Below are 57,671 nucleotides of genomic sequence, written 5' to 3' on the forward strand. Positions count from 1 at the left end.
CACCACGCCACTCATCAGCGTCTCCTCGGATCGTCGTGGTCAGTGGTCCCGGACCAGGCGCGCGTACGCCCCGTCCTGGGAAACCAACTGCTCGTGGGTGCCGCGCTCCACCTCCCGGCCGCCGTCCAGCACGACGATCAGGTCGCAGTCGCGGACGGTGGACAGGCGGTGGGCCACGATCAGGCAGGTCGCCCCCCGCCGGCGCAGGTGCCTGTCGATCCGGCGCTCGGTCTCGGCGTCCAGCGCGCTGGTGGCCTCGTCCAGCACCAGCACCCGGGGATTGCGCACGAGCGCTCGGGCGATTTCCAGCCGCTGCCGCTGCCCACCGGAGAAGTTGCGGGCGTTCTCCCGCACCGGACTGCCGAGGCCACCCGGACGGGCCGCGACCTCGTCGTAGAGGCACGCGTCGGCCAGCGCGCTGACGACGTCCTCATCGGCGACCGTGAGGTCCCACATGGTGACGTTGTCCCGGACCGTCCCCTCGAACAGCCGTTGGTCCTGGTCCACCATGGCGACGGTGGCTGCCCAGAGCCCGTCGTCGGCTGCGACCCGCTCAAGTCCGTCCACGGTGACCTGTCCGGTCCAGGGCCGGTAGAGCCCGGCGACCAGCCGGCCGACCGTCGACTTGCCACTGCCCGAGCGCCCGACGAGCGCCACCCGGGCACCCGGCGGCAGGTCAAGGCTGAAGTTCTCCAGCAGTGGACGACCCAACGGGTTGTAGCCGAACGTGACCTCCTCAATGCGCAGGTGCCCCTCCATCGGTGTCATCGGTCGGGCGGATCGGTCCTGGGCCGACGGCAGTGGGTACCGTTCCACGTCACGCAGCCGGTTGAGGTCGGCGCTCATGTCCTGCAACCGCGAGCCCAGCGCGGTCAGGTTGCCCAGCGGGCGGTTCATCGCGGCGGCCAGGCTCTGCATGCCGACCAGCACGCCGACGCTCATCGCCTCCGCCACGACCTGCCGGCTGCCCAACCCCAGCAGCACCGCGGTGGTCCCCGAGGCGAGCAGCGCCGGTAGGACGGAGAGCACCGCGGTGGGCACGCCCAGCCGTTGCTGACGGGTGGCGACGGTGGCGTGGCGCGCCGCGAACCGGGCCACGGCGCGTTCCTCCTCGCCGCCGGCCTTCACCGTCTCAATCATCTGGACGGTGGTGTACACCGTTGTCACCAGCTTGCTGCGGTCCGCCTGAAGACCGGCGACAGCGGTGGACCGGGTCGAGGCGACATAGCGGAGCACGCTGACGTTCAGCCCGGCGAGGACCACCGCACACAGTCCGAGCAGCAGGTCGTAATGGCAGAGCAGAGCCCCGTACGCCAGCACCAGGCCGGTGTCCACGACAGTGGTGGCGGTCCGGCGGGTAAGCACCTCGGCGACCACCTCGTTGCCGCGGACCCGCTGGCTGAGGTCGGCGGCCTGCCGCTGGTCGAAGAAGGTCGGCGGCAGCCGCAGCAGATGTCGGAAGAACCGGGCGGCGCTGGCGAGGGCGAGCGCCGTCTCCGCGCGTACGGTCAGGCGTTGCTGAAGCAGGCTGGCCAGGAAGGTCAGCACGGTGGCCACCGCCACCGCCGCCACCAGGCCGGCGAACGCGGCCCGATCCTCCTGCAACAGCACCCGGTCGACGAAGACCTTGGCCATCACCGGGATGGTCAGACCGACCACGGCGATCAGCAGGCCGAGCAGCAGCATCTGCGCGATCGCCGAGCCCGGGCCGCGCCACCGCTCGGCCAGCGCTCGCACCAGCCGGTAGCGGGTGCCGCCGGGCCGGAACTGCGGGCCGGGCTCCATGGTGAGCACGATGCCGGTGAAGGCCCCGTCGAACTCCTCCCAGCTCACCGCACGGGGACCGGTGGCCGGATCGTTGATGAAGACCTTGCGGCCGAGCCCTTCCAGCACCACGAAGTGCTCGAACCGCCAGAACAGCACCGCCGGCAACGCCACGGTGGCCAGGCCGGCCAGGTCCATCTGGAAACCCTTGGCCACCATGCCGTAGCGGCGGGCACCCTTGAGCACTGTGGCCGCGGTGGAGCCGTCCCGGCTCACTCCGCACACCCGGCGCAACTCCTCCAGGGGCACGTGCCGACCGTGGTGCGCGAGCAGGATCCCCAGCGCGGCGGCACCGCACTCCACCGCCTCCATCTGGATCAGGGTGGGCGTACGGACCCGTCGACGCCGGATCCTGGGCAGCTCCGGCGTGCCGCTGACGGCGGTCGTCGGCGTGCTCATCGCCGCAGCAACCAGTCGATCGGGTGTTCCCGGTCCACTGTGAACCAGGCGGTGACCTCGCTGGCCGAGTTGAGCTGGAACGGCGGCGGAGACTTGGTCCAGCGCAGGCCGCCCGGGGCGGCCGGGTCGGGCTCCAGGGCGACAGTCACCCGCACCACGCTGCCGCGGGCGAGCAGCCGCCGGACGTCCGGCCCGGTGCCCAGGAAGGCGCGCAGCGATGCCTCGGTCTCCGGGAAGGCGCCGACCGTGGTCACCTGGCCGGCCAGGGTGCCGAACACGTTGCGCGGCGCGGCCGCGGCGGCCACCTCGACGGTCACACCGGGTTGCAGCAGCGGGGCGGCGACGGCGGGGGCGTAGACGACTGCCTGCAACGCGTCCCCGGCGGTGTCGAGCCGTTCCAGGTCGGCCAGGTGCGTGCCCGGGGTGACGATCTCGCCTTCCGAGACCAGCCAGGCGACGACGTACGCGTCACCCGGCGCGGTCTCCACCCGCACCTTGCCGTCCGCCGTGCGCAGGCTGTAGAGGGGCGTGCCCTTCGGCACCCGCTGGTGCGGTGACGCCCACACCTTGGTGACCTGCCCACTGTCGAGCGCGTCGAGGGCCGAGATCCCGTTCGAGTGAATCAGCACCCCGGCCGCCTCGACGGTCCGGGGTACCACCGTGCGCACCGACCACACACCTGCGGCGACGACGACGATGACCAGCGCGGTGGTTGCCAGCCAATTCGGGACTGTGGTCAGCCGGACCGCCCGGTCCAGTTGCTCAGGCGCCTCCAACTGGCGCAGAGCCTGCCGCCGGAACTTCATGGCCGGCTCTCCGCCGCGGCCGGGCCGGTGGCGCGGTGTGAGCCGAGCAGGAAGTCGGCCACGCTCGGCTCGACCAGCGGGTCGAGCCCGGACAACTCGGCGAAGGCCTGGGAGTCCCCGGCGCCGAGGGCGCAGGGCGCCAGCCCCATGGCGGTGGCGACGAGATACATCTGCTGGGTCAGCACACCCGCGTCCTTGAGAATCATGGCGTAGCTCATCCCTTCGTACTTCCACATGAGCCGCTGGACCCGGGCGGTGACCACCAGGACCGTCTGCGGCGGCCGAGGCAGGGCGCCGGCCGCTCGGGCGTACGCCAGCAGCCGGTCCGCGGCCGGTCCCCAGCCGGCGACCGGCTCCAGCCGGTGCCCGACGGCGTCGTAGTGGTAGAGCCCGGGGTCGAGCCCTGCGCAGCGCGCGACCAGTGGGTAGATCTCCAGCTCGTAGACGCCGCCGCCGCCCGGGTAGGGCCGGTGGCCGATCTCCTGCCCGCCGGCCTCGCCGACGGCGCTGGTGTGCTGCGACCGGTGCAGGAACTCCGCCAGCCGCTCCAGCGGCAGCGGCGCCGCGTCGTCGTGTTCGCGCACGCTGCGCCGGTCAGTGACGACCTGACTGAACGCGGGATCCGCCTTGGCGATCGTCGCCAGGTCCGGCAGTGGCAAGTCCACCGGCCGGCCCCCGTCGTACGGGCGGCGCAGCGGTTGCGGGGCGAAGCTCCCCCGCATCCGGTAGGTCCCGCCCACCGGCAGCGCGTGTCGGCCGGCCCGGGATCGGTGGTGCAGCCGCAGCTCCTCCGGCGACCAGTAGGCCAGCGGCGCGTCGTCGCACTCCGCCTCGAACTCGGCGTCGGTGACCAGGATCCGGGCGGTGGCCAGCTCGTCGAGCACCCGTCCGGCGACTTCCGGCGGCACGCCGAGCGTGCGGGCCACCGACTCGGGTCCGACGCCCGGCGCGGCGGCGGCCAGTACCGCGCCGAGGGCGGCGTCGGCGCAGCCGACAACGAGGGTGCTCAGCGGTGATGCGGCCACCAGCATGCCCCGTTCGTGCTGAAGGGCGGCGAAGCGGGAGAGCCGGTAACGGACCCCGGTCGTGTGTGGACGACTCTCCGGCAGACTGCCTCGGCCCAGGCCGGTGGGCACCAGGTCGAGCAGCGGCCGATCGTCGACCTGTACGCGGCGCTCCAGCCAGGAGTGGGCGAGCAACCGGCGCAGCAGCAACTGCGCGGGCAACACCCGGTTCTCCCCCTCCAGGCCGCTGATCAGCCGGCCGACCTCGACGTCGTTGACCCAGTCGGCGGCGAGCCGCAGCAGCAGCGCCCGCCGGCCCATGCCCGGTTGCTCCAGGGTGACCTGGAAGCGGGTCTGCCTCAGCGTCAGCGAGCCGTCCTCGCCGAGCCGCAACTCCGCGTCACGGCGCAGCCGGTACGACTCCTGAATCGGCGGACCGCCGACGGAGCCGCTCACGACGACCGCCGACCGACCAGGTCCACCACGGTGGTCATCCCCACATCCTTCCCACGATCCCGGTGGCCCGGGAGCGCCGGCTAGAAGAAGACGTTCAGCGGATTGGCCGATGTCTCGTCGACGGCCAGTGGGCCCCGACCGAGGCGGGCCGGCACGTCCCACAGTCGGCCGGGACCGAGCCGGCGCCAGAAGTGCCGTAGGCCCGGCACGACGACTTTCACCACCGCCAGGTCGACATCCGGACGAGACTGATCGACGACGATCACCTCCAGGCCGGCCCGCTCCGCCCGGCGTACGCAACGACGCACGTCATCCCCGACGTCGCCGGTGGTCAGCGTCGGGTGGTCGGCCGCGGTGCGCGACGGCCGGGTGGGATCCGGGGTCAGCCAGGGCTGGTCGGCCACCCGCACGGTGCCGAACCAACGCGCGGTGTCCGGGTCGTCGACGCCGTACCGGTTGCGGGCGGAGGTGGGTCCGGCGACGGCGGGCAGGAACTGGTTCACCTCGGTGAGCGCCCGGGTCAGCGCGACCCGCGCGTCCAGGTGCGCGCCGAAGCCGACCAGGACGTCCTCCGGCCCTCGGTCGACCCGCCGGGACACCGCGGCGAACGTGGGTACGCCGAGGTCGGCGGTCAGGTCGAGCGCCCACAGTTCGCGGCCCAGCGCGGTGGTGTGGTGGTCGACGCAGGCGGCCGTCCACGGGTCGCCGAACGAGGCGAGGTCCACCCCGGGCATCCGGGACCGGTGGTACCACCACAGGGCCACGCTGTCCCGCTCCACGAGTTCGCAGATGCCCTGCAGGATTGCCTCGGACAGGTTGCCGCCGGCCGCGCAGCCGTTCGAGTCGGCCGAGCACACCCCCAGCCCGGTCAGCTCCGGATGCCCGTACCAGCAGTGCGCGGCGGGCAGCTCGCGCGGTGTCTGCCGGGTCAGCGACCAACCCGTGGTCCAGTCCAGCTCCACCTCGTCGGGCAGCGGGCGGGGAATGCGGTGCAGGTGGCCCAGGTCGCGGTTGAGCCGGCGCCGGTCGGCGTACTGGCGTTCCGAGAAGAGCAGCAGCTCCCGCAGGTGTACCGCGCGGTCCGGACCGAGCTGCCGGTAGGTGGCCCGGTGCACCGGGCGGTCGCCGCGCCACACCCCGCAGTAGCGTTCCACCGCCTCCCCGACCGCGCTCATCCGGGCCTGCAGGTCGGTCCGGCCCTTGCCGCCGCTCTGCCCGCGCAGATTGCGGCGCAGCGCGGCGAGCTGGCGGGGCTGGGCGAAGTTGTGCCCGGCCGAGTAGGTGTGGGTGACGCCGTTGTCGGTCGTCTCCAGCGGGGTCAGCCGGCTCACCACGCCCAGATACCGGCTGACGTGGTGGACGAGCGCGGCGTACGCCTCGGCGGGTTCCCGGATGCGGGAGTCCCCGGCCCGACTGGGCTGGGTGCCGCTGGGTGGCAGATCGATCCGTGGCTCGGCCTTGCGGACGAGGTCCGGGTCACCGCAGGCGGGGCACTGCGGCTGGCGTACCAGTTGGTGGCTCTCCGTGCTCAGGTCCCGGGTGTCCAGGGCGACCATCCGGCCGGTGAGACGGGGCGACGCGCCCCGGACGGCGAGCACGGCGAGCTCCGCAGCGAGCAGCCCGGCCGCCATGGTGGCCAGTCCGGGCAGGACCGCGCGGCCGGGCTGCGGCAGCGGACCGGCCAGGTCCTGCGCGTCGAGGAAGGCGTTCACCTGTTCGTTCTCCTGCCAGCGTTGGCGCAGGCAGGCCCAGCAGCCGGTACGGCCCGGCACGAGGTGCGGGCCGAGGAGGACGACGTTGCCGTGTGGCCGGGCCAGCGTCCACGCGCGACCGGCGGCCAGGTGGCGGTTGTTGATCAGCGCGAGCCGGGGGTCGAGCATCGACGACGGCAGCACCAGCACCTGGGCGTTGCCCGGGCCCGGGTCCGGTGCGTCCGGCCCGACCACTGTCGGGGCGAGCCCTAGCGCGCGCAGCGCGTCGGCGGTCTCGGCCACCCGGGGCGCCCCGAGGTCCACGATGGTGACAGTTCCCCCGGCCATCCACCGCCGTCCGACGTCGGGCGGCACGCCCCGGGCGTCCCAGCCGGCGGCCTCGGCTGCCGAGGTGTGCGCCGGACCGGACACCAGAAGGCCGTGGTCGCGCAGCCGGGCGAGGGCTGCGGCGACAGCGGTGACCGGGTGTCGGGTGGCCAGGCGGGCCACCACATCCGCCAACGGGGCGACACCGTCAAGCTGGTCGGCCAGGTCCGCGGCGACCGGGTCGTCGATGAGTAGGCTGCGGGTCTCCCCCAGCACCACGAGCGGACCGTCGGGCAGCCGCACCGGCACGTAGTCGGATCGGAAGCGCGGACGCCACATGGGTTCCTCCCGAGCTTCGTGGCCGGACCGCGGCACCGCCGGCCCCGCCGGCGATCACGGCTGCTGTCATCGTCGCGGTCCGGTGGCGTCCAATCCGAGTGATGCCACCGGTTTCTGCCGTCGCCGACGGCGTGGACGCTCGGCGGCAGGGTCAGTCGGCGGTGACGGTCAGCGCGGTGTCGTTGAGCCCCAGCACTGATGTGCCGACGGTCTGTGCCGGCACAAGCAGCACGAAGGTCTCCACCCGGGTGACCCGGATCGACTTTCCGCTGATCGCCTTGAGGTGACCCGTGGCGATCAGGTCCGGGCTCTGCGGTTCCAATCGGACGGTGGCCGGACCGCCGGGCGCCGGGCGCAGCGTGTCGGTGGCGTGGATCGTCAAAAAGGTGAGCGTGCCGGTCGGCACCGCGACCGCGCAGTCGGACCACTCCGCCCGGTTCATCGTCCGCTGCACCGCCCCGCCGACACCGGCGAGCTGCTGCCCGTACACCTCCCAACCGCCGGCGAACTGGCCGTCGAGCAGCGCGCTCGACACGACGAGGGACCGGTTGCCCGTCGTGGACCCGATGCTGCGGGCGAACACCTCGGCGGCGAGGGCCCGACGGCTGGTCTCGTCCAGGGCGGCGCCGCCCGCGGTGGCCGGCCGGCCGTCGATGCTCCGGGCGACCACCAGCGAAGGTTGGGTGACCTGAACGTTGTGGCTGAGCTTCCACTGGCCGTCAGCACCGAACACGAACTGGCTGACGTCCGTGGGCGCCAGCTCCGAGCCGTTCAGCCGGAGAGTCGCCGTGGCGAGGAAACAGGCCGGGTCGGCGGGTGGCACCGCGAAGACCGGGTTTATGTGCTGGAAGGACGGTTGCGCACGCTGGTTGTACGCGGCCCGACGTACTGCGGCGATGCTGAGGTCCAGCGAGGGCGAAACCTCCTGCGCCCGCAGCGCCTCGACGTCACCCGCCACCGAGGCGGCCGAGTCGGCCTGGTCGAAGGCGGTGAGCACGAGCGCGGCCCGGTCCCGACCGAAAGCGGCCGAACCGTGGGGCGCCGGGGTGGCCGCGTCCACTGGCTCCCCACCACAGCCGGTCAGCACGAGCAGCGCCACCGTGGCGGCGGCGATCGGCATCGCCGGCACCGGCGCGGCGAGGGTTTGCGGGCTCCTGACGGATCTTCTGCCCAGCATCTCGTCCTCCATCCACCACCGGTTCACGGGAATCGCGCCCGATGCAGTCGAGTATGTGAGCGGCTGTCCGGCTGCGACGGTGGCGGCGCGGCCTCGTGCTGCCCGGCCAGTCGACGTTGCACCGAACGACGTCATCCGGCCGGGACTGCAGTCATCAATCGGTGTCATCGAGACGAGCGACCCAGGCGGCCAGGCCCGACCGGGAAGCGACGCCCGTCTTGCGGTAGAGGCGGGTCAGGTGCGCCTCAACCGTGCGGGGGCTGATGTTCAGCTGCCGCCCGATCAGTCGGCTGGTGGCCCCGGTCGCCGCCAGCCGCGCGATGTGCCACTCCCGGTCGGTCAGGGCGGCGACCTCGCGCGGGCCGACCGGACGGGCCAGTCGCAGGCCGACCCGTTCCGTTCCGCACCACCCGGCCAGTTCCAGCGCCCGGCGGCGGGCCCGCGCCGCCAGGCCGGCCTGGTCGGCGGCTTCGGCTGCCCGGGCCAGGGAGGCCAGGGCAAGGCTGCGCCGTAGCACCATCCCGCCGGCGCGGAACAGGTCGGCCGCGGTCTCCAGGTGCAGCAGCGCCGCCCGGATCTCGCCGCGGGCGAGCAGCACCTCGCCGTACGCCGACTCGGCGAAGCCCCGCTGCCCGGGCAGACCGACCTGATCCGCCTCGGCCAATGCCAGCCGCGCCTGCCGCTCGGCGTCGGCCACGTCGCCCGCGGCGAGCGCGGCGGCGCAGAGCAGCTCGTACCACCTGGGCCGGAGGGACGTCTGGAGACGGCTCAGCCGGCTGTCGCCGCCGGCTGAGCGCACCAGTTCCGCACAGGTCGCCGGATCACCCGACAGCAGCGTCGCGGTCGCCAGCGCCGTCGCGGCGGTACGACCGCACCAGGTGGCGAGGTCGGTGGCGATTCCGGCGGCGCTGTGGGCCAGCGCCACCGCCCGGTCGTCGTCCCGAGGGCCACCACGCCACGCCGTCGCCTCCGCCTCGAACGCCAGGGCGAAGCTCAGCAGGTCGCGACTGCCGATGCGCCGGGCAACGATGCCCGCCTCGGTAGCCAATCCGATGGCGGCGTTCAGCTGCCCGCCGTGGTAGGCCACTTGACTACGACCGAGCAGCAGCTGGCACAGTCCGCCGTCGCGGTGCGAGGCACGGACGAGCGTCAGCCCTCGGTCGAGGTGCCGCATCGCGTCGGCCTGCCGTTCGAGGTACAACTCGCTCAGGCCGAGTGCGGTGAAGCAGTCGGGGTGGTCCCGCACGTCCCGGTCCGGCAGCGAGTCGACGATCCGGGCGCCGGCATCGAGCAAGCCCCGGGCGTCGTGGAGTGCGCCGTCGAGGGCGGCGGCCAGACTACGCACCGCCAGCAGGCTGGCCCGGTCCGCGCCGGAGCCGCCGAGATCTCCGCTGAGCACGTCGGGCAGCCCGGTCACGGGGCGGCCGGCCAGGATGCCGGCGGCGCCGATCTCGGTGGCGAGGCGGTAGCCGTCGCCAGGTCCGGCATCGGCTGGCAGGGCGGACAACTCCCGCCGGCTGATGGCCACCGCCTCCGCGTAGTTGCCGAGCAGACGTTCCACCCGCGCCCAGAGAGCTACTGCCTGCGCCCGCCGTCCCTCCGGGTCGGCGGAGAACAGCGGCACGATCTCTTGGAGCAGGGCCCTGCTCTCGGCCAGATTCCCCGCCTCCCCGGTGATCTCGGCCAGCGCGAGCGACACGTCCTGCCGACGTTGCGTCAGGCCGGCCGTCGGCCGCAGCGCACGCAGCGCCATCCGCAGCCAGCGGATGGCCAGGTCCGGCGTCTCGCGCCGGACCTCCTGCGCGGCCCGGCAGAGCACGTTGACGCAGCGGTCGGCCCAGCCGCCGTTCGGCAGGGCGAGCAGGCGCTCCGCGTAGCGGGCCCGATCCGCGGGTGGCGCGCCCAGATCGACCAGCGCGGTGAGCGCCCGCGCACACGCCTCCACCTGCCACTGCGTGTCGGTGTCCTGAGCGACCGCCATCCGCAGCACCGGGTGCCGGGAGGCGAACCGTCCAGTGCCGGGGACGCGGCGGATCAGGTCAAGCCGGGCCAGTCGCCAGCAGGCCTCGACCGCCAGTGACGTCGGGACCTGCGCAACCTCGGCGAGCAGGTCCGCGGTGAAGGGCGCATCGACGATCGCCCCGGCCCGCAGACAGGCCAGCTCGACGGGGGGTAGGTCCGTCCACTCGCGGCGCAGCACGGCCACCGCCGCGTCGGACAGTCGGCCACCCTGTGCTTCACGGATCGGGTCAGCGCTGTTCGAGGTGGGGCTGCTCGGCAGCACCGCCAGGTAACCGGGGTTGCCGCCGGTCAGGTCGTACCGGGCGCGCAGCTCCACCTGGTCGATGTGGGGGTGCAGGAGCGCGACCTCGGCGAGGCTGAGAGGGCGAAGTTCGATCCGGTCGTGTGACGTCGGTTCCGCATCGGCGTGCTTGTCGGGATCTGGTAGCCCGAACGGCATCGGGGTCGCCATCTGCCGCGGGCGGTAGACGAGCACGAGCAGCAGCGGGGCGGGCACCGGATACCGCAGTAGGTGGGCGATCAGACCGGTGGAGGAGGGATCCGCCCAGTGCAGGTCGTCGAGGACCAGCACCAGACCGTCCCGTGCCGCCAGGCCGATCAGCCGGCGGGCCAGCTGGTAGGTCCGGAACCGCCGGGCGTCCGACGCCCGCGCCGGCGCCGCTGGCACCGCGGCGACGGACTCCGCCCAGCTCTCCCCAGTGGGCCGTCCAGCACGCACCCCGCGTCGGAGTGACTGCCCCTCCGTGAAGGCATGTCGAAACACGTGGAAGGGGACTCCTCGCTCATCCGGCGAACAGGTCCCGACGGCCCAGGGGACGGTGGAGTCGCAGCGCTCCAGGGCCTCGCGGACGAACCGGGTCTTGCCGATTCCCGGCTCGCCGACCACCTCGCACACCATTTGCCAGCCACGGCTCAGCACGGCTGCCCGGGCTCTCCCGATACGTGCCAACTGTGGTCGTCGCCCGACGAAGCGCGGGCTCGATGATGCGCTTTCCAGCCCAGGTGTCATCACGCAGACCAGACGCCTTCCGGCACACTCAATGGGAATTGGTCGCACTATACCGGAGCACCGCCAAATGTCGAAACAAACCGGCGCGGCCACCTCCTATTTGACAGGTGGCGTCGAGATGCAGTTCTTTCCGACATCGCACCACAACCCGCAGAAAAGGACCGGTAGCCAGAAGCGCGGAATGATGTCCATGAAACCCAATAAATCACCTGTCATCTACTGCGTCCGGGCTATCGCCAACGAGCCCCAGGCGCTGCCGGGCTCCGGGGGTACGCCCAGCCCGTCTGGACAATCATGGGAGGGCCGCGCCTAATCTGATATCACCACGATCATGGCCGTCCATATTGAATCGCCCGAAGCGGTCATATTCCTACCTTGGCCCCTCAACCGTGACGCTCACCCCACACGATGAGCCGACGGCAAAGGATTCCCACAGCGCAAATGACTGGAATCCCACCGCCAGAACTGGCCACCTGCCGCCAATTTTCAACATGCGAACAGCAACATGCAGACGCAACAAGCATATAAGAGACGAGCACAGAAAGCCGCAGGCAGCCAGCCGACGGAACCGGGCCGAGCGCCTGTCCCCTGCGCTATCCGGCGCTGGGTTCCCATGACGAACCAGACCCTGGACAACGCCCCTCCTGCGTTGTCGCCACCCTGTATCTGCGCCCCGCCGGCTTCCAGCCGGCGAGCCGGCGCGGTGGCCAACCGCCCAACAGCTTGAGCCGCTGCTTGCTGTCAGGGTGATCCGGAGCTGCACAGGCACGATCAAGCGTTGATCGCTTCATGTCACTGGCCGCCAACCACGGACGGGATTTTCGGGGGGGTCCAACTTTGCCAGGGTCCCACCGCACCGCTTCCCCGCCAGCAGAACCTCCTGCCACCAAGAGAATGAGTTGTCCCTACCCCATGGCGGCACACCTACGCAGGCATGTGGGTTCCTGTCGGTGGGGCGACACGCCCTATTGCCCCACCGCTGGCGATGCACTTCCCAACGTCGGCAAGAGCCGGAACAGCGTATGGTCGGCGTGCAGTGAAGGACTTCGCGTCCGCCGCGGGTCTTCCGTCACCTGCACGCCGTGTTCAGGCGAGTACCACGCTGCACGTTCACCGACCTGCTCCAGGAGGTTCGATCATGTCCAAGGACTCGACGAGCAAGGCGAACGTCAAGAAGAAGGGCAAGACGATCAAGGAGAAGCAGACTGCGAAGCGCCTGAAGCGCGACGAGCAGAACGGGCACTCCTCAAACGTCGTACCCACCGGGCGCTGACGCCGGCAGCATCGCTGAACTGTCCGAATGCGGCGGGTGGGGATCCGACGATCGTCGGGTCCCCACCTGCCGCTGCGGTGTTCAGTGACGGCGGTGAGCCGTGACGATCCAGGCACGTGAGTCGAAGTACACGCCGCCGCCGCCGGCGTGGTGGGCGTCGAGGGTGGCGCGTAGCCGCGTGCGTGCCTGCTCGGCGGCCGCCGCGTCGAGATTGGCGAGCAGGTTCTTGGACTCCCACAGGCCGAGCACGGCGTCGAAGGCGGTGGCGCTGTCCGGGCCGTAGTAGACGGGCTTGTTCACGTCCGTGAAGCTGACTTCCGCGAAGCCGGCCGCCGTCAGGACGCCTTCCGTGACGGTCGGGTCAGCGAGTGAGAACGGGTCCGGGCCACGCGGTGTGGCTGATGCGGGGCCGAGGGCCTGGCGGATCGAGTTGGCCCACTCATTGCGGTCGCGTTCTTGCCAGACCAGCAGAACCAGGCGTGCCGCGGGGCGCAGGGCCCTCCCGATATTGGTGAACGCGGCGACCGGGTCGGCGAAGAACATCGTCCCGAATCTGCTGATGCAGACGTCATAGTACGTCGGTGGAAAGCGGTGGACCTGGGCGTCCGCCTGTTGATAGGTGATGTTGGTCAGTCCCTCGTCGTCGCTGAGCTGACGAGCCCGTTCGAGCATTGGCGCGGCGAGATCGACGCCTACCGCGCTTCCGGCCGTGGCGGCGCGGGCGGCCTCGCGCGTGGACTGGCCTGTGCCACAGCCGATGTCGAGCACACGGTCGCGAGGGCCGACGTGGGCAGCGGCGCGGAAGAGTTCGTTGTGCAAGCGCAATTCTGCGTCGTAATCGAACAGGTCGGACATCCCTGTCACCGGTCCCTTTCGATATCTGTTTGGACGGGGCCATCGCGGAGTACGCCGCGCACCTGGTCCAGTGACACTGTTTCAGGCGAGAACTCCGCCAGCCACCAGGTGGCGCCCGCCTCGGCGTAGGGCGTCGGATCGGCGCCGGGCGGGAGGGCGATGGCGATGTCGTACGGGGTCGTCTTCGGCCGGCGGAGACCAGTGATAGTGGTGGCGATCTCGGCGAGCTGGTCCGGGTGTTCGAGATTGATTGGGAAGAAGCCGTCGTGCCGGGCGGCGCGGCGCAGCGGTCTGACGTTACCGGGATAACCCGCGGCCCAAACCGGGACGCCCGGGCGCTGAACTGGTCTGGGGAGGAAGGAAATACCGTCGACGGTGTAGTGCGGGCTGTGATGGTGCACGGGGCTGCCGGACCACGCGGCGGCGAGGATTTCCAGTGAGTCGTCGAGCATCTGACCCCGCCGCCGATCATCGAGTTCCTCGCCGGTCGCAGACAGCTCTTCGGCGAAGCGATCGCTGCCGAGACCGACACCGAGCGTGAGGCGGCCGCCGCTGAGCTGGTCCAGCGTCGCGGTTTCCCTGGCGACCTTGGTCGGTCGGCGGCGGGCAAGGGACGTGACCATTGGACCGAATCGGAGACGTTCGGTGGCGGTGGCGATCGCGGCCAGCGTGATCCACGGGTCGGCGACCTGTCGGACCGGCGCCCGCCAGCGCAGGTTGTCCCACACGAACACGCCATGCCAGCCGGCCTCCTCCGCCTCCGCGGCCAGTCGTGCCACCGCCATTGGATCGGCGAGATCGTCGAAGACCGGCAGCCAGAGCGCGGACCGCAACCGGGTCATCGTGGGCCACCTGCGACGCGGACAGATTGGTGAACGTGTAGCCCGGCCGCACCGGCGGGTCGCTGGTGGATCTGCCGACGTCCTGGTCGTCGTAGTGATTCACGAACCCGTCGCCGCGCGATCTGATCGCACAGCTGGATCCCAGGCCGCACCGTCGATGAGCGGGATCGCAGCGCTCGCGCGGTTTCCAAAGGTCTGTAGGCACACCTCGACACCGTTGATCGACGAGTCTCGCCGCGCGAAAGAGGATCGGTCATGAGCGCCACGCTAGAGCAAGCAGTGCATCGCAAAAAGCGATAGTTGCCGATCAAGTCAATCGTGATTGCCGATGTATCGGGCTATGGTTGGGCTCATGTCTGACGTCGAACTGCGGCATCTCACCACGATGGCCGCCGTGGCCGACGAGGGCACGTTCGGGCGAGCGGCCGCGCGGCTCGGGTACACCCAGTCGACGGTGAGCCAGCAGGTCGCGGCTTTGGAGAAAGCCGTCGGCGGCGCCGTGTTCGACCGACCGGGCGGGCCGAAACCGGTGCGGATCACCCCACTCGGCAGGGTGGTGCTGGCACACGGACGCGATCTGCTGGCGAAGGCCCAGGCGATGGCAGCAGCCGTCGACCGGTTCAAGGCCGGCGACGGCCGGGTCGACATTGGCACCTTCCAGAGCGTGTCCAACGTGATCCTGCCGCTGGTCATACGCCGGCTTCGGGACGAGCACCCCGGCTGCGACATCAGGCTGTTCGAGGAGGAGACCGATCAGCCACAAGTCCATGAGCTCGACCTGATGTTCTTCGACGGCCGCGTCGAGGGCGAGGTCGAACTCCTCAAGTTGCTCGACGATCCCTACCTGTTGGTGGCCCGCCGCGGCACCTTCCCCGACGGTCCGGTGCGGCTGGCCCAACTCGACGGCGCACCGATGGTGGCGCACCCGCCGATCTGCGACCAGGCCCGGATGGAGCAGGCGCTCGCGCGACGCGGCGCCCGGCCGCACATCGTGTGCCGCACCGCGGGCAACGAAACCGTGCTGTCGATGGTGCGCGCCGGCATGGGTTCGGCGGTCCTGCCACAACTCGCGTTACACGGTGGCGATGTCGACTCCGACGAATCGTTGTGCGTGCACGAGCTCAAGCCAGCGCTCCCCCCACGCGAGATCTTCCTGCTGTGGCAGGCAAATCGCACCCACTCTCCACTCGTGGCGCGGACGATCGAGATCGCCGTGGACGTCGTGGGCAAGATCGCCAAGCGCACTTGACCCGATCACGTGCGCTCGCACTCCTCGTTCGGCGCAGAACTGGCGTACCAGGGCCTGTGTCGAAGTCGGCCACAGCGGACAGTGCCGATGCACCGGGTCACTCTCGGATCGGACGAGCACTCCCGCGCCTGGCACGACCCGACGGTTCCCCGAGCCGCCACGTAGTGCCGGGCCGGTGGCCTCGCGCCAGTGCGCTGCAAGGAAGGCCGTGCCCCCACACAGCCGCGTCCAGAGGGAGCGATCTTGCTGGTATTCACCGACGAAGGATCATGTGCTACGGTAGCCCAGTTGCAGTTTTGATTTCCGTAGACGTTTTTGAGCGCCTGATGGGGCATCTGAAACCCCGCCAGGCGCTTTTCGTTTTCGTGTCGTTTCGACGCGGGTGATCAACGCGGCGGCGTAAGGGTCCGCACAGTGCGGTCTCTAACAGCCTGCGAGGAGCAGACATGACTACAGGTACCGTGAAGTGGTTCAACGCCGACAAGGGCTTCGGCTTCATCAGCCCGGACGACGGCGGCGCCGACGTCTTCGCCCACTTCTCCGCGATCTCGGCGAGCGGCTTCCGTAGCCTCGACGAGAACCAGAAGGTGGAGTTCGACGTCACCCAGGGCCAGAAGGGCCCGCAGGCGGAGAACATTCGCCCGCTCTGATCCACACTTTGCGAACGGCGGCCCGGCTGACTCAGCGGGCCGCCGTTCGGCGTTTCATGCGCTCACCACGGCATCTCCAGAGCATCTGATCGGCGGAAGTCCGGCCATCTCGGTGTAGCGAGCGGGTGGCGCAAACGAGCACCGCAGCACCGACGCTGCCTGTGGCCGAAATGGATCGACTCCTCACCTCGCAGCCGTCCAACAAGACAGCTCGACGGACTGAGGCGAACCTGGCGCGTGCCGGTCCAGCCGCAGGGAGCGGACGACGCGGCCGGAGGCCATGTCGGGGTACGGCTTGGAGTGCAGAGCCAGGTACACGATGAGCTACAAAGATCCACAAGCAACCGCATCGACGTCGGGCGCATCGAGGACTGCCGTCGGCCACCAGGACGGCTGCCTGATCTAACTACGTTGGGTCACAGGAGGACGGAAGGATGAGCGTGGATCGCGGCTAGATGCGGACCCGTCCGCTGCGCGAGCGGGTTATCCCTCGGCAGCGGGTCGGCTCCGCACCACCAGCTCGTCGATCTCCAAACGGCCGACGCGCAGCTCCCGCACCACCGCCCGGCGGATAGCTAACCGCCCAACGGCCGCGGCCCCAACGGCCACGGCCCCAACGGCCAGGGCGCCGAGCGACGCCGCCCCCGCAGCCCGCGCGCCTGTAGCCGCCGCGCCCGTCGCCACCGCACCGTCGGCGCGCGTCCCGGCCAACCGCATCAGGCGAACCTCTCGCTTCATCCCCCCATTATCCGCGCACCGCCGGCCGCCCGATCCCCACAGATCCCGGATGTCACCCCACCGCCCCTATCTTCGTCCGTACCGCCAGCCGCCAATCGCTGCATCCGGCGCCGAAGGGCGGAGGTGAACGGGCGGGCCGAGTCGCGGCTTCACAGGCCAATCCGGCAGGCCGCGGCCAAGACAGTGTCCCGGCACTGCTGCGCCGCATCGCAGACAGCATCGAACAACGGCCCGGCATCGCAGTCCAGGACGTCACCCTGCACAGCGAGGTCACCGCCGACGGAGCCGACGGGCCGCGCGCTATCTGCGGCATGTGCGTGCACCGGATCTCGGTGGTGGCCGCCTGGGTGATCGTGGCAACATCGCCGTGTGCCGGCCGCCGAGCAGAGTGTCCCGTTCGGTAGGACCTCGTGACTCCCTCGTTCTGGATAACCGGTCAGGCCGCAGCTACCGTTGAAGCGAATGACCGCTCTTTGAAGGAGTTGGCGTGGCCGCCCTAGCCCCCCAACGCCGTCGACACATGCTCGGGCGCCGCATGAAGGCGACCGAAAGTGCCGGTCGTGGCTGACCCGGCCGAGCGACGCTTCGCTCTTGACGCCGGAGTCGTCGTAGGTCGGGTCGACGGCGATGTAGTGCGGGCGCTGGGCATTCCGTACGCGGAGGCGCCACGGTTCGCTCCTCCGGTTCAAGTCATGCGATACGAGGCACCGGTCAACGCATTCCAGCGGGCGCCGGCCGCGCCGCAACTGCCGCCGAAGCTGTTCGATCGGTTGATCGGCCGCGACGACCTGGGCACGACTGAGAACTGCCAGCGGCTGTCGGTCACCGCGCCGGCCACCCTCGGCGATGACGAGCGGCTACCGGTACTGGTCTGGATCCACGGCGGCGGCAACGTCGCGGGAGCCGGTGATCTAGCCCAGTATGATCCCCGCGCGTTCGTGGCCGAACAGCGTGTGATCGTCGTCGCGGTCACCTATCGGCTCGGGATGCTCGGCTTCCTCGGTGACGGCGCCGACGTGCCTGCAAACCTTGGCCTGCTCGACCAGCTGACAGCACTGCGGTGGGTTCGGGACAACATCACCGCATTCGGTGGTAACCCCGATTTGGTCACAGTGTTCGGCCAGTCCTCGGGCGCGGACGCGATCGCGCACCTGATGATCAGCGAAGGTGCAGAAGGGCTGTTCCGGCGGGTGATCATGCAGAGTGCCCCACTTGGCGTCACCACGGGCCGAGCCGCCATGACCGACGCGATGCTCGCGGCCGTCGGTGAGTTGTCACGGGACGCCCCGGTCGAGGAGATCATAGCGTTGCAGCCGGTGGCGGAGCGGGCAGCGCGACGGTTTGGGATGGCAAGCAGAATGCCCTTCGGGGTGCAGTACGGATTCCCGCCGGTACCGGGTGAGGCCGACCGGGATAGGGCCTGGCATGAGGCGGCCCAGCGCGTCGATGTCTTGATCGGCTGCACTCTGGAGGAGACCGGCGTAGTCGCGGCCCTCGTTCCAGCCCTCAAAGGTGTGTTCCGATTGCCGGTGATCGGTAGCCGCGCGCGGCGGCTGATCGTGACGCCGTCCACCCGCAGCATGTACGACACGCCTGCCCGACGATTTGTTGTCCGGCACCGAACGGCGGGTGGTCGCGCATATCGGTACCGCATGACCTGGCGGCCATACGACAACGGTTACGGGGCCGCACACCTCACCGACCTGCCACTCTTGCTTGGCACACGCCAGGCATGGCAAGGCGCGGCGCTGCTCGGGTCAACTGACTGGGCTGACGTGGAAGGCCGGGGTTACGTCGTTCGCCGTATCTGGGCCGAATTCGCTAGAACCGGCACGGTGCCAGACATCCAGGCGAACGACACGATCACCGTCCTGCCGGACTGACAACGTCTGCCGATCATCACACCCCATGAGCTTCCCGCGCATCCGCTCATCGGCAGATCCGGAAGCGAGCGGCTCGCGACACTCGGGGAGATCCGTCACGCACGGTTATCGTCGGGGCACCTCCCGAGATCCGAGAGTCAGCAAGATGGTCGATCGCTGGGGATGGGCTGACGTGCCCAGGGTGTGCACTTCGAGCCGTACCTGGCTTTGTACTTGTGCCGGTACCCCGACAGGCCATGGCCATGCTCGCGCAAACTGCCGCTCCGTGCCGTCCAGGGCGGTCAGCTCAGCCGCAGCGCAGCCGTTCGTCGTCGAAAACGATCTCGATCAACGGGCTGCGCTTGAGCCAGTCTTCCAGGCGCTGGCGCTGGGTGACGTGCATGCGTAAACCGGGCTCGTCCTGCAGGGCGACTACCGCGGACAGTACGCGATGACGCACTGCGGGATCCTTGACCGGCACTGCCGTGGCCGGCAGATCCGCCCGGACGTCGTTCTTGAGGTGGACGGTGAAATACGGGTGTGCCGACAGGTTGGCGTGCCAGCTTCGGGGCACCGGCATCCCGCTGAGGTACCAGCGGCCGCCGACACGGTGGAACCAGATCTCGATGCGCCGTGGACGACCGGTGCGCCGGCCCAGGGTGGTGATGTCGATGGTGCGTGCCTCGCGCGGCGAGCCCGGACCGATGGCCAGAGCGCGCCTGACCGCGCCCACGTCGTAGCTTCTGTCCGCGGTGTCGGTCATGGTCGGCTGCCTCACTCGCGCCTGACGGAAATGGCTGTTGCGGCAAGTCAACCGTCACGCCTGGAGGGCTGCTAGGGCCATCCTGGCGGATCCTTGCATGATCCTGCCCACGCGCAGGCACAGCACGGCACCGAGCCGGGCAGAGTCGTTCATCCAAGAGGATTGGGCAAGAGACGAAGAGGATCATTCTTTTCGCGGGCCCGGCGCAGCGGTCTCCTGGAAGGGACACACTCCCCACGGATTCCGACGAATCCTCAGGCCCAGGAGGCACACCATGAAGGTAGCCGTCGTCACCGGTGCAAGCTCCGGCATCGGTCAGAGCGCCGCCCTGCAGATCGCCCGGCGCGGTACCGGCGTCATCCTCACCTACAGCTCCAACGAACAGGGCGCGAAGGACACCGTCGCGCGGATCGAGCAGCAGGGCGGCACTGCCGTGGCGCTGCACTTGGACCTCGGAGATACGACAGGGTTCGCCATCTTCCGAGAGACCGTCGCCGAGGTGCTGCGCGGGACCTTCCAGCGGGACTTCTTCGACCAGCTGGTCAACAACGCCGGATTCGCCGGCATGGCGATGATCGAGGACACCCGCGAGGAGGAATTCGACCGGCTCACGGACGGCCTGTTCAAGGGCCCCTTCTTCCTCACCCAGGCCCTGCTGCCGCTCCTCGCCGACGGCGGCGCCATCGTCAACCTGACCAGCAACTCCACGCTGCCCCACGTGACCGCGCCGGGATACTCCGTCTACGCGGCTCTCAAGGGCGCCGTGGCGGTGCTCACCCGCTACATGGCCAAGGAGTTCGGTCCCCGCGGCATTCGCGTGAACTCGATCGCGCCGGGAGCCACAGTCACCCGCTTCGCCGACGACGCGTTCAGCAAGAACCCGCAGATCATCCCGGAACTGGCGAAGACCTTCACTCTCGGCCGCGTCGGCGAGCCCGACGACATCGGCATGGTCATTGCCATGTTGGTCTCCGAGGAAGGCCGGTGGATCACCGCCCAGGACATCGAAGTCTCTGGAGGTCAGAATCTCTGAGCCAAGACAGCCGCCCACGGGGCGCCCAGCCTGATGAGGACCCTGCGGGATCATGAATGTGTGCCTAATCCCGCCCAGCCAGCGGCACTCGATAGAGGTTCGTGCAAGAATGGCTTCATGTCTGCCCTGGACGAGATGCGTGAGCTTCTCAACCGGCATGCGCGGCCCGACATGAGCACAGCGATCGACGGCATCCGGGTATGCAAGTTCACCCATCCAAATACTTCGGCGGCCGGGATGTCCGGGACCGTGCTCGCAGTCATCGCCCAGGGCGGCAAACGCCTCGCCCTGGGCGAGCGCCTCTACGAGTATGGGCCTGGCGAGTACCTCATCGCCTCTGCCGACCTCCCCGTCACCGGCCATGTCCTGGACACCGGGCAGCCCACCCTCGGTTTCGGCATGACTCTCGCCCCCTCAGCCCTCGCCGAACTCCTCCTGGAAGCCGACCCCCGAGACCTGCCGGCCACCCCACGCACCGCATCACCCGGCATCGCCGTCTCCACGGCCTCGTCTGCACTGCTGGAAGCCATCGTGCGCCTGCTGCGGCTGCTTGAGCAGCCCGCAGATCGCAAGATCCTCGCTCCCATGGTCAAGCGGGAAATCCTCTGGCATCTCCTGCGCGGTGAGCAGGGAGTCGCCATCCGCCAACTTGGTCTCGCCGACAGCGGACTGGCCCACATCAACCGCGCTGTGCGTCAGATCCGGGAGAACTACGCAACCGCCTTCCGTGTGGAGGATCTGGCGGAAGTCGCCGGCATGAGCGTGTCCGCGTTCCACCGCAACTTTCAGACCGTCACCGGGATGAGCCCCATCCAGTTCCAAAAACGCATCCGCCTGCAGGAAGCCCGGCTCCTGCTCGCCAGCCGCTCCTCAGACATCACCGGTGTGGGCCTCAGCGTCGGCTACGACAGCCCTTCCCAGTTCAGCCGTGAATACCGCCGCATGTTCGGCACACCGCCCAGCAAGGACACCCAACTCCGCACTCCGCCAGCAGAACTCGTCACCGCGCTGCCCTGAGCCTGACCCTGTCGGGATCTTGGTGTTCCCGGCGACATGATCGGGCTGTTTCGTTCTTGACGGTCGACGTCAAGTGCTTGACGATAGGTGTCAAGCACTGGAGGAGGCAGCATGTCGCCAACCCACGAGGAAGTGACCGAGCAGCTCATCAAGTTGATCGACATCCGTCTGCTCGACCCCCTGGAAATCCTGGTCGACGGCGACGACGCCATCGACCCGCTGCGCGCCGTCATCCGGGATAGGGCCCGATCCTGGGCCACCGCGATCGTCAGCGGCGACGACCGCGCCGCCGTCAGCGTGGTCATGCGCGCGATCGCCACCCTCTATCCGGGGGACGGACCGTTCAACCCACCCCTCGACTGGTGGCGCAGCCCCTTCGGTCAGGCCGTCGCGCGACGGGTCGGCCACCCGACCGCCGAATCCGTGTCGTACGCGGTGGCCGGCGCGATGCTCGGCATCACCCGCCAGGGCGTCCACGACCTGGCCTCCCGCGACAAGCTCGCCCGCCACCCCGAAGGTGGCGTGCGCTCCGCCTCCGTACGCGACCGGCTGCTCAGGGAAGGAACCCGACGTGTCTGAGACCATCATCGACTCCGGGACCGTGCCCATCGCGATCCGCGACCTCGGCGGACCCGGACAACCGCTGCTGCTCCTTCACGGCGCTGGCGGCAACCTCGCCCAGATGACCACCCTCGCCGAGCACCTGCGCCCCACCCACCGGGTGGTCAGCGTCGACCTGCGCGGTCACGGCCGGTCCGGAGACGGCCTGTGGCGCTGGGACGACGTACTGGCCGACCTGACCGCTGTCGCCGACCACCTCGGCCTCACCTCCCCCGCGGTGGTCGGCGTCTCCCTCGGCGGCATGCTCGCCACCCTCTGGGCGCAGCGTCACCCGGAGTGCCCCGGTGCCGTCAGCTTGGACGGCAATCCGCCGTTGAACCGTCCGGACCAGCTCGCCGGGATGGATCCGGAGCAGGCCGAGACCGAGCTGGCCAAGCTGCGGGCCGTCTTCGACGGAATGGCCGCGATGCTGGCCGAACCGCTGACCGCCGAGCAGGTGGCCGCCATGCTGGCAGGGCAGCGGGCCATGGCCCAGCGCTACGGCGCCGCACCCGACGACTGGGTGGCGGCCTTCGAACGCAACCTCGTGCCCGGCGACGACGGCCGCAACCTGCTGCGGCCCGGCCCCGACCTCACCCGGCAGCTCCGCGGTGCCATGGACTCCCTCGACCTGATGCCCGCCTACCGCGACGTCCGCTGCCCGCTGCTGCTCGTTCTCGCCACCGAGGACCTCCCCGAACAACAGCCGTTCCACAGCCTGTACGAGGCGTACCGCAAGGGCACCGCCGAACGGCTTACCACTGTGGACAATCCGTCTCTGCGGGTGTGGCATCTCGCCGGCGCCAGCCACGCGATAGTCGCCGAACGCCCACAGGAGCTGGCCACCCTCATCACCGACTTCCTCAGCCCCCACGACTGAAGGCGACCCGCAGCAGGGACGTCATCACTGACGGCCGGCCACGCGGACCGTTGCCTGCTCTGGCCCCGGTCAGCCGACGGCCGGTCGATCAGATCTCCGCACGAGACGCGCTCGCTCTACGATGGGCCGCATGTCGTCGGTCACGAATGACGCCCTGCTGGACATGAGAAGAAGCTCGATGTATCGGGCCGGGATCTGGCTGGCCCGCACGGCCAACCTCGTACTGCTTCCGGTGGTTGTCTGGGGCATCGCCTCCGGGGCGCCAAACGTGCCCGCGCTGCCAAACTCGGTCTTCATGGCCGCCTGGGCCGCCGGGTGCGTGACACTCGCGCCGGCCATGGTGCTGTTCTACCGCTCCGGCATTCCCTTCGAACGCAAGGGTGCCACCTGGGTCACCGACAGACGTATTGGCAACGCGATCCTCCGGGATGTCTTCTGGCTTCGTCCCTGACGCCGCCGGCGCGACCAGATCGATCCGCCGGGCCTTGTTCGGCCACACGCATCTCCGACGGGATGGCACCTGCGCCGGCTCGGCCGGACTCTGCGTGGTAGCCGCTGGGTGGGTGGCCTCATCGGATGGGGATGTGGAGGTCGCGGAATGGGCCGATCTTGGCGTTGATGGTGGTGGTGGTGTCGGGTAGGGCGAAGAGGTTCCAGAACTCGCGGGTCTGGCCTGGTGCGAACTTTTCGGTGCTGATGCGGACGCCGGAGACGGGTGTGCATGCGCAGTAGAAGTCGGTGCCGTTGTCGGTGGGGACTTCGAGGCGGCCGGGTAGGTACTGGCGGCGGGCGGTGACGTCGGTCAGGCGGATGTTGGTGGCGGCCTGGTACTTGTACGCCTCCCAGTCTTGGGCGTGGTGGAGGTCTCTGAACCAGGCTTCGGACGTGCCTTCATTGGTGATGGTGTAGGTGAGTAGGCCGAGGCCACCGGGTAGCCGGCGTAGGCCGGTGACCTTCATCGCGATGGGCTGACCGTCGGCTGTGGTGGTGCCGGTCAGGTCGGGTGCGGCGGTGGTGGTCGTGGGCGGTGGTTGCTGGGTGGTGGGTTGGGGTTTGGGGAAGGTCACGGTGACGCGGCGGTTGCGGCGTTTTCCCTCGTCGGTGTCGTTGCGGTAGAGCGGGCGGCGTGAGCCGTGTCCCTCGGTGTGGAAGCGGACCCCGTTTCTGGTCAGCCGGGCCGTCAGGGCGTGTTGGACGGCTTGGGCGCGGCGCAGCGACAGTGGGTTGTTGATGGCGTCGGTGCCGGAGGAGTCGGCGTGGCCGGCCACTGTCACCACGGTGGCGGGGGAGGCGTCGATGAGTGTGGCGGTGTGGGCGATGACTGAGTGGGCTTTGGGGGTGAGGGTGGCTTTGTCCACGGCGAACAGTACGTCGGCGGAGAGGTTGATCTGGAGGTCTTTGCCGTCGTCGGCGGTCTCCTCGGATTTGTCCTGGGATTCGGAGGCGAGGATGAGGCGGCGGGTGATCGGGGTGACGGGTTCGGCGTCGGGGTCGGGGAAGTCACCGGCCGGAGGGTCGTCGGTGATGGGTACGTCGAGCATCGGCGGGCCTACCGGGGTGACGACGGTGGTCGTCGTGGGGTTGCCCGACGGTGCGGGCAGCACCGCGTAGACGGTGATCGACCTCCCGGGGTCGATGAACTGGCCGAGGCCGTCGCGGTCGCGGTTACTGCACAGGCAGGCAGCGCCGGCGGGTTTGTAGGGCAGGAGCCAGGTGCGGGCCAACGCGTCCAGGACGCCGATGCCGGAAGCCCATGTGATCTCGCCGAGCGGGCGCGTGTGGTCACCCATCTCACCGGCCCAGGACAGACGCTTGTCCGTACCGGTGTTGGACAGACGAACCTGAACGATGAGGTGCCTGCCCTTGACGCGGTTAAGACCGACAACCTCCACCCTCAGATCCCCAGTCATCGTGCTGCGAGTCTCGGCCAGGGCCGCTTGGGCGTGCTGACCCGATGTCGCGGCAATGGCGGGCGGACCGCTGGCCGCGGTGGCGGGCGCACTGGTGGCGGCGGGCGAGGACACGCCTTCGCTCTTCGGCAACACCCCGCATCCCGCCACCGCGACCGCGAATACGACACTCAGCGCCAGAACCCGGCCGGTCGTGGGATTGATTGCGCGCTGTCTGAAATGACCGAGCCCGGTCATGGACCTGGACTGCGGTTGACGGAGTCGGCCACTGACCGACCGGGACCGACGCAGCATTCTTCCTCTTCCTCTTCCTCGTATACCTCGTGCCGCTGGACCGTCGACGGGCCACACAGCGCGGGTCGCCAACCTCAACCTCATGGCGCCACAGTGCTGTCTGGCCCCGAAGACCCGACCGGCTCACGAGGCCGCACCCCGGACGAGCGCCAGTCACCGGCGGGGACCGCCTCACTGCGGCGAGCGGCCGAGATAGCCAGAGTCGCCAGCAGTGCGGTCACGACCACCGTTACGGCGAGTGCGGTCCACGTAGCCGCGTCGGGGCGGACCAGCGACTGGCCGCGCATCGCCTGCCACACCGTGATGGTGAACAGCGCGGAGTAGCCCAGAATGACGACCCCGGCCAATTGGGTGCGTACGCGCTCGCTGCGCAGCCAGCTGATCCGGGCCGCGAGGGCGGTGAGAAGCAGCACCGCGAGCACGAACACCTGAATGGAGTGCAAGCCGATGAAGTGCGGAACGCGCAGGTCGCCGCCGACGGTGCTCCAGTTTGTGATCGCCATGCCGTCGCCGTCCGGTGCCCCGACCCCGTGCTGCCCAACTAGCGTGACCGGGTTCCCGTAGGCGTCCTCAGCCGTGCGTGGTCCAGGCCCGGCCTGCCCGCGGATGAAGGACGCCAGCGCCATGCCGATGACGGAGAGCCCGATCCCGACGCGTAGGGACCAGGTGAGTGCCGGGTCACCGACCCGCTGGAACAGCAGCATGACAGCGATCAGCAGGCTCGCCCCGAACAACCCGACCACGCCCGAGGAGAAGACCACCTGCCCGATCTGGTTGAACGTATCGGTGTTGACGTTGAAATGGCTGTAGGTGCCGCGGGCGGCCTGCACCGCGATGAAACCGACGTCGATCAGCCCGGTGACGGCGAACACCGTGCCGAGAGTCCACATCGTGCGCCTTGCCCTGCGAAGCTTCGGCAATAGCCACGCGAGCGTCGCGCCGTAGATGACGAACGACATGCCGAACTTCAACGGCTTCGCCCAGACCGATGCCTGCATGAGCTCACGATCGTCGCTAAGAAGACCGACGCTGGCGACGACGACCAGCACGGACATCGCCGCCACCATGATCATCAATGGCCGATGCCACGATCGCACCTCGGCGAGCGAGCCGGACAACTGGTTCATGCGATCCCCTCTTCGGTGTCGACCATCCGGGCAGCACCGCGCCACGAATGGGCGGCACACCAGTTCTGCGGGGGCCGCCGGGTTGCCGAGAAGGAGCCAGCGCGCCAGGAAGGTCCAACCACCTCAGGCGCGTCCGGATGCTCCGCGTCGGGCGTCCAGCCCGGCACCAGCCACCGCGAGGAAGCCACCTGACAGGAAACGGGGTCGATTGAGAACGCTTCGGTGAGGACGTCCAGCACCACGCGCCCTACTGCATCTTCAACCAGCAGCACGGCTGCGTACGGCGTACCTGATTTCATGTGCGCATCGTATTCAGACTGCGCGGAACTCCTGAGAATTCTGCTTTGCAGAACTCAGAAAGTGAACTGAAGCTGGAGCCATTGAACTAGTACACTTTACTGAGATGCCGCGCCGGGACTCGTCGCACACGTGGGCGAGCTGGCATCCTCAGGTGATCGCCATCGAGGGCGGACCCTCATGGCCTCATTCAGGCATGACCCTCGACCAGGGTGGCGAAGCCGTCGAGATGGCGTGCGAGACCGTACTCGAACAGTCCGTTGAGGTCCGAGGCCGTCTCCGTCGGGATGGTCGCCAGCAGTGGAAACTTTCCGCTGTCGAGCGTCTGGTTGGCTCGCTTCTGCTGTGCCAGCAACCACCCATCGAGCGTGACACCAGTTTCCTGCTCCGATTCGATCTCGGCCGCCATGGACAGCGCGACGGTGGCGACCAGTCCGTGGAGCGTGAGCGCCTCACGGATCCGTGTCGTCAGGGGCAGCTCGAGCCCGTCGAGCGCGCGCAGGATCCACTCGGTGTGCGCCATCATGTTGGGCACGAGCGCCGGACGGGTGAACGAGACGGCTCTGGGCAGCCAGAGGTGTCGCCGGCACAGTTCCCACTGTTGGTGGGCGACGAGTTCGAGCTTCGCCCGCCACCCGGGCGGTCCTGGGTCGGGTAGTTCGGATTCGCCGAAGACCTCGTCGGCCATCTGCGTCACCAGCTCATCCTTGTTCGCCACATGCCGGTAGAGCGACATCGGGCCGACGCCGAGGTCGACGGCGAGACGTCGCATCGACACCGCATCGAGTCCTTCGACGTCGGCGATCGCGATGGCAGCGCGCAGAACGTGCATCCGGCCCAGTGGCTGCCTGAACGCGCCGGCCTGCCGCGGCCGCTGCGACGTGGCCGGGCTGACCGAGTGCCTTCGGCGGATGTGGCTGCTGACCACCGTGCCGGAACCGACAGTCGTTTCGACCAACCCGCTGTCACGGAGAGTCGCCATCGCTCTGGTCGCGGTCGCTACCGCGACGCCCCATCGCTGGGCGATCTGCCGGACGGAGGGAATCCGGTCCCCCGGCCGCAGATCGCCGGCCAGGATTCGGCCGCGGATCTCCTCGACAATCCGCCGGTACGGCGGATCCGGGCGCGGCGGCGAAGGCATGGCCACCCTCCGATCTACTGGGGAAGTCGTCGTCCGGCTGAACTGTACTAGGTCAATCTTCCTCCTGCTAGCACACTTACTCTGCCTGACCAAGCGGCACAGACTCGATTTCATGGGCTCGGCTATACGTTGTACGCATGACGACAGATACACCGTACGCAATGGTGCGGCAGGCGGATGCCACGGACCGGCAGGCGGTTTCGGACATCCTCACCGAGGCGTTCATGGACGATCCGGTCGCCTGCTGGCTCTTCCCCGCCTCGGGTACACGCGGTCGTCTCCAGTCGCACTTCTACGACCACCTGCTGGATCGGAGCGCCGCCGAGGCATACCTGGGCGGTCATGGTGAGGCTGCCTCGGTGTGGCTGGCGTTGGCTGCCGGTCAGGCACCCGACGAGGAGCGTCCAAACGCGCCCGACGTGGACCAGAACTCCATCTTCGGCGAGAACAGCGTGCGGTTGCGGACCCTCGGGCGGGCACTGGCCGAGCGGCATCCCCGTCGTGAGCCGCACCTCTACCTGGCGTGCATGGGGGTGGTGGGCGGGCGGCAGGGCGCCGGACTCGGCTCGGCGATGTTGCGCCACAGGTTGGAGCGAGCGGACCCCAACGGGCTCGCCGCGTACCTGGAGGCGAGTTCACCGCGGAGCCGTGCCCTCTACCTGCGGCACGGCTTCGCGGACCTCGGCGAGCCGGTTCGCGTGGCGGACAGCCCGCTCCTTTGGCCGCTGTGGCGCCAACCGCGCCGTTGACCACCCCCTCGATTTCACTACCACAAGGGAGAATCTCGATGACGACGAAAGACACCACCGGCGACCGGCGACCGGCGACGCTGATCTTCGTTCACGGCACCAACTCCTCGTCGCACCTCTGCTCGGGGCTGATCACCGAACTCACCCTGCGGGGGCACCGGTGCGTGGCCGTCGACCTTCCGGGGCACGGCGCTGAAGGGTTCTTCCCCCGCTCGTACCAGGCCCCGCAGGACCTCAAAGGGCTGGCAACCGAGCCGTCACCACTCGCCACGATCACCATCGACGACTACGTCGAGCGCGTCGTGAACGTGGTGCGCCGCGCTCGCCGCCACGGGCCCGTGATCCTGGCCGGCGCCAGTCAGGGCGGCGTCACCGTGAGCAGGGTCGGCAACGCCATCCCGGAACTGCTCGACCGGGTCGTCTACCTGGCCGCGTACTGCTGCGTCGACCTGCCTAACGTGGCCGCTTACCTTGCCACGCCAGAGAACAGCGACAGCCTGCTCCCCCTGGTGACCCAGGCAGTGGTCGCCGATCCGGCGATTCTTGGGGTGGCCCGGATCAACTGGCGCTCGGCCGACCCGTCGGTGTTCGACGGCATCAAGCAGTGCCTCGCCGGCGACTTCACCGACGAGGCGGTGAGCCGGCTGCTCAACACCCTTGAACCTGACGAGCCCGTCAGCATCCCCCTGGCCGACGCCCGCGGCGAAGCGGGCACCTGGGGCCGGATTCCCCGGACGTACGTGCGCTTCACCCGCGACCGGCTGATCCCGGCTGCGCTACAGGACCGGTTCATCACCGAGGCCGACCGCCTCACCCCGGACAACCCGACCGACGTACGAAGCGTCGCGGCCCCCCACGTCGGCCCGTTCGACCGACCCGAACTGGTGGAGATCCTCGCCGAACTCGTCAGCCGCTGATCAGACACACAACGACCGCTGTGTGCGGCGTGAGCTTTGCCCGGCCCGGTCGGACAAACGGTGGTGAACGGCATCACGCGGCTGCGAATACAGATGTTGACCTCTACAGCGGTTCAACTTTTACCGTCATCGACAAGCGAGTCAGTCGCCTGCGACCCACGAGACAGGGGAAATTATGACTACGATCGCCGCGCCTCGCGCGGGCCGGAGAGAGTGGGTCGGGCTGGCGGTGCTGGCCATGCCCACGCTGCTCATCGCGATGGACATGACCGTTCTGCACCTGGCGGTTCCCTCGCTGACCGCGTCCTTGCGGCCGAGCACCACGCAACTGCTGTGGATAATGGACATCTACGGGTTCCTGGTCGCCGGCCTCCTCATCACCATGGGAACGCTCGGTGACCGGATCGGGCGGCGCAAGCTGCTGCTGAGCGGCGCCGCCGCCTTCGGTGCCGCCTCAGTACTCGCCGCGCTTTCCACCAGCGCCGAGATGCTGCTCGTGACCAGGGCGCTGCTCGGCGTCGCGGGTGCGACGCTGATGCCCTCCACGCTGTCCCTGATCCGCACCATGTTCCATGACGCGGCCCAACGGACCGTCGCCATCAGTGTCTGGATGACCTGCTTCGCGGTCGGCGGCGCCCTCGGCCCGCTGCTTGGCGGATTCCTCCTCAACTACTTCTGGTGGGGCTCGGCGTTCCTGATCGGCGTCCCCGTCATGGTGGTCCTACTTGTACTCGGTCCGGTGCTGTTGCCCGAGCACCGTGACGAGAAGGCGGGCAAGCTGGATCTGGGCAGCGCCGTGCTGTCGCTGGTAGCCGTGCTGTCCGTTGTCTACGGCCTCAAGCTGGTCGTCGCGGACGGCATGGGGCTGCTGCCGGTCAGCTTCACGGGGCTGGGTTTGGCCGTCGGGGTCGCCTTCGTCCACCGACAGCGGACGCTCGCCGACCCGCTGCTCGACCTCAAGCTGTTCCGTGAGCGCACCTTCAGCGCATCGGTGGCTCTGCTCACCGTCGGCATCCTGGTGATGGCCGGCTCACAGCTCTTCACACTGCAGTACCTCCAGCTCGTACACGGACTCTCCCCGCTGGTCGCCGGCCTCTGGTCGCTGCCCAACGCGGCTGGCCTGATGGCCGGCGCCATGACAGCCCCGGCTCTCGCGGCGAAGATCCGCCCCGGCTTCGTCATCGCGGGCGGCCTGGTCGTCGCGGCCCTCGGACTGGGAATGCTCACGTTGGTCAGCGCGACAGCAGGGCTGGGCATCCTGGTCACGGCGTCCGCGATCATGGGTGCGGGTCTGGGACCGATGGCGGCGCTGAGCACCGACCTGATCGTCGGTGCGGCTCCGCCCGAGCGCGCCGGTGCGGCCTCGGCCATCTCCGAGACGGGCACCGAACTGGGCGCCGGTCTGGGCATCGCGGTCCTCGGCAGCATCGGTTTCGGCGTCTACCGCAGCCAGATCGCGGACACCATGCCGCCCGGCGTCGACTCCGAAGCAGCGCACGAGTCGCTCGGTGGTGCGGTGGCGGTTGCCCAGGACCTCCCCGGCAAGGCTGGTGACGAACTGCTCGCCGTCGCCCGCGAGGCGTTCACCCACGGGCTACATGTCACAGCCGTCGTCGGCGCCGTCGTCGCGCTTGTCCTGGCACTGCTGGCTATGGTGCTGTTGCGCGGCGTCAAGCCGGACACCAGCGGTCACGACCCGGCCGCGGATAGCGCCCCGCAGGCCGGGACCCCGGACGGCGCGGCCACGACGGAGACCGCGGCGACCGCCGAAGCGGCGGTGTCACCACGATGACCGTCACCTGCGCAGGCCGGCTACTCACCGGCTCCGCAAGCCAAGATCATTACGCGCCCTCTGCAGGCGCTGCGGATGTCAGAAGACGGCCGGAGGCCGCCCGACGCCGGCAGCCGTCGACCGGCTTCGCTGTACACATGGCTGCACGGCGGCGCTGCCACCGAGGCGGCTGGAGCATCATTGACGGATGAGCGACCCCAAGATGCAGGTGCGAGCACGGGTGCGGCACGAGCCTGACCGCTCGTACACCGTCATGGTCGAGGGTCCGGACGGCGAGGTGGAGGTGGGCCGCACGGGTAGGACAGCGGATCTCTGGGCACTGGCCCAGGCCGGCGCGGCTCGTCTGTTCGGTGAAAGCCTTGGCGCGGACAACCTCACTCTGCACGTCCCGCAGCCGCCCTACGGCCAGGACGGGCAGTGGGTTCGCATCATCACCGTGGAGAACACGGATGACCCCTGGGAGAGCGCCGACATCGGCGTCCTGGCGCAGGCGCACTGGTTCGGCCACGAAGGCGCCTGGTTCGTGACAGTCACCGGTACGGGTACCAGCATCGTTCCGAGCGAGCACCTGGACTTCGAACCGGTTGTCACGGATGAACAGGTAGCGGCGTTCCACACCTACATCGCCGCGGCGGCCGCAGGCTGAGGCCGTGCCGGGATCACCGCGCCGGGCTGGAGGACGATCGTGACGTCCGTCCGGTTAGCCGGGGTCGGCGCAGAGTTGGGAGGTCAAGGCGGTGCGGGCCCACTCTTCCCACGTGTCCGGTGACCAGCCGCGGTCGCGGACGAAGATCAGGTAGAGCTGTGGGCTGAGTAGGCCGAACAGCAGGTCCGCCGCCATGTCGATGGAGAGGCCGGGACGGGTGTCGGGCTTGCCGGCCAGGGCTTCGGCCGCTGCGTACTGCACTGTGTAACGCGGGTCGGGGCCATCTGGCCACTGTGCGGCGATCTCAGGGTCGGTGGCTGCGGCAGCCGCGATCAGCGGCATGATCGGGGCGACCCGGCCCAGGATCTCGCGGGTGCCGTGGACGTGCGCGCGCAGTTGCCCGGCTGCGGTGGGCTCGGCGCACGCGGCGCGAAACCACTCACGATCCATGGTGGCCACCGGCTCAGTGTCCCCGGCGATGGACGTGTCGACGACGTCCTTGAACAGCGTGCGCTTGTTGCGGAAGACGAAGTAGACCGTCTGGACGGCCACGCCCGCTCGGTCCGCGACCTCCTGCAGGCTCGTCGCCCCGTAACCCTGCGCGACGAACAGCTCGCGAGCCGCCTCGACGACCTTTTCGCGGGTGCGGCGTGAGCGCTCGGCTCGCTTGTCCGGCCGCTTGACCTTGTCCATATTGCGAGCCTATCTTTAGAGCACGTCACTAGAGTTCAACTCTATATTCTTGGAGGGCGTTATGGACCAGCCCAACGCCACTCAGAAGCTGGAAACGGATCCGGCTTCATCGCAGCGGGGCCCAGAGGAGGAGGCCGTCCACCGCGCACTGGAGGGCTACTACCGCACCGGCAAGCCACCGTGGGACACCGGCGTGACGCCGCCCGAGCTGGTCGACCTGGTAGAGGGGCGCAGGGCGCTGCCACCCGGCCGCGCCCTCGAACTCGGCTGCGGCACGGGGACCAACGCCACCTACCTCGCACGGCACGGCTGGGAGGTGGCGGCCGTCGACCTGATCGACCGCGCCGTCGACCAGGCCAGAGAGAAGGCCGCGGCGGCGGGAGTGGCGGTACGGCTGCTGCACGGAGACGCCACCCGACTCGACGAACTGGACGTGCCAGGCCCCTTCGACCTGTTCTTCGACCTGAGCTGCTACTGCGGGGTCCCGCTGCACCGCCGCGACGCCTACGCCGCCGGACTTACCGACCGCGCCGCTCCCGGAGCACTTTTGCTGATGTTCGGGTACGGCCCCGAGCCGCTCGGCAATCCGATCCCCGAGGTCACGTCGTGGGCGGCGGGCGTCACAGCCGACGAGCTCCGCGCCAGGTTCCCGGGCTGGGAACTAATCGACGTCACACCGGGCACCAACTCGGTGCCGACCTTCTGGTTCACGCTGCGCCGCGACGCCTAGCAATCTCCGGTCGCGGGCATCTGTAGGTTCGCGGCAGGTTTCACACCGCCCGCCAAGTCGGCCTTGGGCGGCGTAGTGGTCGACGTGCCGGGTGATGATCCTGATCGCCGCTCGTAGTCCAGGTGACGTTGAGCCTGCATCGGTCGCGGTGAGTACCGCCGACTCACCAGCCGGTCCGGCGATCTCACCGGCGCAGAACCCGAGACGCATCGAGGCATGTGGCTGTCCGAGGGATGTAACTCCGAATTAGCAGGTAGGATTACTCGGATACTTTCAGAGGCGGAAGATCCGAACTATCAACCCGGTGTCGTGCATCGTGTGTGGCGCGAAGGCGTGGTACGCCCATGCGTGCACCCAGGCGTTGCCGGTCCGTACGGTGAGCCAGGTTTTGAACGCGCCGGGCAGCGTGTAGATGAGAAGCACGAACAGGATCGTCAGCGTGGCCTCGCGCGGCGACCCGAACCCGCCCCAGCCCTCGAACACGTGCAGTGCCGCGTACGTCAGGCCGCCGAGAACAATGGTCGCGGTGGTGGAGCCGGTCAGACGGGCGTATCGGGGGACGAGGATGCTCTGCACGAAGATGACTGTGGGCAGCACCGTGCCAGCGAAGTACAGCAGGAATGTCAGTGGCACTCCGGCGGCGAGCTGACCCGGCGCCAGGCCGGCGAACGCGTGGCCGAGCACCACCCATTGCGCGAGCGATTCGAGGACCAGCACGGCGAGGATGAGGATGGCATCGCGGCGCCGATCCGCCGAGCGCAGACACATCTGGTGGGCGCTGTAACGCCGCCGGAACCACAGGAGTGGCAACAGCGCGTAGACCACAACGTTGTACGTGGCCCAGCCGAGCGCCTCGGCGGGCCCGACCGGATCGGTGGCACCGACGAGCGTACCGGCCAGGTGGAAGCCGATCGGGTGCCAGCCGAGCACTCGGCCGATGAGCAGGCCGCCGAGTTGGGCGAGGACGCCGTACGCCAGGACGAGTCCTGTTTCACGGCGAGCGGTCGGGAGCGTCGGTGCGCGCTCGGCGATCATCGGTGCGGGTCGACCGCGGGTGAGCGCGTATGCGATGGCGGCGAGCAGTACCAACTCGACGAGGGTGGCCTGAGCGGCGATCACCTGGCCGGGCCCGGATGGCGGGTCGTGCTGCGCCGGCCAGTCGAAGGGGGCGTCGCCGGGCGCGAGGAGCAGTACCGCGCCGTTGAGGGCGATCCAGCCGACCACCGCTGCCGTGAGCCAGGCGCATTCTCGACGTGACACAGGCGCTCCCGCTTATCTAGCACAGTCGTGTTAGCAACAAGAAGATAGCACGACTGTGTTATAAAGAGTGGTGCCGAAGCTGGTGGATGCGCAGACCCGACGGACCGAGCTCGCCGAAGCGGTCTGGCGGATCGTGATGCGCGACGGGCTGGAGCAGGCATCGGTGCGAAACGTGGCACGCGAGGCCGGCCTGTCCATGGGTTCGTTGCGCCATTTCTTCACCACCCAGTCCGAACTCCTCGGGTTCGCCCTACGGTTGGTGGGAGAACGGATCGAGGAGCGGATCCGAGCCGTGGACACCACGGGCGACCAGCGTGCGGTGGTCCGATCGATGATCGACGAGATGCTGCCGCTGGACCGGCCACGGCGCGGCGAGTGCGAGGTGTGGCTCGCCTTCACGGCACGCGCCGTCGTAGAACCGACCATGGCCGACCTGCGCAAGGAAATCGACAAGAGCCTCGCCGACGCCTTCACCACCATGATCCGGCGACTGGCCGACGCCGGTGCGCTCCGGCCCGGGCTCGATCAGAAGGTCGAGGCAGAACGTCTCTACGCCCTCGTCGACGGCGTGATCCTGCACGCCCTCCTGCGCCCCGGCCGGACCTCGAACGCAACCGCCAAGGCCACCGTCGGCGCACACCTCGACGAGATCGCGCCAGCCGCCACGAACGAACGCTGATCAGGCGTACGGCGGCGGCGGATCACCCGGACCACGAAGCCACCGAGGACATCCTTCGCTGGCATAGGCGATTCCGCGACCCCGTCTGCTCGTGGGCTGAGCGAATCTCCTCGTTGGCATTCCTGGGCGAGAGATAGCAAAGCCGAAGATCGTTGCAGAGACGGTTAGTTGGAGGGAGAGAAGCTGCTGCTGAGCTTTAACGCGCGTGCGGCCTCGCGGCGGGCGAGCCTGGTCACCGTGACGTGGTCGGCCGTGGGCGTCGGGGAGTGTCGACCACGACGGTGATTGCTTCCTGCCAGAGATCGAGGTCTCCGCGATGTAAGGGGTACCGCCCTTGGTCGCGACGCGATCACCGAGGACCCCGACGTCGACGAGCTCAGGGCCGCCGACGTACGACAGTCGCAGCTGGGGCCCACGGCGCGACGCCTGTGCGACCCAGTCGATGACGCCAGATGCGCTCGACAGGTCAGGCAGGTCGCCGGGTTCGGCGGTTGGCCGCCCGGTGAGCAGCTCTCGGCGCGCCGCGTTCGCCGCCACGCCCGCACGCGCCCCGACGTCGACCGGGAACTCCACATCACGGCCGGCCAGGTACACGTCCAGCTCCAGCTCAGAGAGGATCCAGCAGGTCGTGACCGCGACCGAGAAGTTGACGAACCAGCGCTCAGCGCCCAAGCCCAGTCTGGACGATCAGCGAATGGCCGGGGGTCCCGTTCTGCCACCGCCCATACTCCGTCGGATGTGCGCGCCGCCCGCGACGTTGGACGCGAAGCCGTGCGGCCTTCGCAGGGGCGGCGCACGTCATCCAGTGGCTCGACACCACTGCAACGTCTAAGGACGTCGCCGTCGCAGGCGCCGCTCGCGGGCCGCCAAGTGGTCGTCGCTGGTCAAGGTCGCCAGCGTAGATGAGTCGACGGAATTCGAGCGGCAGCTACCCCGCTCCGGCGCAGGCCAACCAAACGGGGCAGTGCCGCCCTTGATGAACATGCGAGACTCCGGAGGCGCAACGGATTCGGGGAGGGGCGGCGGGGTGGCTGATGACACGTCGACGCCGGCCCACCTGTCGAAGGTGCTCGACGGCCTTGCCGAGAACCCGGCGTTACCGGCCGGCATGGTCCGCCGGTTGATGCGCTACCGGCGCGGTTCTGGTCACGTCGCCACGCGTCCCGACCTGACCCTGGACCTGATCGAGGAGATCCTCGCCTCGGGTCATCACCGGCTGCTGCACTCGCTCGCACTCAACCCTCGGTTGCCGAACGCCGTCCGGATGCGATTGGCCGCGCACACCGATCCCGCCGTCCGGGCTGCCCTGGCCGCTCGCGCCCGTGACGCACCCCGCGACTTGTACGAGCGACTCATCGACGATCCGGACACACGGGTGCGGGAGTACCTCGCCGAGCACGACGACGTACCCGCCGATCTGCTAGCCCGGCTCGCCGACGACCCGGACCCGAAGGTCCGGGCCACGCTCGCACGGTGGTGGACGCAGGCACCCGAGGCGGTCCGGCGGGTCCTACTCACCGACCCCGTCGACGAGGTTCGCGCGGCCGCCTGCTCGACCTACTACGCGCGGTCACCGCATCCGGCGCCGCCCCCCGACCTCGTGACGGGACTGCTCGCCGACCCGGTAACCCGCGCCGGAGCCGTACGCCACGCCCTCCTGACACCGGAACTGGCCGTACGGCTCGGCGGTGACCCCGACTACCAGGTTCGCCGCCAGCTCGCCGAGCACCCGCAGCTCCCCCCACCACTGCGGGACCTGCTCACCGACGATCCCAGCGCGAACGTACGCGTCGGTGTCTTCAGCCGCCGGGACACGCCCGAGCCGTTACGCCACCGGATCTATGACGACATCCAGCAGAGCGCGCGCCCGCTGACCGACCTGCTCGACGACGAACTCGATGACAATGCCCTCCTACAGCAGGTCGAAGACCACATGGCCATCACCGAGCTGCGGTACCTACGGCTCGACTGGGTCACCGCAGACCCACTGCCGTACCTGTCCTCGCCGTACATCTGCTTCCGTCGCTCCGCGGCGCGGAGCCGGGCGCTGCCGCCCGACGCGGTCATCCGGCTGCTCAACGACGACGACAGTGGCGTACGTACGACCATGGCCACGCACGCCCCGCACCTGGTTGATCCAGCCACGGCCGAGCGCATCGACCGTCAGTTCCAGCCGGACAAGAAGACGAACTGGCGACCGGCCGACGAGTTCACCTTCCCGCCGCAGACCCTGCGCCGGTTGGCGACAGACCCGGATCCACGGATGCGATGCCTGGCACCCCGAGATCTGGACCTGCCCGTCGAGCTGGCCGCACGTCTGGCCGCCGACCCCGACAGCGAGGTTCGCCACGCAATTGCCGGGCATCCGAACATACCGGTCCACGTACGGCGCGCCCTGCTCACGGATCCGAACGAGTGGGTAGCGCGCGCAACCGCCACTGCTCCGACTCTGCCGCTGTCCGAAATGGATCGGCTTCTCACCCTCGCAGGCGTCTGACCGCACAACTCGGCATCGGGTGCTGACCGACGTGCTGCGGCTGTCGCGATCGCCGGACCTGGCGGTAGCCCGGCTCGCTGACGAACTGGGACTGACGGTGTGAGCACGCTACGGACCTGACCTGGTCGTTCAGAACGTCCGATCGTACGCGGAGAGATCCTTGAAACGGCTGGTGTTCAGCCAGTCCGTCCCCATCATGTTCACGAGGCAGCCGGCGGCGCTGAGCCGCTGGGCGATCTTCTGCAGGCTGGCCGGGGTGCCATCGAAGTGGATGGTGTTTATACCGGCCAGGTCGGAGATCGGGCGCAGTTTGCCGATCTCGACGATCACCGTACGGTTGCGTTGTAGGGCCAGGGCCATGCCGGCCTCCAGGAGGACGTTGGGACGAACCTGGCCGGTCAGTTCGCTCTCGTGCACGAGATCGCCGTTGTTGCGCAGGCTCTCGTGCAGGATGGCGCCGTCGTCCGGGGTCATCAGGACGACGGCGGCCTGGTTGGTCTGGAAGGCCCGCTGCAGGACCTCGCCCATGTAGGGGGAGGGTTCGCCGGTCTGCCGCACGATCTCCTCCCAGTCGAGCGGGTGCAGGTCGATGGCTTGCAGGAAGGTCCAGAGAGCCTGGCGGGCCTGTTCATCACGGCCGTGGATCACGAAAACGTCGCGCGGGTTGGGCATAGGCATGAGGTCTCCTGTGGGTTCGGAGCGTCGAGCGGGTGGGAGTTCGGTCAGCGCACGGGCTCGGTCGTCAGCTATGGCCAACGTGGTCAGTTCGTTTCTGAGGCTGCGACGGAGCCAGCCGGTCAGAGCCAGGTCGTCGGCGAGCGGACCGGCAGCGCCGGTGGCGTCGGGGCCCAAGATCTCGCGTATGGCGACTTCCGCGTTCTTCATGCTGTGCCGCATCTCGCGCAGGGCTGCCCGCCAGTAGGCGAGGTCGGCGCGGATCTTCGTCAGGTCATCAGGGCCGGCGGCGTCCAATCGCTGCTGGACTCGGCGCAGTTCGCGGGCTTCCTGCCATACCCTGAGCTGGTGGCGGACAGTGGCAGCATGTCGGAGATGGTGGCCGAACGGTGGCAGGACCGGCAGCCCGTTCGACCACGTCCAGTCGCTGAGTTGGTCGTCGTGGTCGGGTCGGGCGAGAATCAGAAACCAGCGCTCCGCGCGGTCGTCGGACCCGTGTAGGCGGGGCTCCCACATGGCCAGGCCGGCTGCGGTCAACACCCCGTCATGCCACCAACCGTGGGGGCCGGTGATCGGTAGGTCGTCGGCGACCTCCTCAGCCAGGCGCGGCTCGGCCGAGCCGGAGACCTCGGCCTTTCCCAGGAACAGATATGCCGCCCCGAGCAGTAGCCCCGACCATGGCCCCGTGATCGAACGCCACAACCGGTCGAGTTCACCCCATCCGGGCGCGCCGTCGAACAAGGTGCCAGGGGACAGTACCGCCGACAGGTTGACGGTTGCGGGAAACCGGCGCAGCACCGCCTGGTACAGCATGTCCGGGTGCTGACATGCGGCCACGATCATCTCGCCCCCACCGAGATCCCTGGGTAGATCGCTGAGCATCACCGGAAGGGTGGTGGGTAGCCCCGACCGCTTGAGCGGAGCGGTCATGCCGAGTACCTCTTGGCACCGCGTCCAAATCTTCCTCAGTTCGCCGTAGGCAGCGTCAGCGTGCGGCCCGTCCCCCCGGGCGAAGAGGTGAATTACCAGTTCTTTGTCAGCGGCCGCCGGACTCACCGCTTGGCTTTCCCTGACCGGACTGCTTCGGGCTCTCGAGTGTGTCCTTGAGCCGGGTCACCTTCTCGCGGATCTTCGGCGGTTGTCTGCCGGTGGCGCCGCTGTCGGCGCTCTTAACCTTGGTGGGGCCGCTCCACTCCAGGTCTGCCACGGCATCCCGGAATTCGTGGGTTGCCCCGGCCGCGAGGGAGGCTGCCACCCGTTCGAGCAGCGTGTCGATGTCGGCCCAGCCTCCGGGATCGAGCCGCCAGACATCCATGTCGTCGAGCACGTTGCGGAGGTCGTCGAGCAGGTCGACCGGGAGGGAGTGATCGGGCATGAACCGATCGTAGTCACGGCCGCTGCCCGGGGATCGGGGCGCCGGCAAGGCGCTCAACCCCCGTCGGGTGCGGCGCGGCTCTCCAGCGGTCGAACCCGTCACCCACGATGGAGAGGCCGGCCCAGGTGTGCGGGGGTACCTGCCGGTGGCCGGAGCGACGCAGGTAGTCGATTTGCACCTGGCGCAGCGCATCGACCGGGGAACGGGCGCGCGCCAGCTCCGCGTAGAAGGCGCCGAGCAGGGTGGCGGTCCGGGACGTAGCGATGTCGACCGTGCCGGCGAGGACCCAGCGGGCCCCGGCGAGCAGTGCCGCAGTCGGAAGGCCGAGCGGCTCGGCTGCCGCGCGCTGGTCGAGCCGCCCCGCCCAGCAGGCGGGCATCAGGACCGCTTCCGGCAGGCGGCACCCGAGCAGGTCGGCGGCGGTCAGGGCGTCACCGTCGCCGAGCTCCAGGGCCTGGCCAAGGCCGCTGACGGCCGTGCCGTGCACGCTGAGCAGGACCGCCGCGTGATCTGCCGCATCGGACAGGGAGGACCGCACCTGGTCGCGGGTGAGCACCGTAGCCGTCGGAAACGCGAGCTCCAGGGCGGCCTTTTCCCGGCGGGTGCCGGGCACCGACTCGTCCAGGTACGCCAGCAGGTCCGTCCCCCGGCGGGCCGGGCGCGACCGTAGGGCCGTCCAGAGGGTGATCGCGGGTACGACCGCGATGCGCGCCAGCTCCGCCAGGTGTTGCGTGCCAACCCGGATCGCGGCTACCGGCACCGGCCCCAGCAGCCCGCCGGTGGAGATCACCAAGGCCGGTTCCTCACCCCTCTTCAAAGCTGCGGCCAGGCCCGGGGGAATGATCGCCGCGCCCAGTGCGGCCAGGGCGTCGTCCTGGAACTCGGCTGCGAATCCCGGCTCCGCAGCGTGGTAGCGGTCCAGCCAGCGGCGTACGTCTGGCGGTAGCAGCACCTCGTCGACCCTGGTCGTGCCGTCGGGGGCCAGCCAGATCCGGTTGCAGATGGTGGTCTCGTCCTCCAGCACGTCGACCAGCAGCGCGTGCCCACCTTCCGGCAGTGAGGCCCGCGTCGCGGCGAGGTCGACCGGTTCCGGTACGACGCTGCGTCGCAGTTCGGTGGTGGTGAGCCGGTCGAGTTGGCGGTGCAGCTCGGGCAGGCGGGCGGCCTCGTCGGGTGTTCGTCGGGCCAGGGTGATCGCCGCGACGAGCTCGTGCAGCGCCGGGGAGAACCTGGCTCCGGCTCGGATGAACGCTGCCACGGCCTCCGCGCGGGCCGCGGTAGCCACGGTGAACGCGGTGGGCCCGTCCTCGTCACGGGCGGCGCAGTGCATGGCCAGTATGTAGGCCTGCCGGTTGTCGCGGTAGAACGTTTCGCGGTCGGCTGGATCACGCAGTCGTCGCCCCGCTTCCTCACTGAGATGGAACGCCCTGACCGCGTGCTCCTTCGCCTCGGTGACCTGGTCGTCGAGGATCAGGTCGTGGGCCAGCTGGTAGTGCGCCAGGGATGCCGCGCTGGGATCACCTCCCACCTCCAGCAGGAGCAGTGCCTGGCGGAACATCTCGATCGCAGTGGGTCGGTCGCCTCGCGCCCGCTCGACCATCCCCCATTCGAGGGCGGCCTCGGAGAGATGCCGTGCGTCCGGGGCGTCACCGAACGGCAGCGCCGCGAGCCGGGCCGCTGCCTGGTCGAAATCTCCCACGAGTCGGTCGAGGCGCGCCAGGCCCAGCTCACTGAGGAGGCGATTACCAGGTTCGCCGGCACCGAGGCGCAGCGCCTGGTGGAACCGGCGACGGACGTAGGTTTCGGCAGTGGGATCCTCCGGTGCAGCGAGGAGCCGCATCTGACCAAGCCTGCGGGCCACGTGGGCGGCACCGAGGCGGCGACCCGCCCGCAGGTAGATCGTGAAAGCCCTGCCGTACGCCTGTCTCGCTCCCACCGTGTCACCGAGCTGACCGAGCACGGCGCCGAGTTCGCGTTCGATGTTGGCCGACCCGATCCGTCGGCCCAGTGCGGCATAACGGTCGCTCGCCTCGGCCAGCAGACTCCGCGCCCGGTCGAAGTCGTAGGCAAGCCGTGCGGAGACCGCTGCCATATGGGCCCAGTCCGCGCGCAACTGCTCGGTCCGTGGATGGGGTGGGCAGCAGGGCAGTAGCTCTGCCAGTGCGTGGAGATGCTCGCGTGCCTCGGTGAATCGGTGTCGCAGGTGTGCCACCGACGCCCGCTGCGCGAGGACCTGTCCGACCCTCAGGTGGTCCTCTCGCGAGGCGGCCAGCGCACCGGCCTTGGCAAGCAGGCCGTCGGCGTCGTCCAAGCGACCCTGGTAGCGGGCGAGGATCCCACTTTCCAGCAGCGCCTCACTGTGCAGGTCAGCCAGTTCGGGCACGTCGGCAAGCTTGATCACCTCGGCGTACGCGACGGCCGCCTCCCGGTAGCGCTGCTCGGCGCTGAGCACCCACCCCCAGTCGAGCAGCACCCGGGCACGGATCGCCGGGGGCAGATCCGGCCGAGCTGCCAACGGCTCAAGCAGGCGCCGGGCGGCCGGCAGATCATGACTGTCCACGGAGGCCGACGCCGTCTGCAGGATCCCGCCGATCTCCTCGGTCACCACGCCATAGTGGACCGTCCTGGCAATCCTTGACAGGGTCCGGGACGATCGGGCCGTGCGGTGGCTATCGACCATGCGGGGATTGCGGCGAGTCGCGGCCCACGCGTTCGCCGGGTTCGCCTCTGCGGCACTGCTGCTCCAGACCTATCAGGCGATCTGGAACCGATCCGTCTATCCCCGGCGGGAGCTCATGGTCGCCTTCGTCGTGGTCGTCGCCGCGGCGGCGTATGGCGTCGCGCGGGCGTGGCCGCCCAGCCCGGTGCGGCGGCGTCTGACCCACCCGGACTGCTCCATCAAGCTCACTGCAGGAGATCTGTTCGACCAGATCGAGTCGCACCTCGTGGTCGGTTTCACCGACACGTTCGACACGGACACCAGAGACGACCGCATCATCAACCGCGGCAGCGTACAGGGCCAGTTCCTGACCCGGATCTACGACGACGACCGGGCTCGGCTCGACATGGATCTGGAAGCAGCCCTGGCGGGGGTTGCTCCGGCGGGCGTCCTGACACGTCAGGAGAAGCCGCTTGGCAAGAGGACGCGCTATCCGGTGGGCACGGTTGCCACCCTCGGCACCCCGCAGCGGCTCTTCTTCTGCGTGGGATACAGCGCCATGTCGCCCGATCTGGTCGCGCAGTCCGGCCCCGACGAGTTGTGGCACAGCCTCGGCCAACTGTGGGCCGAGGCGCATCGCCGGGGGCAGCGTGGCGGGATCGCGATGGCGGTGGTCGGGGCTGGGCTGGCCCGGGTCGACGCGGTGCAACGGCCAACCCTGATCAAGCTGATCCTGTTGTCGTTCGTCGCTGCGTCGCGGCAGCGTGTGATCAGCCGTGAACTCTCGATCGTCGTTCCTCCCGGAGAGTTCGCCGAGTTGGATCGGCTGGAGTTGCAGGAGTTCCTCGATTCCCTCTGAACAGCCTGCCGGGTGCCGGTAGCGCCCCGACCTGCCAGGAGCGCCATCAGGGGCGGCGGGTGTACGCGTCGAGCCCGGTGAACCTCGTGGTGTCCAGCCAGTCCGTGCCGGTGTCGTTGATCTTGCAGCCGGCGTTCTTCAACCGCTGGGCGATCTTCTGCAACTTCTCGACCGAGCCGTCGAACCGTATGACGTTGCGGCCCCCGATGTCGGAGAACGGGCGTAGCTGCCCGATCTCGATGATGATCGTCCGTTGCGGGTGCAGGGCCAGCGCCATGCCTGCCTCGAAGAGTACGTTCGGGCGAGGCTGCCCGGTCGGTCTCGTCTCGTAGTCGGGTTCGTTCGCACCGTGCAGGTTGGGGTGCAGGCTCGCCACGTCGTCCGGGGTGAGCAGGACGATCGCTGCCTGAATGTCCTCGAAAGCGCGGGCGAGCACGTCGCCAAGGAACGGCGCGGCACTGCCCGTCTTGTGCACGTTCTCTTCCCATTCGACCGGCCGCAGGTCGAGAGCCCGTAGGAATCCGTAGAGGGCCTTGCGGGCCTCTTCGTCGCGATCCTGGATGACGAAGACCGTTCGGGTGTCGGGCATTGACGTCTCCGGTATGTCGTGGCCCGCCGGGTCGGGCGGGCGTAGGGCCAACTCGAACAGGTCGGGGATCGGGCGTTGGCTGCCTTCGCGAGCCTGGCGATGGAGCGCAGATTGGTAATGTTCACGGACTTTCTGTGGCATACGGGGTTCCAGGTCCCGCAGCCAGAGGGGGGTCGGGCGGACGTGGTCGATGCACGCGCGCACCGCGATGGCGGCCAAGTCCACGTCGTGCTCAAGTAGTTGCGTCACGAAGCGCTCCTGCTCGCCGAGGGGCATCCCCGCGATGGCGTCGGCGATGGCGCCGTACCACGAACTGGCAAGTTCCTCACGCCATCGGGTCGGGTTGGGAGCCAGTTGGTTGAGCCGCTGGGCGGTGTCAAGCACCAGTTGACTCGAAGTGGGGCCGCCGACCCGCTTCAGTAGATGCCCGAGTTCGGCGAAGCAGGCAGTGAACGCCAGCCGGTCGGACTTGTCATCCAGTTGGTACCCGGCATCCCAGACGAGCGCGAAGACCCGACGGGCGAAGGACTGCCTGCGCGGCCCGCTGGGGGGTAGCGCGACCAGCCGCGCGTTCGCGGCCAGCAGGGCCCGCCGGGCGAAAACCTCTTGGGTGCGCACCTGCTCGGTGCCAAGGTCACGTGACCCGCCGGGGCTCGTCGTGGGCCTGCTGCGAAGGGCTGCACCCCGCTCGATCACCGTCCGGAGTGGGTCGAGGAGCGGCCCAGGGTCCACACCAGCCCAGTCCGCCGATCGTATCGACGCCAGGAGCAACTCCAGGGTCGAGATGACCAGGTACGCGCTCGGTCCCCGCTCCAGGACGTCGACCAGCAGGGCAGGCCCGGGAGCACGGTCCACGCCGCGTTCGAGCAACAGCCGCCACAGCACGAAACCCTGCCGCCGCTGGTCACGGTTGCCGGCCTCGACGAGTAGGGCACGCAGACGGCGAAGCTCGCCGTGATGGTCGGCGAGCAGTTGGGTGGTCACTGTCGTGGTTCGCCGCAGCACCGCGCACACATCGGTGACGTCACCGCTGCGTCCCGCCTCCGAGATCAGGTACCCGAAGGCGGCGTCGGATCCAGCCCGGGCGGCGTACTGCAGGCGGGCCAGCACGGATGTTCGCAGCACCTGGCGTTGCAGCCCGTCGACTCCGACGGTGGTGACCCGCCGCAGTGCTCGAATGGCGTCCGGTCGCCCGGCGAGGGCGGCGTGTACCAGCAGCGGCAGGAGGGCGTCACGCCGGTACCAGTTCTCCTCCGGCACCTCATCAGGGAGCGCGACAAGCAGTTGTTCGCCTTCGACATTCGCCCCGTGCAGGGCGTTGACGAAGAGCGTAGGCGCTGGTCGGCTACGGTCCGCACGGCGGTCAGCAGGCAATCGGGTCAACTCTTGCCGACATCGTCGGCGTGCGTGCTCGGCCAGCGACGAAGGCGGCCTGTGTTCGTCAGCCAAAGCCTGACCCAGCACCGTACAGACGCCCTCCTGGCGGGTCGGGTCCCGTTCGGCCAGCAGCGCGCCGAGAAAGGCGCCGGCCTCACGAGAGTCCAGCGCGCCGGCTGCCTCGGCACAGGCGCGGAGCTCGGCTCGGCGACCAGCCTTGCTCCAGAGCGACGGGACCCCTCGGCGTGGGCCGAGTGCGGAGCAGGTGTGTGCCAACAAGCCCACCCCGCTCTGCTCGGTGAGCTGACCGGCGCGCAGGACCGAATACGCAAGCTCCAGTCGTTCGGCGTTGGTCTCGTTCTGCACCGTCCACACCATCTCGGCCAATGCCGTCGCGACCTCCGTCGGAAGGGGACTGGTAGTGGCGAGCCGCCCCATCAGGTCGAGTATCTCCGCCATGCCCTCTACATTCCGGGTTGAGGCTAAGGCGGTGAGGCAGCGCGTGAGCTCGGTCGCGCACCAGCGAGGTGCGTACTGCGACAGCGGCTCTAACAACTGTAGGTGCACGTTGTCCCGACGGCGCCATTCGTCCGGCGGCTGGTCGGCAAGCCAGTCCAGACAGCCGTGATCCATCAGGAATCTCCGCACCGCCTCGGGCTGCTGGGCAGAGAACCGGGCCAGCGCCGCGACCACGTCGAAGGCGAGCGCCTGGTCGATCCGAGCGTCGCCCTGCGGACGCGCGCGGTGCCAGAGCAGCGCCAGCTCGGCCTCGACCCGCTCGAATCCGATGTGGTGAACCGACGGCAACAGTCGCAGGTAGTCACGGACCGCGTCCACCGGGGCGCGACGCAGGGCAGCCTCTGCCCCCGCACGGAGAATGCGACTCGGTGCCGGCATCCGAGCATACGTACGCAGCGTCAGAGTGAGCAGATTGGCGTCGTCGGTGCGGAGCCAGCCCCGCAGGAGATGCTCGACGAGCGCCGTCGAGACTCGCGCATCACGGCCGGCCAGGAGCAGTACCTGCGCGGCGACCTCGCCGTAGAACAGGTCGAGCGGGTCTGCGGCGACCTGGGCGGCCAGCGCCGTGAGCAGCGCCGTTCCTCTGCTGGCGACGCCACGCGCGGCGGCGTGCTCGAAGAACGTCTGGTGGAAGAAGCGCACCCGCTGGCTGTTCGCCGGCATGAGGAGCACGCCGCGGGCGTGCAGTGCTTGAACGGCGGCGTTGGCTGCGGTGCCCGAAACCTGGCTGAGCTGGCGTGCGCGCTCGACCAGTCGAGTCGTCTCCGACTCAACCACCCCCGCAGTCAGCAGGGCCAGGGCGACGGCCTCTGCTTCCAGACTCAGATCGTGCTGGTCCCGGTGTGCAGGCGGGCCCCGGTGATCCTCCTCAATCCGGCGCCACCAGTACCGTTCGTACAGGGTAATTGTATCGATGTCATTAGGTGGCACCTCGTCCGGTGCGTACAACTCGAACATGAGCCTCAGCGCCAGCGGAATCCGGCACACCTCGCGCAGGGGTAGGCCACGTAGGGACGCGTCACTGACCGAAGCGACCACCTCCGGCACGCGTTCTTCGTCGTAGAATGCTCGGGCGTAGGCCTCAATCGCGGCGGGCTGCTCGGTCCGGTCGAAGGGCCCGAGTCGGATGCCCGCTATCGAATTCTCCGGACCGCGTCCATCCTCCTTGTCGTCGTAGTCGACCTCAAGCTGGCGAGCCTCGACAGGTCGGCTTGTTACTAATGCCGGTATTCTGTGTCGTGCAGCCAATCCGAGCAGCGCGTTTACCCGACCCCGGGTGTCCTGATGCTGCAGTAGCAGATCCAGGGTGTCGACAAGCAGCACGACCGGGAGCTGCGCGCGTACCGCGTCGCGTATGGCGTCGTCGAGGGTCTCTGTTGTCAGACCCGCGCCGGTGTCACCCTCGGCGAGAAGCGCGGTTGCCGGAATCAGCAGGGGAAGCCGGCCGATCTCGGTGAGCCGCCGGTGTATTTGGCTCAGCAGAGCGGTTTTGCCGTAACCGGCCTCGCCCACCAACGCCGTGATCGAGGGTGTGGTCAGCCGTTCGAGGAGTCTTCCCTCGACCACCCGTGTTACGTAGGCGCCGCCGCTGAGCCGAACCGACGTGGCCCCATCGCGTGCCACGATAACGTCGTTTTCGGCGACGGCCAGGGCGCTGATGTCCTGTACATGGCGCAGCGCCGGTGAGATTGCCCGCTGGTCTCGCTCCGGCATTGCCATGACCGGATGGTATCCAGCCGACGAACCATGACGGCACGCCGTCCAGGGGAACCTGAAGGGCCGGTTTATGGATGAATGCCGGCCGGGTCGGCGGGGCCGGCCGGCCTCGACGTCGTAGAGGTGGTGGCGCCGTTGTCAGTTTGATCGTCGACAAGGCATGGCACGGATTCCAGGCCGCAGTGTTTGCGGGCGCACCGCTGCTCGACCTCATCTCAAACGACGAAGCCCTGCGCGCACTCCGGATCCTCGCTGTGTTCATCGATCTTGGTCTGGTTGGTGAGGATCTTGATAGCGTCTTCTCCGCGTGGTTTCAGAGCGTGTTGTCGTACTGCCGGATGTTGTGCTGGTGCAGGGATGCCCCGTCAAGCGGACAACTGCGCAAGGCAACGCTCCCCGCGCACGACTGCGCCCTCATCCAAGCAACGCGCCACTCCCCTCGGAAGAATCGGCAGACGCCCGGGGCAGCATCAGGATGACCTGACCGATTGAAATATCAGGTAGAGCCGAGGTCATCCCTTCGGCACGATGCCCGGATGATGTTGCTGGTCCCCGCGAACCCCCTACGGCCACGCCGGCCCGACGACCACTTCGCGCCCGAAGCCCACGCGGCCCGTGCCGTCGGGATCGACGTCGCGGCGATCGACCACGACGCGCTGACCCGCGACGACCCGCACCGCGCGATCGCGGCCGTGCCCGCCGACGGCGCCGCGGTCTAGCGCGGGTGGATGCTCTGCAGCGACCAGTACGCGGCCTTCGACGACGCCATCGCCGCTCGTGGCGTAACCCTCCGCACCAGCGGCGATGATTACCGCCGCGACGTTCATCTCCGACCTCACCGACCCGACCACCGCCTGCCTGCTTTAGCGCGGCCAGCAGGTGCACCTCGGCCCCGGTCGGACCCCTGCCGCGCAGTGTCCTGCCGTCGACCGCGGTCACTCGTCTGCCGACCCCGGTCAGACCCGCCCGGCTGAGCAGCCAGCGGCACACCGCAGCATCGAGGGCGTCCGGGGCAGTACCCGGGACAGGGTGCTGTCGTCCGGCACCCGCCGGACACCGGTGAACGCGTCGCGGGTTGCACCGAGACGCTCCCACGTCGCGTCCGGCAGGTCGGCGGCCCATTTGACGGTCTCCACCACGCGGCTCGATCCCGAAACCACCGCCGCGATCGCGATCGCGAGCAGTCCCGGCAGCGGATGGATCCGGCCGCCGGCGTCCCGTGGCTCCGGAACCCGGGCGAGGGCCTGCAACAACCCCTGGCGTGTCCTGTTTCGGAAGCGGCGAGATGCGCCGCTGCACCGATCGCGACTCCTGCGTGACAAGACGCCTTTGATAAACAGCGTAAGTCCCGGCTACCTGGACGGCATTGATCGAGGTCTTGACTCTATGCGCCGCCCTGCTCATGATTTACTGCGGCGGTTCAACAGTGAGGGTCAATGTGATGACGCAGGTAGAGCCACCAGCAGGAGGCCCCACATCAGCCGTCACTCTCAGCGAGCTTGGAAGAAATGGCCGACTCGCGCGTGCCAGTTCACGCACGAGGGACTGGCTGACACGTAGGGCCCATCTGCGGGAACTGAGTATCGCAAGCCTCGGTTCGGTGCTCCTCGCTGTCGCGATGATCTGGCTGATTCCGCCGTACGCGGTTCGCGTGGTGACTGCCGGCGCCAAGACTGTGCCGATCGCCGACCCGGCCCACACCATCGTCGGTGACGTGGGTGACCCGACGGCCCAGGCATGGCTGGTGGGTTGGGGTGGCCACGCTCTCACCCACGGTCTGCGTGGCCTGTGGGATACCAACGCTTTCTATCCCGACAAGTACGGCCTAGCCCTGAACGACAGCCTGCTCGGCTATGCCCCGGCAGGGCTGATAGGCGACGGTGTAGTCGGCGCCGTGCTGCGCTACAACATCCTGTTCGTGCTGGCTTTCGCGCTCGCCTTCCTCGGCGGCTACGCGCTCCTGCGCCAGCTTGGCGCGAATAAGGTCGCCGCCGCGGTAGCCGGCGCCGCCCTCGCCTACGCGCCCTGGCGCTACGGCCACGACGGCCATCTGAACATTCTCTCCACCGGTGGTATCACTCTGGCCCTGGCCATGCTGGCGCGCGGCCACGGACTCTCGTTCACCCGCGGCTACCTTGCCGAACGAGTCCGGCCGGGATGGGCGTTCGCTGGCTGGCTCGTCGCGGCCTGGCAGGTCAGCCTAGGCTTCGGCGTGGGGCTGGGATTCGTATACGTCCTCGCCGCCCTCTGCCTGATCACACTGATGGCCTGGCTGATCCACCGCCCACGCCTTAGCCTCCGGCTGATCGTCGGTGATCTGATCGGCGGGCTGGTCTTCACCGCGGTGACCGGATACTTCGCGTACGCGTACCAACACGTGCGCGAGCTCAACCCACATGTCACCCGGGACTGGGACTACGTCGCGCACTTCTCCCCGACACTGCGCGGGCTTCTCGTGGCGCCGCAGTCCTCGCTGCCCTGGGGCACCCTGCACAGCGACGCCCGCACCGCTCTTGGTGGCGTACCAACTGAGAAAGTGCTGCTATGCGGGTATGCACTGTATCTACTGGCCTTCGCCGGCCTGTTCCTATCCCGCTGGTCGCCGGTGCAACGGCTTCTGCTGCTGTCTGGGGTGGTCGTCGGAGTGTTGCTCGCGCTGGGCACGAACGGGTCGATCTACCGCCTGCTCTATCTTTACGTGCCCGGGTTCGATGGATCCCGTACACCAGGCCGGTTGATCTTGTGGCCCACTCTCTGCCTGGCCATCCTCGCGGCTGGCCTGGTTACCCACCTGTACGAGGCGGCTCGCAGGGGCGCCAAGCCGGAATGGTCGGTGGAAGCGGCACGGCTACTGACCGTTCCGTTGCTGGTCCTCGTGCTAGCTGAGGGCCTGCCTGACCTGCACCACCCCCAAACCCCAGCGAAACCGGCCGCGATGGCGCTAGCCTCCGCGCACGCGCCGATCATGGTATTGCCGTCCGACGACGGCAGCGACCTCAACGTCCTACTTTGGTCGACCGACGGTTTTCCCACCATGGTCAACGGTGCGGCCAGTTACACCACACCCAACCGTCAGGCGATCCGCGACGTTATGGCGACCTTCCCCAGCGAGCCGGCCTTGGATCGGTTGCACCAGCTCGGCATCCGCAGCGTCGTCCTGCTGCGCGACCGGGTCCACGGTACCCCGTACGAACCATTGCTTTACATCCCCGACGTACCCGGCATCACCCGCCATGACGTCGGGCCAGACGTGGTTTACACCATCGACACCAACACCAAGAACCCCTAACGAAACGATGTTGGGCGTGCCCTCGGGACACGAGGATCGTTCTGTCTGAACGTGAGGAGGGGTCAGCAGCCGCCGTGGATCGTCTCGGACGAACTCTGGGCCGAGATCGAACCACTGTTGCCACCCCGACCACCACGCCACCACCGGTTCCCTGGGCGTGAGCGCCTCGACGACCGCAGAGTGTTGTGCGGGATCCTGTTCATGCTTCACACCGCGATTCCGTGAAGGTTCCTGCCCCAGGAGTTCGTCATCACCGACGCGGGCGGCATCCCCTCGCCGCGTCCCTGACCGGCGGCGACCGTCACGACGTCACCCATCTACTGCCCCTGAAAGAGGATCTAGGCCGACCGAGGCGGCCATGTACCGGCGGCTCGCTCGGGCAGCTGTACCGAGCGCGCCGCCATCCACCGTCGCCACCTGACCGTGGATTCGGGTGGTTCAGCTGGTCGCGGCGTCTTGAGCGGAGGCCGGAAGGCTCGTTGGTGTCGGCGCAGGGTGCTTCCGGGCCGTGTCGGCGGTAAGGACCGGAGAGGAGATCGCGGCGCCAGCGTATGGCCCACCGGCGGCAGTTTCCGCAGTGTCCACGGTGGGTGCAGTCGGGTAGCGGCGGGCTGCACCTCGCCGCGAGCGACCACGACATAGTTCTCTCGCCGGTGGGAGCTGTTGATTTCTCCGCGTGTCGTGTGTCGGGTAAGTGCCATCCAGTAGCCGGCATTCGGCTAGACCGGTCCAATATGTCATGCCGAGCTTCCGTGATCGCCTAGCTGCCGCCCGTGCTGGATGGAGCTCCGGCCGCATTTCGTGGCAACCGTCCACCGCCGAGCGCCGGTCGCGGGCGGTGGGTCCGGAAGGTCGGCGCAGGCTCCGTATGTCCTCCCGCGCGCCGGGACAGATTGGCGCCCGCTGGGCCCCGACGCGAGAACTGGTGCACACCGTATTCCAGGGCGTCACCGTGCTGACCGCGGTAGCCGCGCTGCTGTTCACCGCCCGCTCCCTGGACTACACCGCCGACGCCACAAGCGCCACTCGCCAGCAGATGCACCTCAGCGAGCAGGGACAGATCAGCGACCGGTTCGGCAAGGCCGTCGACCAGCTTGGCCAGGAAGGGGAGAACAAGTTGTCCATCCGCCTCGGCGGCATCTACGCCCTGGAACGAGTCATGCGGGACTCCGCCGACGACGAGCCAACCGTGATCGAGGTGCTGTGCGCGTTCATTCGTACCCACGCCCCCAGCCCACTCAAGACGCCCGAACACGTCAATACGTCCTCGCTCGACGTGCGGGCCGCCGTCACGGTGCTGGCCCGACGCCCCAATCCAAACGCAAACCAAAACCAACGCCTGGACCTGGCCGACACTCTGCTGGGCTTACCAGGTGTGGCGCTGTCGGGGGCCCACCTGGCCCGGACCTCCCTGTTTGGCGCTGACCTGCTCAGGGCGGACCTGAGCGGCGCGGACCTGAGCGGGGCAGACCTGCGCCACGCGAACCTCGGCGGCGCGAACCTGCAAGAAGCTAATCTAAGTGGCGCGGGCCTGATTGGCGCGGACCTGCCACAAGCGAAACTGAGCGGCACGAACCTGATCGGCGCGAACCTGATCAACGCGGATCTGCAGCTGGCGGACCTGCGTGGTGCGGACCTGCGTGGTGCGGACCTGCGCCACGTGGACCTCCGCGGCGCGAACCTGAGCACCACGAACCTGCGCGATGCAAACCTGGATGGCGCGAATGTTGACGCGGCAACCCTGTTGCCGCACGGGGTGGCTCGACCTACTCCGTCGCCGACTCGGTGACCCTCTCACAACATCGCCTGGGCCTGTTCTCCTCGGGCGCCATGACGATTTGCCAAGATCGCGAGAGGCGACCGGCGCATCGTCTCGGGGTCACCACTGCTTGTTGACCAGCACGGCACCTTTGACGACAGTCGCCAGCGCCGCAGCATCCACTTCTGCCCGAAGGAAGTGCGCCGTCGAGGCAGCGTTGCGCTGCTTCGACGATCGGATCGCATGAGGATGCGGCCACAGGATTCCAGTGGCTCGCCGCGAGAGCCGAGGAAAGCGCAGGGGCTGGAATAACCACATCCTCCGCTTGCGCGGAGGTTCCCGAGTTGAACGGGAATAGAAGGAAGCGCCTGCATGGCCTCGGCTGTCGCAGACCTACTCAGGGATCAGCTCACTGAGTCGGTCCAGTGTATATGCCTCCGACCCGACTGGCAGGTCCTCGGGCGCCTGAATGCCGATAAACGTGACCGGCTCGTTCGGTGGGCGACCGTCCCACGTCATCACCTCGGCCCGTGCGCGCCATCGGTCGACAAGGTATGACAAGGTGAGGTAACGCCGCTCCATCAGTGCTCGTACCCGGTCGGCCGTCGTGAAACTGTTGTCCTCCACCCGGTTGAATGACGGCGTACCCCGCAGGTACAGGTGCAGCCACACGGCCTGCCAGCCGCCCTCACCCTTGGCGAACACCATCGGCAGCGCGATCCGACCCTGGCCACGCAGGTGCGAACGCGCCCGGACCGTCCGTGCGTCAAATGGTGGCCCGAGCTGGTCCTGCGTGCGGGTCTGGTAGCCGAACATCGACTCGGCAACCTCGTCGAACGACTCACCCGTATAGATGTATACCTGCGGAACGACATAGCGACCATCGATCGTCATGGGCATGTCGATGAACTCGGTTGCACCGTTTGCCGCGTCGGTGATGTCGCCGGAATGCACCACGCCGTTGTGGCGGTAGTTCGTCCACGACACTTGGCCGGCACCATGGAACTCGTCATCGAGCAGCAGCACCGACAGGTCGTAGTCGGTGCGACGACTCGCCTGGCGCCAGTACATGAAGAAGCGCAGCAGCTCACCAGACACCGACGCCCGCGAGCCCCTTGGCAGGACCGCGAAGCCGCCCTCCGCCGCCTTGCCGGACAGCGGCAGTGCGACGTCGAGCACCTCCGGGTCCACCAGCAGAGGCCGATCCTGCTTCGGCAGTCGGGCGCTGATCTCGGCGTCGAGCATCGACGACAGCTCGGCCACCAGCTCGGCTGGCAGCGGTGGCCGCTCGTCGGGGCCGACCCATGCGTTGCGCGAGCGGCTCGCGTACATCCGGGCCGACGCGGGCGTCAGCCGGTTGTCGACATGCTCCCGCAGCGAGAGCAGCACTCGGCCCGACGCCGAGTCGAGCGCACCGGTGACTGCGTCGACGACAGCGGTTCGCTCTGACGCCGGCGCCAGCCGCAGCAGCCGGTCCGCCGATCGCAGGAGCAGGCCCGGCGCCGCCGACAGTACCGAGGCGGCCGGACCGATAGCGCCGGCACGGATCGCCGCCTCCGCTCGGCCGGCGAGGTTGCGTACCCGCCGCTCGCCACGCGCGACCGCGAACACCTCCTGCGCGTGCGGCCACTGGTCGTACTCATGCGGGTGCAACCGCTCCCCGAGCCGCTTCCACCGTTCCGCGTAGCGCACGACGTCACCAAGCTTGTCCGAACTCGCACCGACGACGTTGTTCAGGGCGGCAAGCAGCATCCGCCGCTCCGGGCGCCGGAAGGCGCGGAATCGCGTGGGCGTCTCGAGCGAGGCGTCCCCGCCGGATACCTGGCAGGCAAGGCGCAGCACGTCGGTCGTCGTGTCCACGCCGACCAGCGTCCGGCCGAGGACGAGCCGGATCCCGTTGAGCACGGCACGGTTCTCCCGTACCGGGATCTCGGCCGGCTGCGCGCCGTCCAAGCAGGCGACCGCAAGCTCGCTGAGGATCGCAAGGTCAGCCTCACCGAGTGGCGTCGAGCTACCAGCCAGGGTCAGATAGAGCCGCGCTGCCTCCACGTCGGCGGTATCGCCGAGACGCAGCAAGGTCACCCGGTCACCGGCAGCGGTGATGAGGTCGTCATGCGCGGCCAATAGCTGGGCATAGGTGTGCTGGTAGGCCCCGTAGGCCGGTAGATCGAGCAGGTTCACCCCGCCCGAGGCGACGGCATCCCGCAGCTGCGCGTCGGTCGCTGTGCCCCCGCCGGCGAGTACGGCCGCCCGAAGCCGGTCCGTCCAGAAGTCAACGGTGTCGGGCACGTCGTCCGGGAAGCCGATGAAATAGGCGTTGTGCTGGACATGATCGCCCACCAGTTCACGCACAGCCGAAACGACCATGGCGGCAAGGTCCATCGCTGGAGCGGGGGCCAGGGTGCCGATGTGTTCCAGCAGAGCCCGCGACGCCGAAAACCCGACATCGAGCAGTGTCGCATCCAGTTGCCGGGCCACCGGCGTGCCATCGCCGGCCGCGCCTTTGCTGGCCGGCACGCGCAGGGCCTTCTGGATGATCAGCTTCTCGAGCACGTGGTTCCCCGTTCCGGTCAACTCCGGCCGTTGCCGGCACGCAGCCGCGGCATAGTGGGTCGCCGGGGACTCGAACCCCGAACCCTTCGATCCAACTAGGAGAAGGAAGCGCACCCATCGCCGCGCAAGCGGAGAGCGGACCCGCTACTCAGTCGAATGCTCTATCCAGTTGAGCTAGCGACCCAGATGTCGATCATCGCACCGACTGGGCTGACATGGCTATCCCGTTTCGAAGTCACTGCCCGCTGCGGCGGACATGAGCGTGCCGTTCCCTGGCGGTGACGGCAAGCGCTGGCAGCATCGGCGCAGCCCTCGTCGGCATTGCCACCGCCCTCACCATCAGCCGCCGCCGTACGATCCGCGCCATCACCGCACCCGGTCTCGCCATCGGCTACGCCCTCGTCATCACCGTTGACACCACCGGCGCCCTCATCGTTGGCTACCTCGCCGCCCTCACCTGGTGGGGCATCCGACTCACCGCACACACCCTGCGGCTCGCCTTCCCCCAGCCAGGAACGGCACTGCGCCGCCTCGCCGACCGGACGGGCGGCTGAAGGACCGCGAAGCCCCTCGGGCTGCTACCACCGCACCTACAACGGCTATGGCAGCGACGCCGGACGCATCGACCATGCGCGCAGCATCTACGTCGGCCAGCAGCAAATCCTCGCCCAACTCGACCCATTACTCGTCCCTGCTCTCCTGCCTAGTGCTCTGACCACGAACGTTCACGGTGTTGGATGACACGCCGTCCGGCCTGTCGGTCGGGCGGTGTCGGGGCGGTCCGGCTGTAGCGGTGGCAGAACCGGTACGCGTGCGGCGGCTCAGTGATCAGGAAGCAGCCCAGTTCGGACCGCTAGGCACCTTCGTCATCGCTGGCTCGAACCACCCCAACCCCCCCGCGTTGACCCGGCGGTTGCAGGCCTACCTTCGGTGGCGCAACGCCAACTCCCGCCGCCCCGACATCCTGGCCGCCCAACGCTGCGAACGCGCCCGCATCCGCAGCGAACGACAACGACACTGGGGCCAACCCACCACCCGAGCAGCCTGACCCCAACACCGTCAACGTTCGTGGTCACGGCACTAGATGCTAGATGGCGGTAGCGCAACAGCAGTCGAGTGCAACCCGCGACGGGCAGTCGTCTGCGACGGTGGCCCGCAACAACAGGAGAGACGAACGCAACGACCCGTGACGCACCCTGCCGATCCGGCAGAACAACGCTGTCCCGGCCTGAGTATCCGATGGGCTCAGGCTTTGGGGGCCACGCGGACGACGCTCGCTCCGCCTATGACTCCGCCATCCTCTCGTACGGCAAAGATCAGGTTGTAAGAACCGGGCGGCGCGTCCCTCGCGATGGGAATGACGCTGACCGGTCGTTCGCCCGCCGCACCGGATGGCCGCACCGGCTGGGCCTCGAACGTCACCTCTCCCAGAGCAGGCCGAGCTGTACCCCCGGCAGCGCTCTTCAGTTCACTGACGTCCCCGTACGGGCCAGTCAGACGCGCAGTCAGCTCGACCTGTGTCGAATTCGCGGCGGGGTCGGTCCCCGGCTTGACGATCCAGTGAACCGTCATGTCCTGGCCAGGCTGGTAGACCGTGTCCACGTCCTCGCCATCGCAACACGTGTAGGTCGTCGGGGTGCCTGCTGGGGTGGTGGACCGCCCGGAGCCGCAACCCGACATGACCAGCAAGGCCAGGCAGGCAACGGCCGCCACAGGCCGGCACGTTTTCATGAGCATGAGCGTATCGAGCACTGTCCTCGAACGTCTCCCCGGACAGACCTGGCCCCGCCAGCATCCAGTTAATGGGCCGGCTCTGAAGTGAACGCTCACGAGTCTGGACGCCGCGCCGTCGAGTAGTTGCCGGCCCGATAGCCGATCTGCTTCCGCCAGGCGTCCCTGTCCATGGCAGACGTACGCTGTCGTTCGACGGGCAACTGCCTCTACCTGCTGCTACGAAGCGGCAATCGGGTAGCCAATCGTGGCGATGTCTTGCCTCAGTTCAGCAACGGTGAGTTGAGGGTTCAGCACCTGTAGCACGCGGTCGGTGAGCGGCCGGTTGGCGACGACGTGCTCGACCGCCGCCCGATCCGCCTCGATCTCGTAGTAGTAGCTGGCGAACTCGACGAAACGGTCAACGATGTCGTCAAGCAGGATCTCGAGCATGGCGGACCCGTCCGGTCCGGTGTCGTCGTACGGCCCACGAAGTGGCGGAAAGGCGATTCCGTCACCGGCGTGCCAGCGGTCGTCATCGGCCAGCCGCCATATGACCGCGGTAGCGATGAACTGCCCGGCCTCGTCGCAGAAGGCAGGTTCCTCGATCTGTGGACGCAGCTCCGTGGGCAGCCCGTCGAGCAGTCCCGGCCACAGCTCGTAGTCTGGATCGCCGTAGGGCGACATCGCCGACTCGTGATCGAAGACCCGGATGAACACGCCGTCGGGGGTGAACACGACGGCCCACTCGTCGCCGCTGCCGTTGCTCATCAGCGCCGCCTCATCCGTGCCCCAGGCACGGGTGTAGGCGTAGTACGCGGCCCCGCCGTCGATGATGCATTCCACCAGGGCCAATGCCTTACACCGCTGCCGCAACCGGTCGAAGGAACGCGATCACCCGATCGCGAGGGCGAAGGCGGGCCGAGACGTCGGAAAGCGTGGTCGTGGAGCGACGGTGGGTGGATCGGAATCGGGGGGTCGCGGGGCACCCCCGATCGGAGGATGTCCCCCGGTGGGACTGTCGGGACGGTTGATCATGACTC

The 57,671-nt window shown here is 68.7% G+C and carries 48 protein-coding genes, 1 tRNA gene and 1 pseudogene (1 of these 50 cut by a window edge); 23 read left to right on the forward strand and 27 right to left on the reverse strand.

Going from position 1 to position 57,671, the window contains the following annotated elements:
• The 7 genes from IW248_RS12745 to IW248_RS12775 all read right to left on the reverse strand — a co-directional run.
• Positions 1–15: the start of an ATP-binding cassette domain-containing protein gene (locus tag IW248_RS12745; protein WP_196927165.1), read on the reverse strand. Its footprint begins 3,018 nt before the window's first position; the window shows 15 of its 3,033 coding nt (coding positions 1–15); its start codon is at positions 13–15; the stop codon falls past the left edge of the window.
• A 24-nt stretch (positions 16–39) separates the two neighbouring features.
• Complete coding sequence (locus IW248_RS12750; RefSeq protein WP_196927166.1) at positions 40–2,223, reverse strand: NHLP family bacteriocin export ABC transporter peptidase/permease/ATPase subunit; 2,184 nt, start codon at positions 2,221–2,223, stop codon at positions 40–42.
• Complete coding sequence (locus IW248_RS12755; protein ID WP_196927167.1) at positions 2,220–3,029, reverse strand: HlyD family efflux transporter periplasmic adaptor subunit; 810 nt, start codon at positions 3,027–3,029, stop codon at positions 2,220–2,222. The genes IW248_RS12750 and IW248_RS12755 overlap by 4 nt, the downstream gene beginning before the upstream one ends.
• A complete protein-coding gene (locus IW248_RS33710; RefSeq protein WP_196927168.1) occupies positions 3,026–4,489 on the reverse strand; it encodes a SagB/ThcOx family dehydrogenase in 1,464 nt (487 codons plus the stop codon). Before IW248_RS33710 ends, IW248_RS12755 begins: the two co-directional genes overlap by 4 nt.
• 80 nt (positions 4,490–4,569) lie before the next feature.
• Entirely contained in the window at positions 4,570–6,846 is a 2,277-nt protein-coding gene (locus IW248_RS12765) for a TOMM precursor leader peptide-binding protein (protein WP_196927169.1), read from the reverse strand.
• A gap of 151 nt (positions 6,847–6,997) precedes the next feature.
• Entirely contained in the window at positions 6,998–8,023 is a 1,026-nt protein-coding gene (locus IW248_RS12770; protein WP_196927170.1) for a hypothetical protein, read from the reverse strand.
• A gap of 154 nt (positions 8,024–8,177) precedes the next feature.
• Positions 8,178–11,054, reverse strand: coding sequence for an ATP-binding protein (locus IW248_RS12775; protein ID WP_231396291.1), 2,877 nt, complete (start codon positions 11,052–11,054; stop codon positions 8,178–8,180).
• A gap of 1,138 nt (positions 11,055–12,192) precedes the next feature.
• Here IW248_RS12775 and IW248_RS33505 point away from each other — a divergent pair.
• Positions 12,193–12,327 (forward strand): hypothetical protein, encoded by a 135-nt coding sequence (locus IW248_RS33505; protein ID WP_256442175.1) that lies wholly within the window; start codon positions 12,193–12,195, stop codon positions 12,325–12,327.
• 81 nt (positions 12,328–12,408) lie between these two features.
• Here the strand turns inward: IW248_RS33505 and IW248_RS12780 are convergent, their stop codons facing one another.
• Positions 12,409–13,182, reverse strand: a complete 774-nt coding sequence (locus IW248_RS12780) for a class I SAM-dependent methyltransferase (protein WP_196927172.1) — start codon at positions 13,180–13,182, stop codon at positions 12,409–12,411.
• Positions 13,183–13,187: 5 nt separating this feature from the next.
• Positions 13,188–13,961, reverse strand: a complete 774-nt coding sequence (locus IW248_RS12785) for an LLM class flavin-dependent oxidoreductase (protein ID WP_196927173.1) — start codon at positions 13,959–13,961, stop codon at positions 13,188–13,190.
• A gap of 415 nt (positions 13,962–14,376) precedes the next feature.
• On the opposite strand from IW248_RS12785, the gene IW248_RS12790 reads away from it, so the two are divergent.
• Positions 14,377–15,273, forward strand: coding sequence for a LysR family transcriptional regulator (locus IW248_RS12790; RefSeq protein ID WP_196930161.1), 897 nt, complete (start codon positions 14,377–14,379; stop codon positions 15,271–15,273).
• 446 nt (positions 15,274–15,719) lie between these two features.
• A complete protein-coding gene (gene cspE, locus IW248_RS12795) occupies positions 15,720–15,923 on the forward strand; it encodes a transcription antiterminator/RNA stability regulator CspE (protein WP_043326981.1) in 204 nt (67 codons plus the stop codon).
• 483 nt (positions 15,924–16,406) lie between these two features.
• Here the strand turns inward: cspE and IW248_RS12800 are convergent, their stop codons facing one another.
• A complete protein-coding gene (locus IW248_RS12800) occupies positions 16,407–16,661 on the reverse strand; it encodes a hypothetical protein (RefSeq protein WP_196927174.1) in 255 nt (84 codons plus the stop codon).
• Between the two features lie 632 nt (positions 16,662–17,293).
• Here IW248_RS12800 and IW248_RS12805 point away from each other — a divergent pair.
• Positions 17,294–18,544, forward strand: a complete 1,251-nt coding sequence (locus IW248_RS12805) for a carboxylesterase family protein (protein WP_307788373.1) — start codon at positions 17,294–17,296, stop codon at positions 18,542–18,544.
• A 286-nt stretch (positions 18,545–18,830) separates the two neighbouring features.
• On the opposite strand, the gene IW248_RS12810 is transcribed toward IW248_RS12805, so the two are convergent.
• Complete coding sequence (locus IW248_RS12810; protein ID WP_196927176.1) at positions 18,831–19,286, reverse strand: nitroreductase/quinone reductase family protein; 456 nt, start codon at positions 19,284–19,286, stop codon at positions 18,831–18,833.
• Between the two features lie 97 nt (positions 19,287–19,383).
• Between IW248_RS12810 and IW248_RS12815 the strand changes: the two genes are divergently transcribed.
• From IW248_RS12815 to IW248_RS12835, 5 genes are all read left to right on the forward strand, one after another.
• Positions 19,384–20,319, forward strand: a complete 936-nt coding sequence (locus tag IW248_RS12815; protein WP_231396293.1) for an SDR family NAD(P)-dependent oxidoreductase — start codon at positions 19,384–19,386, stop codon at positions 20,317–20,319.
• A gap of 117 nt (positions 20,320–20,436) precedes the next feature.
• Positions 20,437–21,336 carry an AraC family transcriptional regulator gene (locus IW248_RS12820; protein WP_196927177.1) on the forward strand — a complete coding sequence of 300 codons (900 nt, stop codon included), beginning with the start codon at positions 20,437–20,439 and terminating at the stop codon, positions 21,334–21,336.
• 111 nt (positions 21,337–21,447) lie between these two features.
• The gene (locus IW248_RS12825) at positions 21,448–21,915 is read left to right on the forward strand and encodes a hypothetical protein (protein ID WP_196927178.1); all 468 of its coding nucleotides are present in this window, start codon (positions 21,448–21,450) and stop codon (positions 21,913–21,915) included.
• On the forward strand, positions 21,908–22,816 hold the full coding sequence (locus IW248_RS12830; RefSeq protein WP_196927179.1) for an alpha/beta fold hydrolase: 909 nt from the start codon (positions 21,908–21,910) through the stop codon (positions 22,814–22,816). The genes IW248_RS12825 and IW248_RS12830 overlap by 8 nt, the downstream gene beginning before the upstream one ends.
• 130 nt (positions 22,817–22,946) lie before the next feature.
• Positions 22,947–23,267, forward strand: a complete 321-nt coding sequence (locus IW248_RS12835) for a hypothetical protein (RefSeq protein WP_196927180.1) — start codon at positions 22,947–22,949, stop codon at positions 23,265–23,267.
• Between the two features lie 118 nt (positions 23,268–23,385).
• On the opposite strand, the gene IW248_RS33050 is transcribed toward IW248_RS12835, so the two are convergent.
• The 4 genes from IW248_RS33050 to IW248_RS12855 form a co-directional block, all read right to left on the reverse strand.
• Complete coding sequence (locus IW248_RS33050) at positions 23,386–24,708, reverse strand: OmpA family protein (RefSeq protein ID WP_196927181.1); 1,323 nt, start codon at positions 24,706–24,708, stop codon at positions 23,386–23,388.
• Positions 24,709–25,100: 392 nt separating this feature from the next.
• On the reverse strand, positions 25,101–26,147 hold the full coding sequence (locus IW248_RS12845; RefSeq protein WP_196927182.1) for a hypothetical protein: 1,047 nt from the start codon (positions 26,145–26,147) through the stop codon (positions 25,101–25,103).
• The gene (locus IW248_RS12850; protein WP_196927183.1) at positions 26,144–26,446 is read right to left on the reverse strand and encodes a hypothetical protein; all 303 of its coding nucleotides are present in this window, start codon (positions 26,444–26,446) and stop codon (positions 26,144–26,146) included. Before IW248_RS12850 ends, IW248_RS12845 begins: the two co-directional genes overlap by 4 nt.
• Before the next feature lie 188 nt (positions 26,447–26,634).
• Positions 26,635–27,699 (reverse strand): GntR family transcriptional regulator, encoded by a 1,065-nt coding sequence (locus tag IW248_RS12855; protein WP_196927184.1) that lies wholly within the window; start codon positions 27,697–27,699, stop codon positions 26,635–26,637.
• Positions 27,700–27,722: 23 nt separating this feature from the next.
• Between IW248_RS12855 and IW248_RS12860 the strand changes: the two genes are divergently transcribed.
• The 4 genes from IW248_RS12860 to IW248_RS12875 all read left to right on the forward strand — a co-directional run bounded on the left by IW248_RS12860 (position 27,723) and on the right by IW248_RS12875 (position 31,689).
• On the forward strand, positions 27,723–28,334 hold the full coding sequence (locus IW248_RS12860; RefSeq protein ID WP_196927185.1) for a GNAT family N-acetyltransferase: 612 nt from the start codon (positions 27,723–27,725) through the stop codon (positions 28,332–28,334).
• 38 nt (positions 28,335–28,372) lie between these two features.
• The gene (locus tag IW248_RS12865) at positions 28,373–29,251 is read left to right on the forward strand and encodes an alpha/beta hydrolase (RefSeq protein WP_196927186.1); all 879 of its coding nucleotides are present in this window, start codon (positions 28,373–28,375) and stop codon (positions 29,249–29,251) included.
• Between the two features lie 175 nt (positions 29,252–29,426).
• A complete protein-coding gene (locus IW248_RS12870; RefSeq protein ID WP_196927187.1) occupies positions 29,427–31,043 on the forward strand; it encodes an MFS transporter in 1,617 nt (538 codons plus the stop codon).
• A gap of 187 nt (positions 31,044–31,230) precedes the next feature.
• Positions 31,231–31,689, forward strand: coding sequence for a hypothetical protein (locus IW248_RS12875; protein ID WP_196927188.1), 459 nt, complete (start codon positions 31,231–31,233; stop codon positions 31,687–31,689).
• Positions 31,690–31,743: 54 nt separating this feature from the next.
• Here the strand turns inward: IW248_RS12875 and IW248_RS12880 are convergent, their stop codons facing one another.
• A complete protein-coding gene (locus IW248_RS12880) occupies positions 31,744–32,382 on the reverse strand; it encodes a TetR/AcrR family transcriptional regulator (protein WP_196927189.1) in 639 nt (212 codons plus the stop codon).
• A 61-nt stretch (positions 32,383–32,443) separates the two neighbouring features.
• Here IW248_RS12880 and IW248_RS12885 point away from each other — a divergent pair, with 61 nt between their 5' ends.
• Positions 32,444–33,112 (forward strand): class I SAM-dependent methyltransferase, encoded by a 669-nt coding sequence (locus IW248_RS12885; protein WP_196927190.1) that lies wholly within the window; start codon positions 32,444–32,446, stop codon positions 33,110–33,112.
• 273 nt (positions 33,113–33,385) lie between these two features.
• Here the strand turns inward: IW248_RS12885 and IW248_RS12890 are convergent, their stop codons facing one another.
• Positions 33,386–34,372, reverse strand: coding sequence for a hypothetical protein (locus tag IW248_RS12890; protein ID WP_196927191.1), 987 nt, complete (start codon positions 34,370–34,372; stop codon positions 33,386–33,388).
• A 70-nt stretch (positions 34,373–34,442) separates the two neighbouring features.
• Here IW248_RS12890 and IW248_RS12895 point away from each other — a divergent pair, with 70 nt between their 5' ends.
• Together IW248_RS12895 and IW248_RS12900 are read left to right on the forward strand one after the other, a co-directional pair.
• Positions 34,443–35,051, forward strand: coding sequence for a TetR/AcrR family transcriptional regulator (locus IW248_RS12895; RefSeq protein ID WP_307787921.1), 609 nt, complete (start codon positions 34,443–34,445; stop codon positions 35,049–35,051).
• 1,027 nt (positions 35,052–36,078) lie between these two features.
• The gene (locus tag IW248_RS12900) at positions 36,079–37,548 is read left to right on the forward strand and encodes a hypothetical protein (RefSeq protein WP_196927192.1); all 1,470 of its coding nucleotides are present in this window, start codon (positions 36,079–36,081) and stop codon (positions 37,546–37,548) included.
• 129 nt (positions 37,549–37,677) lie between these two features.
• Here the strand turns inward: IW248_RS12900 and IW248_RS12905 are convergent, their stop codons facing one another.
• From IW248_RS12905 to IW248_RS33715, 3 genes are read right to left on the reverse strand one after another with little or no spacing between them, the layout of a single operon-like run.
• On the reverse strand, positions 37,678–39,279 hold the full coding sequence (locus IW248_RS12905; RefSeq protein ID WP_307787923.1) for a CATRA conflict system CASPASE/TPR repeat-associated protein: 1,602 nt from the start codon (positions 39,277–39,279) through the stop codon (positions 37,678–37,680).
• Positions 39,260–39,598 (reverse strand): CATRA system-associated protein, encoded by a 339-nt coding sequence (locus tag IW248_RS12910; protein ID WP_196927194.1) that lies wholly within the window; start codon positions 39,596–39,598, stop codon positions 39,260–39,262. Before IW248_RS12910 ends, IW248_RS12905 begins: the two co-directional genes overlap by 20 nt.
• A 13-nt stretch (positions 39,599–39,611) precedes the next feature.
• Positions 39,612–42,203 carry a CHAT domain-containing protein gene (locus IW248_RS33715; protein ID WP_196927195.1) on the reverse strand — a complete coding sequence of 864 codons (2,592 nt, stop codon included), beginning with the start codon at positions 42,201–42,203 and terminating at the stop codon, positions 39,612–39,614.
• A 205-nt stretch (positions 42,204–42,408) separates the two neighbouring features.
• Between IW248_RS33715 and IW248_RS12920 the strand changes: the two genes are divergently transcribed.
• A complete protein-coding gene (locus IW248_RS12920; RefSeq protein WP_196927196.1) occupies positions 42,409–43,116 on the forward strand; it encodes a macro domain-containing protein in 708 nt (235 codons plus the stop codon).
• A 46-nt stretch (positions 43,117–43,162) separates the two neighbouring features.
• Here IW248_RS12920 and IW248_RS12925 read toward each other — a convergent pair whose 3' ends face one another.
• Positions 43,163–47,320 (reverse strand): nucleotide-binding protein, encoded by a 4,158-nt coding sequence (locus IW248_RS12925; protein WP_196927197.1) that lies wholly within the window; start codon positions 47,318–47,320, stop codon positions 43,163–43,165.
• Between the two features lie 533 nt (positions 47,321–47,853).
• Between IW248_RS12925 and IW248_RS12930 the strand changes: the two genes are divergently transcribed.
• Positions 47,854–48,036 (forward strand): hypothetical protein, encoded by a 183-nt coding sequence (locus IW248_RS12930; RefSeq protein ID WP_196927198.1) that lies wholly within the window; start codon positions 47,854–47,856, stop codon positions 48,034–48,036.
• 237 nt (positions 48,037–48,273) lie between these two features.
• Here IW248_RS12930 and IW248_RS12935 read toward each other — a convergent pair whose 3' ends face one another.
• Positions 48,274–48,570, reverse strand: coding sequence for a transposase family protein (locus IW248_RS12935; RefSeq protein ID WP_196927199.1), 297 nt, complete (start codon positions 48,568–48,570; stop codon positions 48,274–48,276).
• A 347-nt stretch (positions 48,571–48,917) separates the two neighbouring features.
• Between IW248_RS12935 and IW248_RS12940 the strand changes: the two genes are divergently transcribed.
• Positions 48,918–50,606 carry a hypothetical protein gene (locus IW248_RS12940; RefSeq protein ID WP_307787925.1) on the forward strand — a complete coding sequence of 563 codons (1,689 nt, stop codon included), beginning with the start codon at positions 48,918–48,920 and terminating at the stop codon, positions 50,604–50,606.
• 51 nt (positions 50,607–50,657) lie between these two features.
• Positions 50,658–50,831, forward strand: a complete 174-nt coding sequence (locus IW248_RS12945) for a transposase (RefSeq protein ID WP_196927200.1) — start codon at positions 50,658–50,660, stop codon at positions 50,829–50,831.
• A gap of 76 nt (positions 50,832–50,907) precedes the next feature.
• Here the strand turns inward: IW248_RS12945 and IW248_RS33975 are convergent, their stop codons facing one another.
• Positions 50,908–51,321, reverse strand: coding sequence for a deazapurine DNA modification protein DpdA family protein (locus tag IW248_RS33975; RefSeq protein ID WP_443673277.1), 414 nt, complete (start codon positions 51,319–51,321; stop codon positions 50,908–50,910).
• A gap of 210 nt (positions 51,322–51,531) precedes the next feature.
• Between IW248_RS33975 and IW248_RS12950 the strand changes: the two genes are divergently transcribed.
• Positions 51,532–52,395: a pentapeptide repeat-containing protein gene (locus IW248_RS12950; protein WP_196927201.1), complete on the forward strand. Its 864-nt coding sequence runs from the start codon at positions 51,532–51,534 to the stop codon at positions 52,393–52,395.
• 363 nt (positions 52,396–52,758) lie between these two features.
• Here the strand turns inward: IW248_RS12950 and IW248_RS12955 are convergent, their stop codons facing one another.
• Together IW248_RS12955 and IW248_RS12960 are read right to left on the reverse strand one after the other, a co-directional pair.
• Positions 52,759–54,918, reverse strand: coding sequence for a TerD family protein (locus IW248_RS12955; RefSeq protein WP_196927202.1), 2,160 nt, complete (start codon positions 54,916–54,918; stop codon positions 52,759–52,761).
• A gap of 55 nt (positions 54,919–54,973) precedes the next feature.
• Positions 54,974–55,102 (reverse strand) — tRNA-OTHER (locus IW248_RS12960).
• 94 nt (positions 55,103–55,196) lie between these two features.
• On the opposite strand from IW248_RS12960, the gene IW248_RS12965 reads away from it, so the two are divergent.
• Positions 55,197–55,472, forward strand: coding sequence for a hypothetical protein (locus tag IW248_RS12965; RefSeq protein WP_196927203.1), 276 nt, complete (start codon positions 55,197–55,199; stop codon positions 55,470–55,472).
• A 284-nt stretch (positions 55,473–55,756) separates the two neighbouring features.
• Positions 55,757–55,966 (forward strand): annotated as a pseudogene (locus IW248_RS12975) (IS630 family transposase); the annotation flags it as partial.
• Between the two features lie 197 nt (positions 55,967–56,163).
• On the opposite strand, the gene IW248_RS12980 reads toward IW248_RS12975, so the two are convergent.
• A complete protein-coding gene (locus IW248_RS12980; protein ID WP_307787926.1) occupies positions 56,164–56,670 on the reverse strand; it encodes a hypothetical protein in 507 nt (168 codons plus the stop codon).
• A gap of 198 nt (positions 56,671–56,868) precedes the next feature.
• Positions 56,869–57,474: a hypothetical protein gene (locus tag IW248_RS12985; RefSeq protein ID WP_307788374.1), complete on the reverse strand. Its 606-nt coding sequence runs from the start codon at positions 57,472–57,474 to the stop codon at positions 56,869–56,871.
• Between the last annotated feature and the right edge of the window lie 197 nt (positions 57,475–57,671).

This window comes from Micromonospora ureilytica (assembly GCF_015751765.1).
GTDB classification, from domain to species: Bacteria; Actinomycetota; Actinomycetes; order Mycobacteriales; family Micromonosporaceae; genus Micromonospora; species Micromonospora ureilytica.

Excerpts from the sequence above, each read along its gene's own strand:
- IW248_RS12885 (WP_196927190.1), top strand. The coding sequence starts at position 32,444 with ATGGACCAGCCCAACGCCACTCAGAAGCTGGAAACGGATCCGGCTTCA.
- IW248_RS12790 (WP_196930161.1), top strand. The coding sequence starts at position 14,377 with ATGTCTGACGTCGAACTGCGGCATCTCACCACGATGGCCGCCGTGGCC.
- IW248_RS12875 (WP_196927188.1), top strand. The coding sequence starts at position 31,231 with ATGAGCGACCCCAAGATGCAGGTGCGAGCACGGGTGCGGCACGAGCCT.
- IW248_RS12880 (WP_196927189.1), bottom strand. The coding sequence starts at position 32,382 with ATGGACAAGGTCAAGCGGCCGGACAAGCGAGCCGAGCGCTCACGCCGC.
- IW248_RS12810 (WP_196927176.1), bottom strand. The coding sequence starts at position 19,286 with ATGACCGACACCGCGGACAGAAGCTACGACGTGGGCGCGGTCAGGCGC.
- IW248_RS12865 (WP_196927186.1), top strand. The coding sequence starts at position 28,373 with ATGACGACGAAAGACACCACCGGCGACCGGCGACCGGCGACGCTGATC.
- IW248_RS12930 (WP_196927198.1), top strand. The coding sequence starts at position 47,854 with ATGATGTTGCTGGTCCCCGCGAACCCCCTACGGCCACGCCGGCCCGAC.
- IW248_RS12850 (WP_196927183.1), bottom strand. The coding sequence starts at position 26,446 with ATGAAATCAGGTACGCCGTACGCAGCCGTGCTGCTGGTTGAAGATGCA.
- IW248_RS12750 (WP_196927166.1), bottom strand. The coding sequence starts at position 2,223 with ATGAGCACGCCGACGACCGCCGTCAGCGGCACGCCGGAGCTGCCCAGG.
- IW248_RS12755 (WP_196927167.1), bottom strand. The coding sequence starts at position 3,029 with ATGAAGTTCCGGCGGCAGGCTCTGCGCCAGTTGGAGGCGCCTGAGCAA.
- IW248_RS12815 (WP_231396293.1), top strand. The coding sequence starts at position 19,384 with ATGATCCTGCCCACGCGCAGGCACAGCACGGCACCGAGCCGGGCAGAG.
- IW248_RS12870 (WP_196927187.1), top strand. The coding sequence starts at position 29,427 with ATGACTACGATCGCCGCGCCTCGCGCGGGCCGGAGAGAGTGGGTCGGG.
- IW248_RS12855 (WP_196927184.1), bottom strand. The coding sequence starts at position 27,699 with ATGAAATCGAGTCTGTGCCGCTTGGTCAGGCAGAGTAAGTGTGCTAGC.
- IW248_RS12925 (WP_196927197.1), bottom strand. The coding sequence starts at position 47,320 with ATGGCAATGCCGGAGCGAGACCAGCGGGCAATCTCACCGGCGCTGCGC.
- IW248_RS12825 (WP_196927178.1), top strand. The coding sequence starts at position 21,448 with ATGTCGCCAACCCACGAGGAAGTGACCGAGCAGCTCATCAAGTTGATC.
- IW248_RS33505 (WP_256442175.1), top strand. The coding sequence starts at position 12,193 with ATGTCCAAGGACTCGACGAGCAAGGCGAACGTCAAGAAGAAGGGCAAG.
- IW248_RS12910 (WP_196927194.1), bottom strand. The coding sequence starts at position 39,598 with ATGCCCGATCACTCCCTCCCGGTCGACCTGCTCGACGACCTCCGCAAC.
- IW248_RS33975 (WP_443673277.1), bottom strand. The coding sequence starts at position 51,321 with ATGCCGGCTACTGGATGGCACTTACCCGACACACGACACGCGGAGAAA.
- cspE (WP_043326981.1), top strand. The coding sequence starts at position 15,720 with ATGACTACAGGTACCGTGAAGTGGTTCAACGCCGACAAGGGCTTCGGC.
- IW248_RS12770 (WP_196927170.1), bottom strand. The coding sequence starts at position 8,023 with ATGCTGGGCAGAAGATCCGTCAGGAGCCCGCAAACCCTCGCCGCGCCG.
- IW248_RS12845 (WP_196927182.1), bottom strand. The coding sequence starts at position 26,147 with ATGAACCAGTTGTCCGGCTCGCTCGCCGAGGTGCGATCGTGGCATCGG.
- IW248_RS12835 (WP_196927180.1), top strand. The coding sequence starts at position 22,947 with ATGTCGTCGGTCACGAATGACGCCCTGCTGGACATGAGAAGAAGCTCG.
- IW248_RS12765 (WP_196927169.1), bottom strand. The coding sequence starts at position 6,846 with ATGTGGCGTCCGCGCTTCCGATCCGACTACGTGCCGGTGCGGCTGCCC.
- IW248_RS12820 (WP_196927177.1), top strand. The coding sequence starts at position 20,437 with ATGTCTGCCCTGGACGAGATGCGTGAGCTTCTCAACCGGCATGCGCGG.
- IW248_RS12800 (WP_196927174.1), bottom strand. The coding sequence starts at position 16,661 with ATGAAGCGAGAGGTTCGCCTGATGCGGTTGGCCGGGACGCGCGCCGAC.
- IW248_RS12860 (WP_196927185.1), top strand. The coding sequence starts at position 27,723 with ATGACGACAGATACACCGTACGCAATGGTGCGGCAGGCGGATGCCACG.
- IW248_RS12780 (WP_196927172.1), bottom strand. The coding sequence starts at position 13,182 with ATGTCCGACCTGTTCGATTACGACGCAGAATTGCGCTTGCACAACGAA.
- IW248_RS12775 (WP_231396291.1), bottom strand. The coding sequence starts at position 11,054 with ATGACACCTGGGCTGGAAAGCGCATCATCGAGCCCGCGCTTCGTCGGG.